Annotated in this window: 51 protein-coding genes, 1 tRNA gene and 1 pseudogene (2 of these 53 cut by a window edge); 41 read left to right on the top strand and 12 right to left on the bottom strand. The window is 65.8% G+C overall.

What is annotated here, in order from left to right; genetic code table 11:
- From AC1HIY_RS05615 to AC1HIY_RS05560, 12 genes and pseudogenes are all read left to right on the top strand, one after another.
- On the top strand, positions 1-828 hold the 3' portion of the coding sequence (locus AC1HIY_RS05615; protein ID WP_479575731.1) for a YifB family Mg chelatase-like AAA ATPase. The gene continues 717 nt to the left of window position 1, outside the view; 828 of the gene's 1,545 nt are visible here — the last part of the coding sequence; its start codon lies beyond the left edge, outside the window; it ends in the stop codon at positions 826-828.
- Positions 829-1,148: 320 nt separating this feature from the next.
- On the top strand, positions 1,149-1,436 hold the full coding sequence (gatC, locus tag AC1HIY_RS05610) for an Asp-tRNA(Asn)/Glu-tRNA(Gln) amidotransferase subunit GatC (protein ID WP_479575730.1): 288 nt from the start codon (positions 1,149-1,151) through the stop codon (positions 1,434-1,436).
- Between the two features lie 50 nt (positions 1,437-1,486).
- Complete coding sequence (locus tag AC1HIY_RS05605) at positions 1,487-3,991, top strand: YfhO family protein (RefSeq protein WP_479575729.1); 2,505 nt, start codon at positions 1,487-1,489, stop codon at positions 3,989-3,991.
- Between the two features lie 6 nt (positions 3,992-3,997).
- Positions 3,998-4,894: an FkbM family methyltransferase gene (locus AC1HIY_RS05600; protein ID WP_479575728.1), complete on the top strand. Its 897-nt coding sequence runs from the start codon at positions 3,998-4,000 to the stop codon at positions 4,892-4,894.
- A gap of 3 nt (positions 4,895-4,897) precedes the next feature.
- Positions 4,898-6,082 (top strand): annotated as a pseudogene (locus AC1HIY_RS05595) (glycosyltransferase family 4 protein); the annotation flags it as partial.
- A gap of 262 nt (positions 6,083-6,344) precedes the next feature.
- Entirely contained in the window at positions 6,345-7,397 is a 1,053-nt protein-coding gene (wecB, locus tag AC1HIY_RS05590) for a non-hydrolyzing UDP-N-acetylglucosamine 2-epimerase (protein WP_479575828.1), read from the top strand.
- A 10-nt stretch (positions 7,398-7,407) separates the two neighbouring features.
- Entirely contained in the window at positions 7,408-8,610 is a 1,203-nt protein-coding gene (locus tag AC1HIY_RS05585; protein ID WP_479575727.1) for a glycosyltransferase family 4 protein, read from the top strand.
- The gene (locus tag AC1HIY_RS05580; protein ID WP_479575726.1) at positions 8,607-10,097 is read left to right on the top strand and encodes a lipopolysaccharide biosynthesis protein; all 1,491 of its coding nucleotides are present in this window, start codon (positions 8,607-8,609) and stop codon (positions 10,095-10,097) included. Before AC1HIY_RS05585 ends, AC1HIY_RS05580 begins: the two co-directional genes overlap by 4 nt.
- Before the next feature lie 217 nt (positions 10,098-10,314).
- Entirely contained in the window at positions 10,315-10,602 is a 288-nt protein-coding gene (eutM, locus tag AC1HIY_RS05575; RefSeq protein ID WP_456429506.1) for an ethanolamine utilization microcompartment protein EutM, read from the top strand.
- Positions 10,603-10,748: 146 nt separating this feature from the next.
- Complete coding sequence (locus AC1HIY_RS05570) at positions 10,749-11,237, top strand: BMC domain-containing protein (protein WP_479575725.1); 489 nt, start codon at positions 10,749-10,751, stop codon at positions 11,235-11,237.
- 36 nt (positions 11,238-11,273) lie between these two features.
- Complete coding sequence (locus tag AC1HIY_RS05565; protein ID WP_479575724.1) at positions 11,274-12,287, top strand: YbbR-like domain-containing protein; 1,014 nt, start codon at positions 11,274-11,276, stop codon at positions 12,285-12,287.
- Positions 12,288-12,327: 40 nt separating this feature from the next.
- The gene (locus tag AC1HIY_RS05560; protein ID WP_479575723.1) at positions 12,328-13,224 is read left to right on the top strand and encodes an EamA family transporter; all 897 of its coding nucleotides are present in this window, start codon (positions 12,328-12,330) and stop codon (positions 13,222-13,224) included.
- A gap of 7 nt (positions 13,225-13,231) precedes the next feature.
- Here AC1HIY_RS05560 and AC1HIY_RS05555 read toward each other — a convergent pair whose 3' ends face one another.
- The gene (locus AC1HIY_RS05555) at positions 13,232-13,687 is read right to left on the bottom strand and encodes a CBS domain-containing protein (RefSeq protein WP_479575722.1); all 456 of its coding nucleotides are present in this window, start codon (positions 13,685-13,687) and stop codon (positions 13,232-13,234) included.
- Between the two features lie 194 nt (positions 13,688-13,881).
- Here AC1HIY_RS05555 and AC1HIY_RS05550 point away from each other — a divergent pair, with 194 nt between their 5' ends.
- The 13 genes from AC1HIY_RS05550 to AC1HIY_RS05490 all read left to right on the top strand — a co-directional run bounded on the left by AC1HIY_RS05550 (position 13,882) and on the right by AC1HIY_RS05490 (position 28,207).
- A complete protein-coding gene (locus AC1HIY_RS05550; RefSeq protein ID WP_479575721.1) occupies positions 13,882-14,529 on the top strand; it encodes a hypothetical protein in 648 nt (215 codons plus the stop codon).
- 82 nt (positions 14,530-14,611) lie between these two features.
- A complete protein-coding gene (locus AC1HIY_RS05545; protein ID WP_479575720.1) occupies positions 14,612-15,277 on the top strand; it encodes a histidine phosphatase family protein in 666 nt (221 codons plus the stop codon).
- Positions 15,278-15,318: 41 nt separating this feature from the next.
- Positions 15,319-16,737, top strand: coding sequence for an isochorismate synthase (locus AC1HIY_RS05540; protein ID WP_479575719.1), 1,419 nt, complete (start codon positions 15,319-15,321; stop codon positions 16,735-16,737).
- Positions 16,715-18,478: a 2-succinyl-5-enolpyruvyl-6-hydroxy-3-cyclohexene-1-carboxylic-acid synthase gene (gene menD, locus AC1HIY_RS05535; protein WP_479575718.1), complete on the top strand. Its 1,764-nt coding sequence runs from the start codon at positions 16,715-16,717 to the stop codon at positions 18,476-18,478. Before AC1HIY_RS05540 ends, menD begins: the two co-directional genes overlap by 23 nt.
- Positions 18,479-18,547: 69 nt before the next feature.
- Positions 18,548-19,450 carry a formate dehydrogenase accessory sulfurtransferase FdhD gene (gene fdhD / locus AC1HIY_RS05530; protein ID WP_479575717.1) on the top strand — a complete coding sequence of 301 codons (903 nt, stop codon included), beginning with the start codon at positions 18,548-18,550 and terminating at the stop codon, positions 19,448-19,450.
- A gap of 14 nt (positions 19,451-19,464) precedes the next feature.
- Entirely contained in the window at positions 19,465-19,842 is a 378-nt protein-coding gene (locus AC1HIY_RS05525; protein ID WP_479575716.1) for a DUF7009 family protein, read from the top strand.
- Positions 19,843-19,904: 62 nt separating this feature from the next.
- Positions 19,905-22,259, top strand: a complete 2,355-nt coding sequence (locus AC1HIY_RS05520) for an FdhF/YdeP family oxidoreductase (protein WP_479575715.1) — start codon at positions 19,905-19,907, stop codon at positions 22,257-22,259.
- Between the two features lie 41 nt (positions 22,260-22,300).
- Positions 22,301-23,095, top strand: coding sequence for a 2-succinyl-6-hydroxy-2,4-cyclohexadiene-1-carboxylate synthase (gene menH, locus AC1HIY_RS05515; RefSeq protein WP_479575714.1), 795 nt, complete (start codon positions 22,301-22,303; stop codon positions 23,093-23,095).
- A 16-nt stretch (positions 23,096-23,111) separates the two neighbouring features.
- Positions 23,112-23,996 (top strand): 1,4-dihydroxy-2-naphthoyl-CoA synthase, encoded by an 885-nt coding sequence (gene menB, locus AC1HIY_RS05510; protein ID WP_479575713.1) that lies wholly within the window; start codon positions 23,112-23,114, stop codon positions 23,994-23,996.
- A 24-nt stretch (positions 23,997-24,020) separates the two neighbouring features.
- Entirely contained in the window at positions 24,021-24,923 is a 903-nt protein-coding gene (locus AC1HIY_RS05505; protein WP_479575712.1) for a 1,4-dihydroxy-2-naphthoate polyprenyltransferase, read from the top strand.
- A gap of 7 nt (positions 24,924-24,930) precedes the next feature.
- Complete coding sequence (gene menC / locus AC1HIY_RS05500) at positions 24,931-26,031, top strand: o-succinylbenzoate synthase (RefSeq protein ID WP_479575711.1); 1,101 nt, start codon at positions 24,931-24,933, stop codon at positions 26,029-26,031.
- Positions 26,028-27,476 carry an o-succinylbenzoate--CoA ligase gene (gene menE / locus AC1HIY_RS05495; RefSeq protein ID WP_479575710.1) on the top strand — a complete coding sequence of 483 codons (1,449 nt, stop codon included), beginning with the start codon at positions 26,028-26,030 and terminating at the stop codon, positions 27,474-27,476. The genes menC and menE overlap by 4 nt, the downstream gene beginning before the upstream one ends.
- Before the next feature lie 149 nt (positions 27,477-27,625).
- Positions 27,626-28,207, top strand: a complete 582-nt coding sequence (locus AC1HIY_RS05490; RefSeq protein ID WP_479575709.1) for a GNAT family N-acetyltransferase — start codon at positions 27,626-27,628, stop codon at positions 28,205-28,207.
- A gap of 96 nt (positions 28,208-28,303) precedes the next feature.
- Here AC1HIY_RS05490 and AC1HIY_RS05485 read toward each other — a convergent pair whose 3' ends face one another.
- The 3 genes from AC1HIY_RS05485 to AC1HIY_RS05475 all read right to left on the bottom strand — a co-directional run bounded on the left by AC1HIY_RS05485 (position 28,304) and on the right by AC1HIY_RS05475 (position 30,341).
- A complete protein-coding gene (locus tag AC1HIY_RS05485) occupies positions 28,304-29,485 on the bottom strand; it encodes a PP2C family protein-serine/threonine phosphatase (RefSeq protein WP_479575708.1) in 1,182 nt (393 codons plus the stop codon).
- A complete protein-coding gene (locus AC1HIY_RS05480) occupies positions 29,464-29,916 on the bottom strand; it encodes an ATP-binding protein (RefSeq protein ID WP_479575707.1) in 453 nt (150 codons plus the stop codon). The genes AC1HIY_RS05485 and AC1HIY_RS05480 overlap by 22 nt, the downstream gene beginning before the upstream one ends.
- Before the next feature lie 71 nt (positions 29,917-29,987).
- Entirely contained in the window at positions 29,988-30,341 is a 354-nt protein-coding gene (locus AC1HIY_RS05475) for an STAS domain-containing protein (protein ID WP_479575706.1), read from the bottom strand.
- A 370-nt stretch (positions 30,342-30,711) separates the two neighbouring features.
- On the opposite strand from AC1HIY_RS05475, the gene asd reads away from it, so the two are divergent.
- The 14 genes from asd to pucL all read left to right on the top strand — a co-directional run bounded on the left by asd (position 30,712) and on the right by pucL (position 45,001).
- Positions 30,712-31,779, top strand: a complete 1,068-nt coding sequence (gene asd, locus AC1HIY_RS05470) for an aspartate-semialdehyde dehydrogenase (protein WP_479575705.1) — start codon at positions 30,712-30,714, stop codon at positions 31,777-31,779.
- Between the two features lie 54 nt (positions 31,780-31,833).
- The gene (locus AC1HIY_RS05465; RefSeq protein WP_479575704.1) at positions 31,834-32,355 is read left to right on the top strand and encodes an N-acetyltransferase family protein; all 522 of its coding nucleotides are present in this window, start codon (positions 31,834-31,836) and stop codon (positions 32,353-32,355) included.
- A gap of 131 nt (positions 32,356-32,486) precedes the next feature.
- Positions 32,487-32,558 (top strand) — tRNA-Gly (locus tag AC1HIY_RS05460).
- 63 nt (positions 32,559-32,621) lie between these two features.
- Positions 32,622-33,233 carry an SAM-dependent methyltransferase gene (locus AC1HIY_RS05455; RefSeq protein WP_479575703.1) on the top strand — a complete coding sequence of 204 codons (612 nt, stop codon included), beginning with the start codon at positions 32,622-32,624 and terminating at the stop codon, positions 33,231-33,233.
- A 97-nt stretch (positions 33,234-33,330) separates the two neighbouring features.
- Positions 33,331-34,230: a formylglycine-generating enzyme family protein gene (locus tag AC1HIY_RS05450; protein ID WP_479575702.1), complete on the top strand. Its 900-nt coding sequence runs from the start codon at positions 33,331-33,333 to the stop codon at positions 34,228-34,230.
- A 128-nt stretch (positions 34,231-34,358) separates the two neighbouring features.
- Positions 34,359-35,789, top strand: a complete 1,431-nt coding sequence (locus tag AC1HIY_RS05445; RefSeq protein ID WP_479575701.1) for an FAD binding domain-containing protein — start codon at positions 34,359-34,361, stop codon at positions 35,787-35,789.
- Complete coding sequence (locus AC1HIY_RS05440) at positions 35,776-38,103, top strand: xanthine dehydrogenase molybdopterin binding subunit (protein ID WP_479575700.1); 2,328 nt, start codon at positions 35,776-35,778, stop codon at positions 38,101-38,103. The genes AC1HIY_RS05445 and AC1HIY_RS05440 overlap by 14 nt, the downstream gene beginning before the upstream one ends.
- A gap of 8 nt (positions 38,104-38,111) precedes the next feature.
- A complete protein-coding gene (locus AC1HIY_RS05435; protein ID WP_479575699.1) occupies positions 38,112-39,104 on the top strand; it encodes an XdhC family protein in 993 nt (330 codons plus the stop codon).
- A gap of 10 nt (positions 39,105-39,114) precedes the next feature.
- Complete coding sequence (gene allB / locus AC1HIY_RS05430) at positions 39,115-40,461, top strand: allantoinase AllB (RefSeq protein ID WP_479575698.1); 1,347 nt, start codon at positions 39,115-39,117, stop codon at positions 40,459-40,461.
- A 291-nt stretch (positions 40,462-40,752) separates the two neighbouring features.
- Positions 40,753-41,766, top strand: a complete 1,014-nt coding sequence (gene alc, locus AC1HIY_RS05425) for an allantoicase (protein WP_479575697.1) — start codon at positions 40,753-40,755, stop codon at positions 41,764-41,766.
- 27 nt (positions 41,767-41,793) lie between these two features.
- Entirely contained in the window at positions 41,794-42,312 is a 519-nt protein-coding gene (gene uraD, locus AC1HIY_RS05420; protein ID WP_479575696.1) for a 2-oxo-4-hydroxy-4-carboxy-5-ureidoimidazoline decarboxylase, read from the top strand.
- A 4-nt stretch (positions 42,313-42,316) separates the two neighbouring features.
- Positions 42,317-43,780, top strand: coding sequence for a DUF6986 family protein (locus AC1HIY_RS05415; RefSeq protein ID WP_479575695.1), 1,464 nt, complete (start codon positions 42,317-42,319; stop codon positions 43,778-43,780).
- Positions 43,781-43,793: 13 nt separating this feature from the next.
- Positions 43,794-44,135, top strand: coding sequence for a hydroxyisourate hydrolase (uraH, locus tag AC1HIY_RS05410; RefSeq protein WP_479575694.1), 342 nt, complete (start codon positions 43,794-43,796; stop codon positions 44,133-44,135).
- Between the two features lie 2 nt (positions 44,136-44,137).
- The gene (pucL, locus tag AC1HIY_RS05405; protein WP_479575693.1) at positions 44,138-45,001 is read left to right on the top strand and encodes a factor-independent urate hydroxylase; all 864 of its coding nucleotides are present in this window, start codon (positions 44,138-44,140) and stop codon (positions 44,999-45,001) included.
- 130 nt (positions 45,002-45,131) lie between these two features.
- On the opposite strand, the gene preA is transcribed toward pucL, so the two are convergent.
- The 8 genes from preA to AC1HIY_RS05365 form a co-directional block, all read right to left on the bottom strand.
- On the bottom strand, positions 45,132-46,526 hold the full coding sequence (gene preA / locus AC1HIY_RS05400; RefSeq protein ID WP_479575692.1) for an NAD-dependent dihydropyrimidine dehydrogenase subunit PreA: 1,395 nt from the start codon (positions 46,524-46,526) through the stop codon (positions 45,132-45,134).
- Between the two features lie 37 nt (positions 46,527-46,563).
- Positions 46,564-47,616, bottom strand: coding sequence for a DUF2235 domain-containing protein (locus AC1HIY_RS05395; RefSeq protein WP_479575691.1), 1,053 nt, complete (start codon positions 47,614-47,616; stop codon positions 46,564-46,566).
- A 241-nt stretch (positions 47,617-47,857) separates the two neighbouring features.
- Positions 47,858-49,195: an NAD(P)-dependent oxidoreductase gene (locus AC1HIY_RS05390; protein WP_479575690.1), complete on the bottom strand. Its 1,338-nt coding sequence runs from the start codon at positions 49,193-49,195 to the stop codon at positions 47,858-47,860.
- 48 nt (positions 49,196-49,243) lie between these two features.
- The gene (locus tag AC1HIY_RS05385) at positions 49,244-50,719 is read right to left on the bottom strand and encodes a CoA-acylating methylmalonate-semialdehyde dehydrogenase (protein WP_479575689.1); all 1,476 of its coding nucleotides are present in this window, start codon (positions 50,717-50,719) and stop codon (positions 49,244-49,246) included.
- A 47-nt stretch (positions 50,720-50,766) separates the two neighbouring features.
- Positions 50,767-52,188, bottom strand: a complete 1,422-nt coding sequence (gene hydA / locus AC1HIY_RS05380) for a dihydropyrimidinase (protein WP_479575688.1) — start codon at positions 52,186-52,188, stop codon at positions 50,767-50,769.
- 89 nt (positions 52,189-52,277) lie between these two features.
- Positions 52,278-53,648 (bottom strand): aspartate aminotransferase family protein, encoded by a 1,371-nt coding sequence (locus tag AC1HIY_RS05375; RefSeq protein WP_479575687.1) that lies wholly within the window; start codon positions 53,646-53,648, stop codon positions 52,278-52,280.
- A gap of 51 nt (positions 53,649-53,699) precedes the next feature.
- Positions 53,700-55,232, bottom strand: a complete 1,533-nt coding sequence (locus AC1HIY_RS05370; RefSeq protein ID WP_479575686.1) for an NCS1 family nucleobase:cation symporter-1 — start codon at positions 55,230-55,232, stop codon at positions 53,700-53,702.
- A gap of 46 nt (positions 55,233-55,278) precedes the next feature.
- The gene (locus AC1HIY_RS05365; protein WP_479575685.1) at positions 55,279-56,151 is read right to left on the bottom strand and encodes a nitrilase-related carbon-nitrogen hydrolase; all 873 of its coding nucleotides are present in this window, start codon (positions 56,149-56,151) and stop codon (positions 55,279-55,281) included.
- A gap of 197 nt (positions 56,152-56,348) precedes the next feature.
- On the opposite strand from AC1HIY_RS05365, the gene AC1HIY_RS05360 reads away from it, so the two are divergent.
- Together AC1HIY_RS05360 and AC1HIY_RS05355 are read left to right on the top strand one after the other, a co-directional pair.
- The gene (locus tag AC1HIY_RS05360) at positions 56,349-56,966 is read left to right on the top strand and encodes a TVP38/TMEM64 family protein (RefSeq protein WP_479575684.1); all 618 of its coding nucleotides are present in this window, start codon (positions 56,349-56,351) and stop codon (positions 56,964-56,966) included.
- A gap of 88 nt (positions 56,967-57,054) precedes the next feature.
- Positions 57,055-57,077, top strand: the 5' end (the start) of a protein-coding gene (locus tag AC1HIY_RS05355) for an SMP-30/gluconolactonase/LRE family protein (RefSeq protein WP_479575683.1). It continues 952 nt past the right edge of the window; the window shows 23 of its 975 coding nt (coding positions 1-23); its start codon is at positions 57,055-57,057; the stop codon falls past the right edge of the window.

Here is a 57,077-nt window from a genome sequence, read left to right as displayed (position 1 = left end):
CTCCCACCCCTCACGCCGGACGAGGCGCTCGAGACGACGAAGATCCACTCGGTCGTCGGCAAGCTCCGGAATCGGCTCGGCCTCATCGCCACACGTCCGTTCCGCGCGCCGCACCACACCATCTCCGACGCCGGACTCTGCGGCGGCGGCATCGACCCGCGCCCCGGCGAGATCTCCCTCGCGCACAACGGCGTCCTTTTCCTCGACGAACTGCCGGAGTTCAAACGGCAGGTGCTCGAAGTGCTCCGCCAACCCCTCGAAGCGGGCTGCATCACCATCAGTCGGGCGCGGCTCTCGGTCGAATATCCGGCGCGTTTCATGCTGGTGGCGAGCATGAACCCGTGCCCGTGCGGTCACCTCAACGATCCGCATCGGGCGTGCGTCTGCGCCCCCCCGCAGGTGCAGCGATACCTCGCCAGGATCAGCGGCCCGCTCATGGACCGCATCGACCTCCACATCGAAGTCTCCCCCGTACCCTTCGACGAACTCAACCGGCGCGGGGAGGGCGAAACGTCGGCGGAGGTGCGCGCGCGCGTGGTGGCGGCCCGCGCCCTTCAGAGTGACCGCTTCGAAGGAATCCCGGGCGTCTATTGCAATGCACAGATGCAGTCGCGCCAGGTGCGGGAATATTGCGGGCTCGACGATGCCGGCCGTCATCTCATGAAAATGGCGATCCGGCGTCTCGGCCTGAGCGCCCGTGCCTACGACCGCATCCTGAAGGTCGCCCGGACCATTGCCGACCTCGCCGGCGTCCCGGAGATCCGTCCCGAACACCTCTCTGAAGCCATTCAGTACCGCTCCCTCGACCGGAGTTGGTGGCAGGGCTGAGGCCCGGGCTCCCGAGCCGGGCTCCGCGTTGGGCCTGGCCCGCCGATCCCTTCGAAAGAATGGGGCGCAGGTTGCACTACTGTCCGATCTGAAGCTTCGAAAAAAAACCGGTGCGGTTCAGAAAACCAAGCGCGATGAACGGGCCGGGCTGAGGGCGTTTAGCCGCTCCCATCGACACCGCGGGGGACATGGGCCCCGTCTCTATTCTTGACGCCGAAGCGCGTCGTCGCTGTCGTCTCCGAAGGTTTCACCGTTTTCGCATTCCTCGAAACGTGAAAATCGCTATCTTCGCCGCACCCACATTCCGCCCGGAGTTTACCATGTCCATCTCGCTCGATGAAGTGCGATACATCGCCAGGCTTGCGCGGCTGCGTTTCTCCGAAGAGGAGGAGCGCCGCCTCGCCACGCAGATGAGCGCCATCCTCGACTACATGGCGCAGCTCGACGAACTCGACACCGAGGGCGTCCCACCGATGACGCACGTGCTCGATCTCCACAACGTCTTCCGGCCCGACGCCCCCGTGTTTCGCATCACGCGGGAGGAAGCCCTTCGGAACGCGCCTGACGCCTCCGGCCCGTATTTCCGCGTGCCGAAAGTGATCGAATAGCCCTTTCGGGTGCTTCCGGGCGTCCCGCGCATCTATCACCACCCACATTCATGGCTAAGAAAAAGCAGTCCCGGAAAGGCCGGGCCGCCGCTCGACGCGCGGCGCTGCCCGCCTGGTTCGACGCGTGGAACCGGCTCTCGGATCGCACGCAGCACCTCGTCTGCCTGCTCTTTTTGCTTGCGGTCTCCGTCGGGTTTTTCGCGCCCGTGCACTTCTCGAACAAAACCCTGGTGGGCGGCGACACCCTTCACTGGCAGGCCATGGCCAAGGCGATGCTCGACTATGAGGCAGCGACCGGCGAGCCTGCGCTCTGGTCGCCGAACGGCTTTGCGGGGATGCCGGGTTATCTGATTCAGTACGACAAGGTGATCCCGCAAATCGACGACCTCCCGAGGCTCCTCCGGAAGTTCGCCTGGCCGACGTCGCACTTCATTTTTTTGCTCGTGGGCGCTTATCTCCTCGTCATCCTGCTCACGGGCGACAAGCTCGGCGGGGTGCTGGCGGCCTGCGCGTACGGGTTGACCACGTACCTTCCGGTCATCCTCGTGGCAGGGCACAACACGAAATTCGTGGCGATGTGCTTTGCGCCCTGGCTCGTACTGGCCTTCGCCTATGCGCTCCGCAAGCCGAAATTGCTTTCGGGGCTGCTCTTTGCCGTCGCGCTGGCGGCCAACCTGCGGGCGGGGCACGTGCAAATCACGTACTACGTCGCCTTCCTCCTCGGCGTATGGTGGGTCGTCGAAGGCATCGGAGCGGTGCGTGAGGGCCAGACGAAACGCTTCCTCGCTTCGACCGGATGGATGGCGCTCGGCTCGGCATTGGCGCTCCTGATGGTCGCGCAGCCCTATCTCGCCGTCTTTGAATATAAGTCGTATACGATCCGGGGCGCCGCCGACGGGGCCTCGGGGGGGGCGCTCGACTGGTCGTATGCGATGCAGTGGAGTGAGGGTCTCAGCGAGTTGGTCACGCTCCTCATCGCGGGCGCTTTCGGCGGCGGCGGCGGCGCTTACTGGGGGCCCAAGCCGTTCACTGCCGGGCCGCACTACGTGGGCGGCATCGTTCTGGCGCTCTCGGCCTTCGCGCTCATCCGCCTGCGCGAGCGACCGGTGTGGGGACTCGCTCTGGGCGCTTTCTTCATGATCCTTTTCTCCCTCGGCGAGCATTTCTCCGCGCTCAACCGTCTCATGTTCGAGCACTTCCCGCTCTTCAACGCTTTCCGTGTGCCGGAGACGTGGCTGGCCATCGTGGCCCTCGCGCTGGCCGTCCTTGCCGGGATGGGCCTCTTTGCCCTCGTCCGCCGCGAGCCGAACCCGGAGGCCGGACGCGAGAACATCCGGACGGCCTATGCCGTCTTCGGCGCTGCGGTCGGCCTCGTGCTGCTTCTGTATCTCGGGAAAGACGTTTTTTTCAGCTTCGAGCGGCCCGGTGAGTTTGAACAGCTGGCCCGTCAGGTGGCTTCTCAGAACAACGTCTCGCCAGACGATCCCAGGGTTGCCGAGGCGGTGACGAACTACCTCCGGGAGACGAAGGCGCAGCGCGAGGACACCTTCGCCGGAGATGCCCTTCGCACCCTCCTCTTTCTCGTGCTCGGCGGCGGTCTGGTCGTCGCTTTCGGCGCAAAGAAACTGCCCGGATGGGCCATGCAGATGGGGCTCGTCATCCTCGTCGTGGTGGACCTCGGCGGGGTGGGACGGCGGTATCTCAACGAAGACGTGCTTCGGCCGGAGCCGGAGATCGCCTCACAGATCCCGGAGCTTCCCTTCGATCAGTTCATTCGTCTGAAACTGGCCGAAGAGGGCGGGGCGGGGCACTTCCGCGTGCTTTCGCTCATGAGCAACCCCACCACGAACGCCCGCCCCTCGTACTATTATGAATCGCTGGGCGGCTATCACGGAGCGAAACTCCGCCTCTATCAGGAGTTCCTGGATCACATCCTCTTCCTGGACGACGGCTCGCTGAACAAGAACGCCCTCTCGATGATGAACACGAAGTATGTCATCGGGCTCGGACCGCTCGAAGGCTACAAGGTCGTCTACCGCGACGATCGTTTCGCCGTGCTCGAGAATCCGGACGTGTTGCCCCGGGCGTTCTTCGTGGGTCGGACCGAGGTGATCCCTTCCCGAGAGGAGACCTTCGCCCGGTTGAAGAGTCCCGACTTCGATCCCGGTGAGACGGCCATCCTCCCCGACTCCATCGACTTCGAGACGACGCCCATCGACTCCTCGAGCACGGTGAGCGTCACGCTGGAGAAGTTTACGCCCAGGGAGCTCGTGTTCGACGTGGAGACGGATGCGCCGAGGCTGCTCGTGGTGAGCGAGGTGTATTATCCGGCCGGGTGGAAAGCGTACGTTGACGATGAAGAGGTCCCGATTTACCGTGCGGACTATCTCCTTCGGGCCGTGCCCGTGCCCGCCGGGAAGCACACGGTGCGGATGCGCTTCGACCCGAAGAGCCATACCCTCGGGGTCTGGATCTCCGGGATCGCTACGGCGCTCGTCTACGGGGGGGTGCTGCTCATCCTCGGTCTCTCGTGGTTCCGCCGGCGGGAGGAGTGAGCCGCCATGCACCCCATCTATCACCCGGCGATCAACCGCGCCGTCCGGACGGCGCTCCGGCCCGCGGCCCGTTTGCTCCCGCGACGGCTCCATTTTCCCGTGACGGGCACGGTTCGCGTGAAGCTCGAAGGTGAGGGGGCATTCTCCATGGCGTGCAACCCCACGAGCTATGTGGCGAAGGTGCTCTTCTGGGAAGGGGTGCGGGGATTCGAGTATGATCTCTTCCGCATCTTCCGCACGCTCATCCGCTCTTCGCAAACCTTTCTCGACGTCGGGGCAAACATCGGGTACTATACCCTCGCGGCGGCGACGCTCAATCCCGACGCGCGGGTGGCGAGCTTCGAGCCGCTGCCCTCAGCCTTCCGTTATCTCCGGAGGAACGTCGAGATCAACGGGTTCGCGAACGTCACGACGGAGCTGCTCGCACTCTCGGACGCCGAGGGAGAGACAACCTTTTTCGTCTCGCGCAACCCGAAGTTCATCGAAGTCGAGCATAACCTCGCGAGCACGGGAGCGCTCGACCGAGAACTCGCGGCGCGGACAGCGTTCGTGGAGGAGGTTCCGGTGCGGACGGAGACGCTCGATCATTACGTGGCGTCACGCTTTCGTGAAAGGGTGGATCTTATCAAGCTCGACGCGGAGGGGAGTGAGGGACGCATCCTCGCCGGGGGCGCGACCGTGCTCCGGGAGCATCGGCCGATCATATTGTGCGAAGTGCTTCCGGGCGAATCCGGGCGCGGGTTGGAGGCGCTCTTTACCTCGAACGATTATCGGATGATGCGCGCGAAAGGGGGGCGGCTTGTGCCCGTCGGAGGGCTCGGTCACGCAACCTCCGCCGAGAACGACCACGTCATGGTTCCGTCGGAGCGCATGGCGGAGGTCCGGGCCTTCGTGGAGGGCTGAGCGATGGCGGCCAGCAAGCCCGGCGCCGAGGCAAGGCGCGTGCTCATGGCGACGTACTACTTCCCGCCGTCGGGCGGGCCGGGGGTGCAGCGTCCGCTCAAATTCGTCAAGTATCTCCCGGGCTTCGGATGGCGTCCGGTGGCGCTCACGGTCCGGCCGGAAGATGCGAGCTACCCCGACCGCGACCCGGCGCTCGAAGCCGAGATCCCGCCCGAGGCCCCCGTCATCCGCACGCGCGCGTGGGACCCGTACGCGCTGTATGCGCGCCTGCTCGGGAAGGAGAAAGACGCCGCGGTGGGGGTGGCCTTCACGGGCGAGGGCGAGGCGGGCGCGCGGCATCGACTGGCGCGATGGGTGCGGGCAAACATCTTCCTCCCCGATGCGCGCGTCGGATGGACGCCGTTCGCATGGCGGGCGGCGCGGAAGCTCCTTCGCGAGACGCCGATCGACGTGGTGATGACCACCGGACCGCCGCACTCGACGCATCTCGTAGGGCGGGCGCTCAAACGACGCGCGGGGATGCCGTGGGTGGCCGACTTCCGCGACCCGTGGACGGACATTAGCTATTACGGCGAACTGCCCTTCACCGCATGGGCCCGCCGCCTCGACGCCCGCCTCGAACGGTCGGTGCTCGAGGAAGCCGATCACATCGTCACGGTGAGTCCTTCGCTGAAAAGGCTGCTGGCGAGAAAGACGGAAACGCCGGTGACGGTCATTCCGAACGGGTTCGATCCGGATGATTTCCGGGGGGAGGTCCCGGTGGAGACCGGCGCCTTCGTGCTCGCGCATATCGGCACGCTCTCGGCTTCCCAAAACCCCGGGGCGTTGTGGCGCGCGCTCCGTTCGCTCCTCGACGCGGGCGAGCTTCCGGCGCTCCGGCTCCGCCTCGTCGGCAACGTCGATCCGGTGGTGATGCGGAGCCTCGAAGCGCACGGGCTCGCGGCACGCACGGAGACGATCCCGTACGTCCCGCACGACGAGGCGGTGCGCCATATGCGCCGCGCCGCCTTGCTCCTTCTGAGCATCCCCCGCGTCCCGGAGGCCGAGGGGATCGTCACCGGGAAAATCTTTGAATATGCAGCCTCGGGTCGGCCCGTGCTCGGCGTCGGTCCCCTCCCCGGGGATGCGGCCGCGCTCCTCGAAGAGACCGGCGCGGGGCGACTCTTCGCCTATGACGACGCTGCGGGCATGACCGCCTTCGTGCGCGAACACTATGCGGCGTGGGCTTCGGGACGCCCGCTCGAAGGAGCCGCGTCCCGGGCCGCCGCGCCGTATGGCCGCGCCGCCCTCACCGAAAAGCTCGCCAAACTCCTCGATGCGCTCGCCGATGAGGCGGACCGGGAACGCGGGACGGGGTGAGCGGCGTTGGGGGGCGGTACGGATTGCCGTACGGATTGCCGTTGCGAAGTGCGGGACGATCCATCAAGGAATCTCCATCCGAACGAAAGTCATGCTCGTATATTCCATCGTGGGCGCGCGCCCGCAGTTCATCAAGGCGGCCGTGGTGAGTCACGCGCTCGAAGCCGCGGGTATAGAGGAGCGGCTGATCCATACGGGGCAGCATTACGATCCCGGCATGAGCCGCGTCTTCTTCGACGAACTCGGCATTCCCGAGCCGGCGGTCAACCTCGAGGTCGGGTCCGGAGCGCACGGGGCGCAGACGGGGGCGATGATGGTGCGTCTCGAAAGGCGCCTCCTCGAAGGGCCGAAGCCGGACTGGCTGATGGTCTACGGCGACACGAACAGCACGGTGGCGGGGGCCCTCGTCGCGGCGAAGCTCCACCTGCCGGTGGCGCACGTGGAGGCCGGCTTGCGCTCGTTCAATCGCCGCATGCCCGAAGAGATCAACCGCATCGTCACGGACCGGATCTCGGACCTCCTCTTTTGCCCGACCCCGACGGCCGTCCGGCATCTCGCCGACGAAGGGGTCACACGCGGCGTGCGTCTCACCGGCGACGTGATGCTCGACGCCACCCGCTTCTTCGCCGTCCGTGCCTCCGAACGCGCCCCGCTCGCGTCGCTCACCACGCACCCGCCCGGCGCGTACTTCCTCGCCACCGTCCATCGCGCCGAGAACACCGACGACCCGGTGCGGCTCCGAGGCATCTTTGAAGCCTTTCGCCGTCTCGATGGGCCGGTGCTTCTGCCGCTTCACCCGCGCACCCGCGCCCGCCTCGCCGGGATCGACGTGCCGGAAAACGTCGAGGTGATGGAGCCGGTGAGTTACCTCGCCATGCTCTCGCTCCTGGGCGGTGCGCGGCGGGTGTTCACCGACTCCGGGGGACTTCAGAAAGAAGCCGTATGGCTCGGCGTTCCGTGCGTCACGCTCCGGGACGAAACCGAATGGGTGGAGACGCTCGCAGGCGGGTGGAACCGTCTCGCGGGCGCGGACCCCGAGGCCATCGTCGCCGCCGGGGAGGCGACGCCGGAGGGGGAAGCGCCTTCGTTCGGCGCTGCGCCGGAAGGCCGCGCCTCCGACCTCATCGCACAAAGCTTCCGGTAAACGCGCCGACATGCACATCCTCATGGTGCTCGATCATCCCTTCCCGCCCGACGTCCGGGTGGAGAACGAAGCCGCCTCGCTCGTCGAGGCGGGCTTCGAGGTGACCGTGCTTGCGCTCGCGCCGGATGACCGCCCTCGCGAGGAGATGCACCGGGGCTTCCGCATCGTCCGGGACCGCGTGCCCGAACAGATCCGGAACAAGATGCGCGGCCTCGCCGGCACGATCCCCGCGCTCACCTTTTATCTCTCGCACCGGATTCGCCGCCTCCATCGAAGGCGCCCGTTCGACGCGATCCACGTGCATGACCTCTACCTTTTCGGGGGCGGGCTCCGGGCCGGGCGAACGCTCGGCGTGCCCGTGGTCGGGGATCTCCATGAAAACTGGGTCGAAGCGCTCCGGCATTATGCCTGGAGTTCACGCGCGCCGGGCAAGTGGGTGGTGCGCATCCCCCGGTGGGAGCGGCTTGAAAAGAAATGGGTGAACGCCGTAGACCGGCTCGTGGTGGTCATCGAGGAGGCCGCCGAACGGAACGTGGCGCTGGGCGTGCCGCCCGAGCGCATCACCGTCGTGCCGAACACGATCAAGACCGACGTGTTCGAGGCGTTCGAGACGGATGAAGCGCTCGTCGAGGAACTCCGGTCGGCGTGGACGATCACGTACACGGGAGGCTTCGATGTGCACCGGGGACTGGCGTCGGTCCTCGAGGCGATGCCGGAGGTGTTCGCCGCCGTGCCGGAAGCGCGGCTCGTGCTCGTGGGGGAGGGGCGCATCCGTGGGGAGCTCGAAGCGCTCGCCGAACGCCTTGGCGTCGCCGAGCGGGTCCGGTTCGAAGGATGGCAGCCGCAGCCCCGACTGAAGAGCTATATCCTCGGCAGCGCGGTGTGTCTCGTCCCACATCTCCGGACGCCCCATACCGACGCCACCATTCCACATAAACTTTTCCATTATATGTATTTCGGGAGGCCCGTCGTCGTCTCGGATTGTCGTCCGCTCGCCCGCATCGTGGGGGAGACGGGGGCGGGTCTGGTCTATCCCGCCGGAGACGCGGGCGCACTCGCCGAATCGCTCGTCACCCTCGCCACGGGCCGGGAGCGGGCCGCCGCGATGGGCGCACGGGGGCGGGAAGCCGTCCTCGACCGGTATCACTGGGACGCCACCGTGCGCGGGCTGATCGAACTGTATCGAACGCTTCCGACCGGACATGCGCGATGAAGGCCACGCCGGGGATTTTTTCGAGATTGATCCGGCAGAGCGGGCTCTATGCGCTCGGCAACGTCTCGGTGAAAGCGGCGGGGCTCATCCTCGCGCCCTTCTTCCTCAATCCGGTGTATCTGAGCCTCGAAGCCTACGGCTATTTCGCGCTGCTCAACGTCACGGCTCAGCTCGGCATTTTCGTCGTCGGGCTCGGGCTCGGCACGGGGTTGATGCGTTTCATGACGAGCGAGGCGCATCGGGACGAGCGGGATGCGTTACCCTTCACCGCGCTCATGACGGCGTTCGGCGCGGCAGCCGTGGCGGTGATCGTGCTGTGGCTGCTCGACAGGCCGCTCGCCGGGCTTCTCCTCGATGCCCCTGAACGGACCGGGTTGATTCATCTGGTGGCGCTCTACGTGGCCTTCAAGGTCGTCGGGGGGATTCCGATGATGATGATGCGGATCCGGGAGCGTGCGGGGTGGTATGCGGGCGCCGTCGCGGTGGAGATGGGACTGCTCATCGCCGGTGTGCTCTGGTTCCTCGCCTATGAAGGGCGAGGGCTGGAGGGGGTGATGTTGGCCTATACGTGCGCCGCGGGCGGGAACATGCTCGTGCTCACGGTGGGGATGCTCGGGCACGTGGCGCGGCGCTTCCGGGCGCGCCTCGTCGGGGCGCTCGTGCGGTTCGGCGCGCCGCTCGTGCTGGCGGGGCTCGCCGGGTGGTTCCTCAACGCCGGGGACCGGTATCTGCTCAAATGGTTGGCCGAGCCGGAGACGGTGGGGCTCTACGACTGGAGCGCTCGGCTGGCCGGCGTCATCAACATGGTCTTCGTGCAAAGTTTTCAGCTCGCGTTCAACGTCATCGGGCTCAAGGCGCTCGGCGCGGGCGACCGCTCGGTGCACCGCCGCACGTTCCGGCACTACGTCGTCTGGACCGGATGGGCCGTGCTCGGGCTCTCGCTCCTCACGCCCGACCTCATGTCGTTCCTCGTTGCCCGGCTGGACGTGTCGGCCTTCTATCGAGGGGCGGAGACCCTCGTGCTCCCACTCGCCCTTGGTTTTCTCTCGTACGGGGTCTTCATGATCGCGAACAACGTGCTGTACGCCACGGGAAGCTCGGCGCTCGTCGGGGCGAACGTAGTGGCGGCGGCGCTTTTCAACGCGCTGATGAACGTGGCGCTCATCCCGCTCTGGGGCGCCTTCGGGGCGGCCGCCGCCACGTTCGTCTCCTACACCCTTCTGGCCGTCGTTACGGCTCGCGGGGCCGAGCGCCGTCGCCGAGTGGGATATCCCTGGCGCGTCTTCGTTCTCGTAGTGGTCCTCATCATAGGATTGTACGTGCCCGGCCTCATGATCGACGCGTGGCCGAAAGGGTGGCGAATGGCGGCGCGCATCGGTCTGGCGGTCGCGTACGTGCCGCTCCTTCTCGCGCTTCGCCTGTATACGACTTCGGAGGTGCGGGCGGTATGGGAGCGGCTCCGAAAAGGTCGGATAGGCGGGGCGTGAAGGCGACTTCGCGAAATGCGTGAACATGTGGTGAGAAGTTGACAAAGGGGGAGGGCGCTTCTATATTCGATCAATCCGGGCGTCGTGCTCCCGTCGAGGGGGGCGTGCTCCCGATTGCGCGGCGCCGTCGTTCGCGAGGCCGCACCCGGCTCCGGCACACGCCGCGCACCTCACGCTCGAGAAGAAGGTCCTTCGAAACCCATAATTACATCCTCTTATGGCGGAAGATTACGGAATTGCGCTGGGTATGGTCGAAACGCGGGGGCTCGTCGGAGCCATCGAAGCGGCGGACGCGATGGTCAAGGCCGCGCGCGTCCGGCTGATCGGCAAGGAAAAGATCGGCGGCGGGTACGTCACGGTGATGGTTCGCGGCGACGTGGGCGCGGTCAAGGCCGCCACCGACGCGGGGGCGCATGCCGCCGAACGCGTGGGCGAACTGGTGTCCGTGCATGTGATCCCGCGCCCGCACAGCGACGTCGAGCACATCCTTCCCTCCACCGACTAGACGGCCGGAAAGCGCCACAGCGGAGCCGCCGTTCGCAAGGGGCCGTGGGGAGGCGTTTGGCCGCCTTGCGCGATTGCACCGCGGCCGACGCCGTTTCAAGCGGCGATCGCTCGGCGCGCCATCGAGATTCATCAGACGGATTGATCATGGGGGACCGACAGGAAACCGCTCTGGGGATGGTGGAGACCAAGGGGCTCGTGGCCGCCATCGAAGCCGCCGACGCCATGGTCAAGGCGGCGGACGTACGGCTGATCACCATCGAACAGACCGTGGCGGCGCTGATGACGGCGCACGTGGTCGGGGAGGTGGCGGCGGTGCAGGCCGCCGTCGAAGCCGGGCGCATGGCCGCCGAGCGGGTCGGGGAGGTTGTCTCGGTGCACGTGATCCCGCGCCCCGATCCCGCCGTGCGCGCGATGCAGTCCGATATTCCGGCGGGAGCAGCCGACGCCGAAGCACCCGCTCCGGAGGCGCCTTCGGCCCCTGCCGTCATGCCTCCCCGCGCGGAACTCGAAGCCATGACCGTGCGCGAGCTCCGGTCACTGGCCCGCACCCTCCCGGACTTCCCGATCCGGGGCCGCGCCATCGCACGAGCCAACAAGACGGAACTTCTCCGGTTGTTCGAGCGCGGTTCCTGAGCCCGTCTGTGTCGAAATGAAGCCGGCTCGCCTATTGTGGCGTCACCCTCCACATCCTCCTCCCGCGGCAACGTCCTTCGGCGCATCCGCAACGCTTTTCCCCGCAAGAAAAGGCGCGACGCCTCCCATTCGTATGAGCCCCGGCATCGCGGGCTCGTCATCACCGTCTGCATCCTGATCTCGGTTCTGCTCTGGTTCATCTTTTCAATGCAGGAGACGCATACCATCCTGCTCGAACTGCCGACCGAGATCCGCAACCTTCCCCCGGATGAGGCCCTGAGGGCGTTGCCGCCGCGCACCGTCCGCGTGCAGGTGCAGGGAGAAGGGATCCAGCTGCTTCGCATCTATTACAACCGCCCCGTCATTCCCGTCGATGCCGGCTCGGAAGAGATCAGCTTCGAGGACGTGGTGGCTGAACTCATGAGCAACGTGCAGATCGAGAGCGTCATCCCGCGCACCTTCGTGGTGCGGAAAGAGCCCCGTGTTTCCCGGACCGTCCCCATCGAGCCGCGCATCGAGATCCGGACGCCGCCCGCGTACGACCTGCTCGGTCCCGTCCGTCTCCGTCCGGACTCGGTCGCCGTCTCCGGCGCGGCCTCGATCATCGAGGAGCTGCGCGCCTGGCCGACGGAGCACCGCGTCTTCGAGAACGTGCGGGATACGCTCCGCGCCGTCGTGGCCCTGGCCGACACGCTCACCGGACTGGTGCTCCGGGAGTTCAACGAGGTCACCGTCGAGGCCATCGTCGAAGAGTTCACCGAAGGGGAGCGGGTGATCAAAGTGCTGGTGCCCGGCGCGCCGCTCGGCGAAGAATTCGTTCAGCTCTCACCGCCCTCGATACGGGTGCGATACCTCGTGCCCCTGAGCCAGTACGACGCCGCCCGGGAAGCCGAAGATTTCTTTGCCACGGTTCCCTATGACGAGATCCGGTCCGACACCACCGGCCGGGTGCGCCCGCGCCTGCATCTCCCCGAAGGGCTGGATCTGCGAGAGGTCACCTTCACGCCGCTCACGCTCCACTATTTCAACGTCCTGACGGACGACCGATAGGACTGACCGGGGCGCTCATGGAAGAGGGGAAGGAGGGGCGATGCTCTATCTGACGCTGGCGATTGCCTGCAACCTGGCCATCGCAATGATCCTGAAGTATGCCGGTCGGCAGGGCATGGATCGCGTGGCGATGCTCGCGGCGAACTACGCCATCGCCGTCGTGCTCGCGCTCATCTTCCTCACCGTCGGCGGAGCCCCGGCCGGCCGTACGCTTCACCTCGATCCCGGACTCGTCGCGCTGGGTGTCTTTGCGGGCACGCTCTTCATCGAGAACTTTTTCATCTATGCCTATGCCACGCACGTGGCGGGGATGTCGTTGGCCATCGCCGTGATGCGGGTGGCGGTCGTCATCCCCTTCATGGCGTCGTGGTGGATCTGGGGCGAGACCCCGACGCCGACGCAGGGAGCCGGCCTCCTGCTCGCGACCATCGCCTTCTTCCTCATTGCGCGACCCGGCCAGGAGGCGGACGGAGCGCATCCGGAGAGCCGGGAGAAGGGCAGACACCGGGCGCGGATCTTCGGCGTGCTCCTGCTCCTGTTTTTTGGAAGTGGGCTCGTGGACGTGAGTCTGAAAACGTTCGACGAGGTGTATGCAGCGGAGAACAGCCGTCCCCTTTTCCTGCTCATGCTCTTCGGCGTGGCCCTGATCATCGGCGCCGGCTTTGTGGTGCGGGCACGCCTTCGGACCGGCCGCTGGCCTTCCCCTCGCACGCTGAGGTGGGGAGCGCTCCTGGGCCTCGCGAACTACGGTTCCGCCGCCTTCTTCCTCCGGGCCATCCGTGAACTCTCGGGGCCGTTCGTCTTCCCCGTAAACCACATCTCCCTGGTGATTGGAGGGGCGGTTCTCGGCGTGCTCGTGTGGGGTGAGCGGCTCTCACGCGTAAACGTGATCGGGCTCGCGCTTGCGGCGGCGGCGCTCGTCTTGCTCAGCGTCTGATCACTTCTCAGGCCGGATACGTCGGATAAGGACGCTCCATGATGTACGAGCGCAAGGTGTCGATCTCAAAATCCTTCTCCAGATTCTCCACCCAGAGCACGTCCCGGAGGGAGACGACCCCGAGCAGCCGATCCTTATCGGCTACGGGAATGTGGCGAATGTGCTTCTGACGCATGATGCGATGCACCTCCATGCGCGGCGTGTCCGAAGGAACGACGATGACGTCGGGGGTCATCACGTCCCGAATCGGCGTGCTTTTCGGGTCGAGGCCTTCGAGCATGACGCGCCGCATGGCGTCCCGCTCGGTGAAAATACCGACCAGCTCGCGGTTGTTCGCCATGACGAGGATCGCGCCCACATTGTGAAAAGCCATCCTCCGGACGGCTTCGTGGACCGTGGCTTCCGGCGAGGTGTAGATCACGACTCCGCCGGTTCGAAGTACTTCGGAGATGGGGCGATGCATGGGAAATCCTTTGGGTGGATGAGGGTGGGAAATCGGGTCTTCACAAAATCATCACACATTTTAAAGACATGGGGAAACAAGGGGTTCCGCAGGCTTCCGGAATACTTCGATCCGGATTGCCGGAACTTTCAAAAATTTTTGAAACCAGCGGTTGGGGCTCGCGTTCATGAGCCAACATCTGCGGAGAAGGCAGGATGAAAAGGAAACGCGATCGCGCGCGCGAAAGGGGAGACTTCGGCATTCCTGCCGGGACGTTGTCGTCCGCCGGATATCGGTACCAGGCGACGATCGAAGACTTGCTCGAATATGCCGAGAAGGTCTTCGATTACGTCCCGATGGCCAGGCTCGTCGACTATGCGGACCGCTGGCTCGAATCCCCGAGGACCCTCACGATATGGGCGATGCCGGTCCTGCTGATGACCCTGTCGCCGATTCAGGCGGCGCTGGTCGGATTGGGGCTCTATCTCGTGTGGAAAAGTCTTTCGCCGGCGATGGTCAGTCTGGCTCTGGCGAAGGTCTTTCGGCTCTTCGGGCAGGTGTACCTTCAGGGGATCTACTACGTGTTCATGATGAGCGTGCTCGCCGCCACCGGGCAGATGACGGCGATGTGGACGGGACTGGCCGCCTTCATCGTTTTGCGGTGGGGGTTGCTCGAACGCCTCGTCGCGCCGGTGACCGAGCGGTTGCACCGGGCATTATTTGCGCTGCCCGTGCCCGATCAGGTGCTTCGCGCCTTCATCCACCGGGCCGCACTGAAACACCGCGTATCGTTGCCCGAACTGGAGCGTATGGAGCAGCGCATCCTTCAAACGTGGACCCGGAAAAAAGGCGATGGGGGATGATCAGGGAAAAGCTTCGTGGAGGCAATCGTGTCGTTTTTTGCGTATTCTCCCGCCTCCCGAAAGGACATAAAGCAAGGTGAACATGCGTTCGAAGCGTAAGGATTCGGAGACGGTGCTGTACGTGGTGCGGCACGGGGAGACGGAGTTTAACCGCCGTCGCATCGTGCAGGGGCGGAAGGTCGATGCCTCGCTCAACGAAGCCGGACGCCGGCAGGCGGATGCGCTCGCGCGTCGCTTCGCAGACGAGCGGCTCGACGCCGTCTATGCAAGCACGTTGCGCCGGGCGCGGGAGACGGCGTCGGCCGTCGCGGCGAAACACCCCGGCGTCCCGGTGAGGCATCTCCACGACCTCGAAGAGATGAGCTGGGGCGACTATGAAGGGCGGCCTTTCGACGAGCACGTCCGCGCGATGTACGAACGGATGGAAGCGCTCTGGCAGGCCGGTGATTTTTCCCGGCCCGTGACGGGCGGCGAGTCCATTGCGGAGGTGCAGGCGCGCGGCCTGAAAGCGCTCGATCACATCCTCGCGCGGCATCCCGGGGAGACGGTGCTCGTGGTCGCGCACGGACGTTTCATACGCGTCCTGCTGGCCTCTATCCTGCCGGGCTATGGCCTCGAACGGATGCGCGAGATCAAACACGCGAACACAGGCGTCAACCGGGTGCGCTTCGGCGCCGGCGCGCCGACGGCCGACTTGCTCAATTGCACCGCCCACCTCGAAGCCGCCGAGGCGGCGCCCATAGGGTAGCGACGAAGCGCCGCGCTTTTCGATAGATGAAGTGAGTTTGTATGCACGATCACAGGAGCGCCATATCGACGGAACTCGGGCCGGACGCGGCAGACGCGCGCGAGCGGCTCGTCGAAAAGGTGCGCCGGGTTTTGCACGGGGGCAACGGATCGCGGGCCGGACGCGAGCAGATCGTGCGGGTGTCCGTTCCGATGGCGTCGGTGAACCTGTTTGACTGGCTCCACGCCCGAAAGGAGACGGAAAAGGCGTACTGGTCCGGTCGCCGGGATGGGATGGCGGTGGCTGCCGCCGGCGTCGCCGACGTGTGCGCGGGGGCGTCCGGTCCGATCTATGCGCCCCTCACCGAACACCTGGCGCCCCTCCTCCGGACGGCGCCGAGCGGGGCGCGGTATTTTGGCGGCATCCGCTTCGATACGGAGCGCCCCGTGGCGGAGGACTGGCGCGCGTTCGGGGCGTACCGTTTCGTGCTCCCGCGCTTCGAGCTCGTGAGACGCGAGGGGGAGTATCGCCTCGCGTGCAACCTAGTGCTCCCACGCGACCGGGAGCGCCTTCCGGAGATCTCGGCCGAGATCGCGCTTCTGACGATGCCGTCCGAGACCGTCGACGGACCGCTGCCTCTGCCTTCGACCCGCCACGACGCCCCCGACGCGGAGGGCTGGCGGCGCAATGTCGCGTGGGCGCTCGATGCCTTCACGAACACCGGACTCGACAAGGTGGTGCTCGCGCGAAAGGCGACGTATACGTTCGCCGATGCCATCTTGCCCGAGCGGCTTCTGCGCCATCTCGAACGCGTGACGCCGAACTGTTTCCACTTCCTGTTCCAGCTTCCCGGGGGCGATGCGTTCGTGGGGGCGACGCCCGAGCGGCTCTTCCGGCGGGAAGGGCGGTCGATGTGGAGCGAGGCGGTGGCCGGCACCCGTCCCCGCGGCGAGACAACCGTCGCCGACGCGCGTCTGCGCGAAGAACTGATGCACAGCGAGAAGGATCAGCGCGAGCATGCGTATGTGCGCCGGAGCATCGGCGAGACGCTGCGGCCCCTGTGCCTTCGGCTCGACGTGGATGCGGCGGCGTCGGAGATGGCGCTGGCGCGCGGGCGGCACCTCGTCTCCGGCATCCATGGGACGCTCCGCGACGGCGTGACCACGCTCGACCTCCTCGAAGGGTTGCATCCGACGCCGGCCGTAGGCGGCTATCCGAAGGACGCGGCGCAGGCGGCGATCCGGCAGCTCGAACCGTTCGACCGGGGCTGGTACGCCGGACCCGTAGGCTGGATCGGACGCGAGGCCGCCGAGTTTGCGGTGGCGCTCCGCTGCGGCCTCGTGCGGGAACGGCGCCTCTCGCTCTTCTCCGGCGCAGGCATCGTGCTCGGCTCGACCCCGGACGCCGAATGGGAGGAGATCGAACACAAGATCGTGGACTTCATCAAGGTGTTCGGGCTTGATCTTCGACGCGCCAAATAGAAACCTCCTGTGGGCCGGACTGCTCATCGAAGAGCTCGTTCGGAACGGCGTCGATCATTTCTTCCTCGCTCCCGGCTCCCGCTCGTCTCCACTGACGGCCGCCGTGGCCCGACATCCGAAGGCACGGCGGGTGATGCACTTCGACGAGCGGGGAACGGCTTTCGCGGCGCTCGGGTACGCCCGCGCCACGGGGCGTCCGGCGGCGTGGGTCACCACCTCCGGAACCGCCGTCGCCAACGGGATGCCCGCCGTGGTGGAGGCCGCCACGGACGCCGTGCCGATGGTGCTGCTCACGGCCGACCGGCCGCCCGAACTCCGCGAGACCGGAGCCAATCAGACCATCGACCAGCCCGGTCTCTTCGGAGCGTACGTGCGCTGGCGTTTCGACCTCCCCGCGCCCGACGTCTCTATCGATCCGGCTGTTGCGCTCACCACCATCGATCAGGCGGTATACCGCGCAGGGAGGACGCCCGGAGGACCGGTGCACCTCAACTGTATGTTTCGCGAACCACTGGCCCCGGACGAAGGCCGCCGCGCCACACGGGCCGAGCGCAAACGGCTCCATGCCTGGTTGGAGGCGGGGGAGCCGTACACGACCTATGCCCCGCCGCTTTCCCTGCCGGCGTCGGAGGCGATGGACGACCTCGCGGCGTCGCTCCGGGGCATCGAGCGAGGGATCGTGGTGGCGGGCAGGATGCGCACACGGGCGGAGGGATGCGCCGCCATCCGTCTGGCCGAACGTCTGGGGTGGCCGCTCTTCCCCGATGTCGGCTCACAGGTGCGGCTCGGTCGCGACTGTGAAGCGCCCGCCCGCGTCGCGTTCTTCGATCAGGTGCTCACGAATGAGGCTTTCGCGCATGCGCACCGGCCCGACGCGGTCCTTCATCTCGGCGGGCGCGCCACTTCGAAACGGCTTTCCCGGTTCCTCGAAGCATCCCGGCCCGCCCCGTTCGTCGTCGTCCGAAACGATCCGTTCCGCTTCGACCCGGCGCATCAGGCGTCGCATCGTTTCGAGAGCGACATCGGCGCATTCTGTGAAGCGCTCGGCGCGAGGATCGCGCCGCGGACGGCGCGTCCGTGGTCGACGGCGTGGCGCGCGGCTTCGGACCGGGTGCGGGCGCGCCTGACGGCGTTCTTTTCCGAGGACGAAACGCTCTCCGAACCCGCCGTGGCGCACCTCGTCTCGAGGCTCGTTCCCGCCGGCAGCGGGCTCGTGCTCGCTTCGAGCATGCCGGTGCGGGACGCGGACGTCTTCGCCACGCCGGACGGGGAGGCCGCGCACGTGGCCCTCAACCGGGGCGCGAGCGGCATCGACGGGACCGTGGCGACGGCGACGGGCTTCGCGCACGGACGGGCGGCTCCCGTCACCCTCCTCATCGGCGACCTCGCCCTCCTGCACGACCTCAACGCGCTCGCGCTCGTCCGCACCGTGCGCCATCCGTTCGTGATCGTCGCGGTCAACAACGACGGCGGCGGCATCTTCCATTTTCTCCCCATCGCCCGGCATCCGGAAATCTTCGAGCCGTATTTCGGCACGCCGCACGGCCGCTCCTTCGAGCCCGCCGCCCGTATGTTCGACCTCGCGTATGCGCATCCCACCACGAAAGCCGCCTTCGTCGAGGCTTTCCGCGAGGCCCATGCCCGGCGCGCCGGCACGCTCATCGAGGTGCGGACCGACCGTGAGGAGAATCTTGCCCTGCACCGGACCCTCGAATCTCGCGCGGCGGAAGCCGTCGCTTAGCGCCGCGTGGTTTTTGTGGTCGCCCGCCGTTATTATCTTGTCATGAAGACGGATCATCGGGGATCGGAAATGAAGGCATCGGAGCAGGCTGAGCAGCGCGTGGTGAGCGCACCCGTGCACCGGGTCGCCGGGGAAACGGTCACACCTGCCTTGGACGAGATCGCCGTGGAAGAGCCGCTCGAGATTCGCCTCGTCTACGGCCCCGCCGATGCGCGCACGCGCCGACGCCTCTCCGTGACGATGCGGACGCCCGGGCACGACGAAGATCTGGCGACGGGCTTTCTCCTCGCCGAAGGCCTCCTCCACGTCGCCGGGGATTGCCGCGTGTTCCGGAGCCGCAGCGACGCCTCGGGAGGGGACGTGCTCACGGTCGAACTTGCCGAACACGTCACGTTCCCTCCGGATCGTCTCGAACGACAGTTTTACACGACGTCGAGTTGCGGCGTATGCGGCAAAACGTCCCTCGAAGCGCTCCGCATGGCCGCGTGCTCCGATTTGCCGAAAGACCGTCCCTGTCTCGACGCCGCGCTCATCCACCGTCTCCCCGAACGGGTCCGCCGCGAACAGAGCGTGTTCGAGCAAACCGGCGGGCTTCACGCCGCGGCTCTGTTCGATGCCGAAGGTCGGCTCCTCGTTTTACGGGAGGACGTCGGGCGGCACAACGCCGTGGACAAGGTGTTCGGGCACGCCGCGCGCGAAGGGCGGCTCCCGTTCCACGACGGCGTGCTCTTCGTGAGCGGGCGGATGAGCTTCGAACTCGTGCAGAAGGCGATCATGGCCGGCGCGCCGGTGATGGCGGCCGTCGGAGCCCCGTCGAGCCTGGCGATCCGGCTGGCCCGCGCCTTCGGCGTGACCCTCCTCGGCTTCGTGCGCGAAGGTCGGTACAACGTCTACAGCGCGCCGTGGCGCATTCGCGGATGCCTCTCCGGTGACGGCGGGGTGCTCGCGCATGCGGCGGCATCTTCTTCATAAAGTGATTCAGCGTCATGAAACTGCGCATCCATGAAAACAGCATCCGTCTACGCCTGAAACCCTCCGAGGTGGAGGCCTTCCGGCAAGACGGTAAGGTGGAGGATACCCTGTGGTTTGGCGCGGGGATCTATCTCGCTTATGGCCTGAGAGCGTCCTCGAAAACGGACGTGCTCGAGACGGCCTTCTCCGAGAATCGCCTCCGGATCTTCGTCCCCGAGTCCTGGGTGGAGCCGTGGGTGGACTCCGACCGGGAGGGCTTCGAAGGCGTTCAGCCCCTCGACGGTGGGGGCATGATCCGCATCATTGTGGAGAAAGACTACAAGTGCCTCCATCGTCCTTCGACGCAAGCCGACGACGACGTTTTCCCGCATCCTCTGGCTGAAGAAGGCTGATCCCGTTCGAGGCGCCTCGGCCCTGCGAAACTGCCCGTTCCGAGCATATCGACCGACCTCATATGAAAAGCACCCCACGGGAAAAACGCGGCGCGTCCGCATCGTCCGGCGATGGGCGAGCCGTCGCGGCACAGCCTCCGGCTCCCGAGCCTCCTCCCGCACTCGATGATCCCGGCAGAGCTGCCGCGGGTCCGGCGTCGGTCGCCTCGGCGATGCGGCACGCGTTTGGCGAGATGGGCGTGCGCCGCAGTCTCCACGTGCTGGCCCGCGTCAATCAGAAAGACGGGTTCGACTGTCCGGGCTGCGCCTGGCCCGATCCCGACGGCCGACGTTCGCGCATGGCCGAGTATTGTGAGAACGGAGCGAAGGCGGTGGCGGAGGAGGCCACGAAAAAACGCGCCACGCCCGAGTTTTTCGCCGAGTGGTCCGTCGAAGCGCTGTCGCGTCAGTCGGACCACTGGCTCGGCAAACAGGGGCGGCTGACGCATCCGATGGTGCTTCGGCGCGGGGCGAAGCACTACGCGCCCATCGCGTGGGAAGAGGCCTTCGGCCTGATCGCTTCGCGGCTGAAGTCCCTCGAGACGCCCGACGAAGCCGTTTTTTATACGTCCGGGCGCACGAGCAATGAGGCCGCCTTTCTCTTTCAACTCTTCGTCCGCCTTTACGGCACGAACAATCTTCCCGACTGCTCGAATCTGTGTCACGAGTCGAGCGGGCGAGGGCTGAAAGAGGTCATCGGGGTCGGCAAGGGCACCGTGACGCTCCGAGACTTCGAAGAAGCCGAGGTCATCCTCGTCGTCGGTCAGAATCCGGGGACGAACCATCCGCGCATGCTCACGACGCTCCAACGGGCGAAGCGACGCGGGGCGAAGATCATTCACGTGAACCCGCTTCCCGAGACCGGGCTGAAGCGCTTCCGCAATCCACAGGAGGTCTTCGGATGGCTCGGCAAAGGCACGCAGCTCGCCGACCTCTTTCTTCAGGTCCGCATCAACGGCGACGTGGCGCTCTTCAAGGGGCTCATGAAGATGCTTCTCGAAGAGGAGACGCGGCGGCCCGGCGAGGTGCTCGACCTTGCCTTCATCCGGGAGCGCACGGAAGGCTTCGAAGCTTTCGCCGGGGATCTCCGCCGGACGTCGTGGGAGGAACTGGTCGAGGCAAGCGGCATCGGGCGGGAGCAGATGAGTCACGCCGTCGACCTTCTCGCGCCTGCGCGTCGGATCATCCTGTGCTGGGCGATGGGGCTGACGCAGCACAGGAACGCCGTCGCAAACGTGCAGACGATGGTCAACCTGTTGCTTTTGAAGGGGGCGATCGGGAGACCGGGCGCGGGCGCGTGTCCGGTGCGCGGGCACAGCAACGTGCAGGGAGATCGCACCATGGGCATCTGGGCGAAGCCGTCCGACGCTTTCCTCGACCGCCTCGCCGCCGCCTTGGGATGCTCGCCGCCGCGTCGACCCGGCCTCGACGCCGTCGAAGCCATCGAGGCGATGCACGAAGGCCGGGTGAAGGTCTTTTTCGGCCTGGGCGGCAATTTCCTTTCCGCCTCGCCCGACACCGAATACACCGCCGAGGCGCTTCGCGCGTGCGACCTCACCGTGCACGTCTCCACGAAGCTCAACCGGGGGCACCTCGTCACGGGCGCGGAGGCGCTCATCCTCCCGTGCCTCGGACGCACCGAGCGCGACGTGCAGGCATCCGGCCCGCAGTTCGTCACCGTCGAGAACTCGATGGGCATCGTGCACCCGTCGCGGGGCGACCTCGAGCCGGCGTCCGGACATCTTCTGAGCGAGCCGGCCCTCGTCGCGCGCCTGGCGCGGGCTGTCCTCGGCGACGGCGGCCCGGTGGACTGGGAAGCGCTCGCGGCGGACTATGACCGCATCCGGGACCGCATCGCGGAGGTGATTCCGGGCTTCGAGGACTTCAACCGGAGGGTGCGTGAACCGGGCGGCTTCTATCTGCCCAATGCCGCCCGCGAGGGGCGCTTCGAGACGGACTCGGGACGGGCAAGGTTTACCGTGCACGAGGCTCCCCGCCACGGTCTCGAGGACGGCGAATACCTGATGATGACCATCCGCAGCCACGATCAGTTCAATACGACGATCTATGGTCTCGACGACCGGTACCGGGGCGTTCGGGGCGGGCGGCGGGTCGTGTTCATGCACCCGGAGGACGCGCGTGTGGCCGGTTATCGGGCGGGGGATCGCGTGGACCTCGTCTCGACATATGCGGGCAAGCGACGTGTGGCGGAGGCGTTCACCGTCGTTCCCTTCAGCATCCCGCGCGGGTGCATCGCCACGTATTTCCCCGAAGCGAACGTGCTCGTGCCCGTGCACGAGACCGCTCATAAGAGCAATACGCCCGTGTACAAATCGGTGGTCGTGACCATGTGTCCCGCCGCCGGTGGGTCGGCATGAAGCCGGTCGGTCGGGGCTCTCCTTTCCGGGAGAAGACGCCCGTGCGCACGTTCTCCTACCGCGCCGTGGGCGAACCGCGCGAGGAGGCGGTGCTCTTCGTGCATGGATTCATGGGTTCGTCGCGGGACTGGGTGGAGCTGGCGCCCGCCGCGTGTGAGGGGCGATACGGGATTGCGGTCGACCTGCCGGGGCACGGCGCTTCGGTGGGCCTCTCTGCGGAAGCATACACGCCGGCGGGGGCGTCGGCGGGGCTGGCGCGCGTGCTCGACGATGCCGGCGTGCGCCGGGCCGTGGTCGCAGGCTATTCGATGGGGGGAAGGGTGGCGCTTCATTTTGCGCTCCATCATCCCGAGCGCTGTGCCGGACTCGTGCTCGAATCCGCCTCGCCCGGTCTGGCGCGCGCATCCGAGCGGGCCCTCCGCCGCACGGTGGACGCCCGGAGGGCCGAACGGATGTGCGACGACTTCGGGGCCTTCCTCGACGACTGGTATCGGCAGCCGCTCTTCGCCTCGCTCGCCCGGCACGAAGGGCTTCGCGAGCGTATGATCGAAGCGCGTCGACGAAACGATCCCGCCGAACTCGCGCGGGCACTCCGAGGCATGGGGACCGGGGAAATGCCTTCGCTGTGGGAACGGCTTCCGTGCCTGGGGGTTGCTACGCTCGCCCTCGCCGGGGCGCTCGATGCGAAGTATGCGGCCCTCGCCCGACGTGTGGCGCGATCCGCACCGCACGCGACGGCGGCCGTTGTGCCACACGCCGGGCACAACGTGCACGCCGAGCGTCCCGATGCGTATCTTACCCACCTCCGCGCGTTCCTTCAGAACCTATCCGTCTGAATCAAACCCTTTCGATATGTCGAAAAAGCACCATTTTACCCATCGACCGCAGGTGTCCGGGCCGTTTCAATGGGCGGACGCCGGATCGTATACCGACATCAAGTATCACAAAGGCGTGCCCGGGACCAACACCGAGGGCATCGCGAAGATCACGATCAACCGTCCCGAGGTGCGCAATGCGTTCCGCCCGCTCACGGTCAAGGAGATGATGCATGCCCTCGGGGAGGCGCGGGACGACCGGAGCGTCGGCGTAATCGTGCTCACCGGCGAGGGGCCCGATGCTTTCTGTTCCGGCGGCGATCAGCGCATCCGGGGGGATCACGGGTACAAAGAGGCCGACGACCCTTCGATGCAACGGCTCAACGTGCTCGATTTTCAACGGATGATCCGGACGTGTCCGAAGCCCGTCATCGCGATGGTGGCCGGATGGGCCGTCGGCGGCGGGCATGTGCTGCACGTGCTGTGCGACCTGACCATCGCCGCGGACAACGCCAAGTTCATGCAGACGGGCCCGAAGGTCGGCTCCTTCGACGGCGGATACGGGGCGAGCTATCTTGCGCGGATCGTCGGGCAGAAGAAGGCGCGGGAGATCTGGTTCCTCTGTCGTCCCTACGATGCGCGCCAGGCGGAGGCGATGGGCCTCGTCAATACGGTCGTCCCGCTCGAAGCGCTCGAACGCGAGACCGTTCAGTGGTGCCGCGAGATTCTTGCCAACTCGAACATTGCCATCCGGATGCTCAAAGCCGGGCTGAACGCGGACTGTGACGGGCAGGCGGGGCTTCAGGAGCTCGCCGGTCACGCCACGATGCTCTTCTACATGACGGAAGAGGGTCAGGAGGGGAAGAACGCCTACCTCGAAAAACGCCCGCCCGAGTTCGACCGGGAAGGGTATCGTCCCTGAGTCTCCTGAACCAGCGAAACGGTTATGGAAGCGACCCCGGCGCGGCGTCCTTCGCGGCTGAAGGTGTGGATGTGGGCGGCTCGCCCGAAGACGTTGTGGGCGGCCTTCTCGCCCGTGCTCGTGGGTGTGGCGATGGCGGCGGGGGACCACGCGGCGCATCCGCTCTCGGCAGTGCTTGCGATGCTCGGGGCGGTGCTCATCCAGGTCGGCACCAATTTTTATAACGACTACGCCGACTTCGAGAAAGGAGCCGACACGAGCGAGCGAAAAGGGCCGCTTCGGGTGACGCTGGCGGGACTCGTGCGTCCCGAGGCCATGAAACGCGCTACGTTCCTCACCTTCGCCCTCGCGGTCGCGGCAGGGGGGTATCTCATGTGGCGCGGCGGCGGGCCCATCGTGATCATCGGCGTGTGCTCGATCCTTTTCGGCCTGCTCTATACGGCGGGACGGTATTCGCTCTCGTATCTGGGCATCGCCGATCTCTTCGTGCTCATCTTTTTCGGGCCCGTAGCCGTCGGGGGAACGTATTACGTGCAGGCGCTCACGCTGCCCCCCGAAGTGCTCGTCGCCGGGATCGCGCCCGGACTCCTGTCCGTGGCGATTCTTCTCGTCAACAACATTCGCGACGTGGACGAAGACCGGGCGGCGGGGAAGCGGACGCTCGTCGTGCGGCTTGGCAGGAGCTTCGGCGTGGGACTCTATGCATGCTGTGTCTGCACGGCTTTGCTCGTGCCGGTGGCGCTTTATCTGTGGGATGGAAGCCATCCGTGGGCTATGGCGACGGTCGCGCTCTTGCCCCTCGCGGTTGCTTCCGTGAGAAAGCTAAGGGCCGTCCGGGATCCGCGCGCACTCAACCCGCTTCTGGGGGAGACGGCCCGGCTGCTCCTTCTCTACAGCCTCGTCTTCTCCGTCGGATGGATCGTTTGAGGACGGGATGAAGCTGACGGCGTACGATATCTACCGCTTTCGACTCCCGCTCGTGCGTCCCCTTCGGCTGAAGGAGGGGCCGGTCGCTTTCCGGGAGGGATGTCTCGTGCGGTTGCGTGCGGCGGATGGGCGAGCGGGCTGGGGCGAGGTCGCGCCGCTTCCCGGTTTCAGCGCGGAGACGCTCGTCGCGGCGGCGGCGGACCTCGCGCGCGTGATCCACATATCGGGGCGCGAGGTGTGGCCGGACGAACCGGCAGCGCTGCTCCGGGCGCTCGGGGTGTGGATGGATGTGCTCGATCCGCTGCCCTCGGTCCGCTTCGGTCTCGAACTCGCGATGATGAACCTCTCCGCCGCCTCACGAGGCGAACACCTACCCTCGGCGCTCTCGCATCGGGCGCGCTCTTCGATCCCGGTGAACGCCCTGATCATGGACGATGCGGATCTCGAAGCGGCAACCGATCGGTTGCGGGCGGGCGGCTACGGCGTGATCAAGCTCAAGGTGGGGCGGCGACCGGTGGCGCGAGACGTCGAGCGGGTGCTGCGGGTGCGCGCGCGGCTCGGTCCGGACGTGTCCCTTCGCCTCGACGCCAACCGCGCGTGGGACCCGCCCACGGCGAGAGCCTTCGCAGACGGCGTGTGCGGCGCGCGGGTCGCCTATGTCGAAGAGCCGCTCGTGGATCCTGCCGGGCTTGGCCCCCTCGCGGCGCGCACGGGGTTGCCCGTCGCGCTCGACGAGACGATGCCGGGGCTCGATCCGAAGGCGCTCTCCGAGCATCGGTATGCCCGGGCGGTTGTCCTCAAGCCCACCCTGTGCGGCGGCCTTACGAAGACGCTCCGCCTGGCTGCTGCGGCGACGGCCCTCGGGATGACCCCGGTGCTGAGCTCGGCGTTCGAGTCCGGTGTCGGCACGCTCGGGGTGGCGGCGCTCGCGGCCTGTGCGGGGAGCGCAGAGACGGCGGCGGGGCTCGACACCTATCGGCGATTCCGGGAGGATGTGCTCGAGCTTCCGCTTACCCTCTCGAGCCGGATCTCGGTCGCCGAGCTCTGGGGCGCGCCTCATCGCGTGCGCCCGGACGCCCTCGAAACGATTGCGGGAGGACGCCTGTGAAGCACCCGGATCACACGGGAAACGAGATGCCGTGCCCGCTCCGCAAGTGGGCCGAAAACGCTCCGAGCCGCCCCGCCGTCCTCACCGCAAACGAGGTGGTGCGATACGGAGCACTCGACCGGCGCGTCTCGGCGGCAGCGGCGGGGCTCCGAGCGCGCGGGCTGCGGACCGGCGACCGCGTGGCGATGCTTTTTCCACCCGGCATCGAATATCTCACGATCATGCTCGCCCTCTTCCGGCTCGGGGCGACGGTGTGCCCGCTGAGCACGAGGTTGCCGGAGCGAGGCGTCAGGGAAGGGCTCCGTATCCTCGGCGCGCGCGCCCTGATCACCTCGAAATCCTTGCTCATCCCGGAAGTGGAAGTTCTTGCTCCGTCCGAATGCCTCGCCGGTGGAGCGCCGTCGACGAGACTTCATGCCCATTTTGAGCTTCACCGGCCGGCCACAATCGTGTTTACTTCCGGCAGTACGGGCGCGCCGAAAGCCGCCGTTCACTCATTCGGAAACCACTTTTTCAGCGCACTCGGTTCGAATATGAACCTTCCGCTTTCGCCGGATAGCCGGTGGTTGCTTTCTCTGCCGCTCTATCACGTCGGCGGGCTGGCGATTGTCTTTCGTTGTCTCCTCGCCGGGGCCGCCGTGGCGCTTCCGGGCCGCGCGCCGATGGGCGAGGCGCTTCGAAGGCTTGGCGTCACGCACGTCTCGATGGTTTCCACCCAGCTCCGGCGGTTCCTCCGGGAGGGGGGCGGCGGGCGCGATGGTTTGCGTGCGGTCCTCCTGGGCGGGAGCGCCATCCCGCCGGGCTTGATCGAGGCGGCGCACGCCGGAGGGCTCCCGCTTCATACCTCGTACGGACTCACCGAGATGGCCTCACAGGTGACGACGACGCCCCCCGGCGCGCCCCTCGAGACGCTCATGACCTCGGGCCGCACGTTGCCCTACCGCGAACTCCGCCTCGCCGGCGACGGTGAAGTGCTCGTACGGGGGGAGACGCTCTTCCTCGGCTACGTGACGGACGGCGACGTGCGCCTGCCTCTCGACGACGAAGGGTGGTTTCACACCGGCGACCTCGGGGCACGCGATGAAGACGGGTATGTGCGCATACTCGGGCGAAAGGACCACCTGTTCATTTCCGGTGGGGAAAACATTCAGCCCGAGGCCATCGAGCGCGCACTCTGCCGCATCGAGGGCGTGAGGCGCGCCGTCGTGACGCCGAAGCCGGATGAGGAGTTCGGCGCGCGTCCGGTGGCTTTCGTGGAGGTCGCTCCCGGTGGTCCCTCGGTCGAGGAGCTTCAGGCGAGACTTTCAGAGGAACTGCCGCGCTTCATGCTTCCGGTGTGTTACCTTCCCTGGCCCGAGGGCGGCGGTCAAAAAGGGCTCAAAGTCGACAGGGCCTTTTTCCGGTCGCTTGCCCTGCGTCAGACGGGAGCAAAGGAACCCGATTAAAGTTCTCACTGCCGTTCGTCGATACCTCAAGCCGCTGTCTCAGCCACCGATGGAACACCTACCTGAAAGGCATTTGCGGAGACCGTCCTGATTTTTCGGAAGCGGTTCCGGGAATGGTTCACGACCCCTACAATGGATACGAAAAGTCAATGATCTCAACGATAAAAACCGAACTTCAGGGCGAGCGGGTATTGTTGACCCCCCTGCAAATCGAGAATATCTATACGCATTTCGCCTGGAACAACGATCCTGAACTCAACATGCTCGACAGCGAACTCCCGTTCGTCGAGGAATCCTTCGGGGACTTCAAGCGCCGGTTCGAGGGTTTGCTCTTTCAGCCTTCGATGAACAGTCAGGACTTCGAGATCCACGACGAGGAGGGGAAGCTCATCGGAGTCGTCGAGATTTCAGACATCAGCGATCATAATCGCCACTGTTCCGTCAGCCTCACCATCGGCGACCGCGCGTACTGGGGCAAGGGATACGGCCGCGATGCGATGAAAGTGATTCTCGACTATTGTTTCGGCGTATTGAAGATGCACCGCCTCACGGCGGAAGCGTTCGAATACAACGATGCGTGGAAGCGTCTGGTCGAAGGGATGGGGTTCCACAAGGAGGGCACGATACGCGACTTCGTGTTCCGCGAGGGTCAGTACTGGGACAAGCACCTCTATGCCCTGCTCGATACCGATTATGCCTCGATGGGCCGGATGCCCGGGCCCACGGATTGAGGATTGGATGCGAGCGGTTTCCTCGGGAGGGAGGAAAGCAAAAAAGAGGGCGCTGACCATGACAGGCAGCGCCCTCTTGCGTTGTTTGCCGGAGACTTACTGGCGGATGTCGGTCACATCGAGAAAGGGAGAGAACCACCTCGGGCCCGAAGGACGTTCATCAACCTTCTGCAGCCGTTCGAGCCAGAAGACGAGGATGTCGTCCTGGAATTCGGGTTGAATGCTGTTGTTGAGGACCTCCTCGAGCATCCAGTCGACCGGCTTTGGTTGGTCGAAGGCCTCGGAGAGCACTTTCATCAGCCCGGGTTCTCCGAGCATTTCGCCCGAGCGCATCTGCTGTTCGACGAGACCGTCGGTATACGTCACGAGCGCGCTGTGGGGAGGCATCTCGATGGTGGTGTCCTTGAACTGGGCGTGCGGGTTCAAGCCGAGGACGAGATCGCTGTAGGTGACCACCTTCGCCTCTTCCCGGGTAACGAGAAGCGGGCGACAGTGGCCGGCATTCGTATACGTGATCCGGTTTTCCTGCGGCTCCCAGCGCATGAGCAGGAGTGAGGCGAACGTTTCCTCCATCGGCGGATCTTCCATGAGCACCTGGTTGACGCGCGTCATGAGTTCCGCGGGGGAGTGCGTCGTCTTGAGCATCGCGTGGAGGATGCTCCGCATGTAGGCGAGGAAGCTGAAGGCGTAAAACTTGGCTTGCAGCCCTTTGCCCATCACGTCGCCGATTGTGATGAAGTAGACGCCCGGTTCGGCTTCCGTCCAGTCGAAGAGGTCGCCGCCGCCGTGCTCGCGCGGGTGGTTGTGGAAGAACGTGCGGTAGCCGGGCGCCTGCGGCATACTCTTCGGCATGAGACGCCTGGAGAAGTCTTCCCCGATGCGGGCGTCGAGTTGGGTCTGGTAAAGGTTGGCGCGTTCGAGGAGGCGCTCCACGCGGGTGAGCAATTGCTCGATGTCGAACGGTTTCGTGATGTAGTCGTCGACGCCGGTGCGCATGCCTTTCAGGCGACTCTGTTCGTCTGCCTTGGCCGTCAGGAAGATGAACGGAATGGCGCGCGTCTCTTTGCGGTCTTGCAGCGCAGCCTGGAGGGCGAAGCCGTCCATCCTGGGCATCATGATGTCCGAGATGATCAGGTCGGGCAGGCGTTCGGCAATCTTGCCGAGCGCTTCTTCCCCGTTCGCCGCAGTGCGGACGTCGTATTGCTTGCTGAGGCGGTATTCCAGTAGCCTCAACAGCGTGTGCTCGTCTTCTACGACTAAAATGGAATAGGAAGCCATGGATCCTGATCTGCGGAGACGGAAAATTCAAGACAGTGCCACCCTCTCTCAACGCGGCTGTAAGAAAGATGCTCCGTACAAGCTTCGATCATCAGAAGGCCCATGCCGCGCTCGGGCAACGTTTCAAGCATCGATTCTCGTATACGCAAATTGGTGTCGAGGTCGAACCCGGCGGAATTGTCTCGGATGGCGCAATGGACACTTTTCCCGTTGGGGACGATGTCGATCAGGATTTGTGGCTCCCGATCCTGAAAATCTGCATGCTGCACGAGGTTGGCGACCCATTCGTGAATCGCCAGACGGAGCATGTGCAGGGTGTCGTCCTCGAAGACGGGAGGGAAAATTCCCTCGGCCTTCCAGTGATCGACCAGCGTGTGTACGCGCTCGATGACTGCGTTCAGATCGCTAAAGCGATACGTGACGGCGTCCATATCACTACAGGACAGGTGGTAGGGGGAAACCGGCGGGCGGGGCGTTCCCAGAGACGGCGCTCCGGCTCGGATCAAACGAGGGCTTCACGGGCCGCATCGACCGTCGGGAACTGTCGGAACACCTTGTACGTGCGTGTCAACTGCACGACCACTTGCACGGGCCGGGAGACCGACGCGAAGACGACCTGGCCTTCGAGCGGAGAGACCTGTCGATAGAGCGAGAAAATCGATCCGAGGCCGGTCGAGTCAAGGATGCCCGTGTCCGAGAAGTCGAGGATGAAGTTGCGGACGCCCTTGCGAACCTGTTCCTGACACGCGCTTTTAAACTCGGATGCGTTGCGGAAATCCAGCGCTTTTCCGATACGGATAATCACGGTTTCCTGATTGACGGGTTCGACCGAGAAGCTCATTGTGGATACTGGCATGACGGAGAGGGTCTGGTTTGGAACACAATGCCTGCGATGTATTATCGGCGACGTAGAGGGAAACTAAAGCAGCCACAGGAGTGGCTCCGTCTCCATTTCCGGCAGGTGCGATGAGGTCATCGAACGGATGCGCGGCAACGGAGGAAAGACGTCGGCCCAACATCGTATGCAGGCTATCACAAAGAGCAAGCCAGACTGCCTGCACGGCGCGGTGCGGAACCAGGGTGGGAAAGAGCGAAACCCTTCTTCGGAATCTCCTCGATCGAAACCATTTTCAAAAGGAAGCGGCTTTCGATAGGAAGCTCCGAGTTCGACCGATGGAACGGGCCGGGACGAGGGATGTTTATGCCGGAATAAAACCGATTTCAGGATGAAAAGAAAGTTTCGAGCGGGCATTTTAGGGGCGACGGGGGCCGTCGGGCAAAAATTCGTCGAGTTGCTCGAGGGGCATCCGTGGTTCGAGATCACGGCGCTGGCGGCTTCCGAGCGTTCGGCGGGGAAGCCGTATCGCGAGGCGGTGAACTGGATCGGGGCGGGTGAGATACCGGCAGGTATTGCCGCGATGACGGTCGAAAGTGCCACGCCGGACCTCGAGTGCGACTTCGTTTTTTCAGGGCTGGATGCCGCGGTGGCGGGGGACCTCGAAGAGCGTTTCGCACGGGCGGGCTATCCCGTCATCTCGAACGCCCGGAACCACCGGATGGACCCGGCGACGCCGCTCCTCATTCCGGAGGTCAACCCGGATCATACGGCGCTGATCGAACGGCAGTCGTGGGGTGACGGCTTCATCGTGACGAACCCGAATTGCTCGACCGTCGGGCTGGTGTGCGCCCTTCGTCCGCTCGTGGATGCCTTCGGGGTGGAGGCCGTCCAGGTGACTACGTTTCAGGCGCTCTCCGGGGCGGGCTATCCCGGGGTCTCCGCGCTCGACATCGTGGGCAACGTGACGCCGTACATCGGAGGGGAGGAGGAGAAGATGGCTTCGGAGCCGCGCAAGCTCCTCGGCACTCTTGCCCCCGAAGGCATTGCTCCGCTCGACGTCGCCATCAGCGCGCAGTGCAACCGCGTGCCCGTGCTCGAAGGGCATCTGGAATGCGTCTCGGTGAAGTTGAGACGCCCTGCCTCTGCCGAGGACGCCCGGCGCGCCTTCCTTGATTTCCGGAACCCCCTTGCCGATCGGAGCCTTCCCACGGCGCCGGAGCGTTTCCTCGAAGTCTTCGACGATCCCCGCTTCCCGCAGCCCCGACGTCACCTCGACCTCGGCGGGGGCATGACCGTTTCCATCGGCCGCATCCGTCCCTGCGAGGTGCTCGATCTCAAGTTCGTCGTGCTCGTGCACAACACCATCCGGGGCGCGGCGGGCGGCGCGGTGCTCAACGCCGAACTGCTCGTCAGTCAGGGCTATCTCAAACACCGGAAGCAAACCCTCACGGTGTGAATCTTCCGTCCGTCGCGGGCATCTCCCGCGGAGGGCATCAGTCGGGAACGCGCCATGACGAAAACGATTACGGTGCGCCGCGCGCGGCGAGAGGATGAGGCCACGCTGGCTTTCCTGTGGATCCAATTCCTTCAGGAGCAGACCGCCCTCGACCCTCGCTTCGCCATGGCGGAAGACGCGCTCGAACGGTGGCGGAACGACTTCCCGATGTGGCTCAACGACGAGTCGCGCCGGATCTTCGTCGCGGAGGCGGAGGGCCTCGCCGGCTTCGTGACGGCGCATCGGTGGTGGCCGCCGCCCATCTATGAAGAAGCCTCGGAAGTGTACGTGGACGAGCTGTACGTGGCGCCCGCATCCCGGCGGAGCGGCGTCGGGCGTCGGCTCGTCGAGGCCGTGAAGGCATGGGGCGGATCGCTCGGGGCGGACCGCCTGCGCCTGGGCATGCTCGCCGCTAACGAGAACGGCTTGCTTTTCTGGAAAAAGGTCGGCGCTCGTCCGTTTTCCGTCACCTTGACCATCGACCTCGAAGCGCAGCCGGGCGTCTCCGGAGCGCCGAAGCGGAAGCTCGGATTTTGAAGGGAACATTGGCAAACGCTCTCCGGTTTTCATGCGGCAGTCCGGCCCGGCCATTTGAGGTTTCTGTGGAGCTTTGGGGAGGGCTTGACAAGCGGGGCCGAAAGTTTGTATCATTTCGCCCCCTGGAAAAAGCGGGTGTAGCTCAGTGGTAGAGCATCACGTTGCCAACGTGAGGGTCGTGAGTTCGAATCTCATCACCCGCTCCGGTCGCCCTCAGATCGCCATATCGGCGGTTTGAGGGCTTTTTTTGTGATCGAGGGATGCTTATGAAGTCCGATTTCTGGGATCAACGCTTCGGCTCGGACGCGTATGCCTATGGCGTCGCCCCGAACACGTTTCTCGCCGAGCGCCTGCCCGCCCTTGTGCCGCCGCCCGCCGATGTGATCGAGCTTGGCGCGGGAGAGGGGCGAAACGCGGTTTTTTTCGCAGAGCAAGGCTATCGTGTGACGGCGCTCGACTATTCGCGCGCGGGCATCGAGAAGACGAAACGGCTGGCGGCGTCCCGGGGCGTTGCAGTGGAGACCATCCACGCGGACGTGCTCCGGTGGCGTCCGGAGCGCCGGTGGGACGCCGTGCTCCTCTCTTTCCTTCATCTGCCGCCTCCGGCCCGGCCCGCACTGTACCGGAAGATCCGGGAGATCCTCGCGCCGGGCGGCGTGCTCGTGGCGGAGTGGTTCCGGCCCGAGCAGATCACCGAAGGACACAAGAGCGGCGGCCCACCTCGCCTCGAAATGATGGTGACCGAAGAGGAACTGCGGTCGCATTTCCCCGAGGTCGGCATCCGAAGGCTCGAGTCCGTCACGCGAACGCTCGATGAGGGCGCGCATCATGCCGGGTCGGCGGCCGTGGTGCGGCTCGTCTGGCAGGCGCCGGAATAATTGCTTCCCCCGCGTGATCGGTCGGGCAACACCTCCTATATTCTCCTTCCGCGAGTGAACACGCCGGGCATTCCGGTACAGAGAGGACGATCGATTTATGAGCAGCGTACGAAAGCATCTTGTTCGAGACTTCCCTTCATGGCGCGTGACGGTGTGGGTCGCCCTGTTCGTGGCGATGTGCGGCCGTCCGCCGGAACCCGCGCATACGGCCCGCGCACAGGCGACGCCGGAGGACGCCCCCGGTCTCGTGATCGATTCGCTCGGCTTCGCGTTCGTCTCGATCGCCCCCGGCACCTTCATGATGGGCTATGACGAGGGCAAGAAGTATGAAGCGCCGGTGCACGAGGTGACGCTCACGAAACCTTTCGAGATCGGGAAATACGAGGTGACGCAGCGGCAGTGGAAGGCCGTGATGGGGACCGAGCCGTGGATCGGAAAGCAGTATGCCGAGATCGGGGACGAGGCGCCGGCGCAGGGCATCAGCTGGCTGACGGCGCAGTCCTTCCTCAGACGTCTCAATGCGAGCGACACCCTCCACACCTATCGCCTGCCGACGGAGGCCGAATGGGAGTACGTCGCCCGCGCGGGCACGGACTACTTTTTCGGCTATACGGACGTCCCCGATTCATTGTGTGCCTATGCGAACATCGCGGATCTGAGCGCGAAAGAGAAATTCCCCGAATGGGACAGCGCCCCGTGCACGGACGGTTTTGTGTTCGCCGCGCCGGTGGGGCGGCTTCGGCCGAACGCGTGGGGCGTGCACGACATGATCGGCAACGTGTGGGAGTGGGTCGCAGACTGGTACGGCCCGTATCCCGAAGGTCCGGTGATCGACCCGAAGGGACCGCCCGATGGCGACCGCCGCTTGCTTCGGGGCAACAGCTGGGACGCACTCGTGCGCGGGGCGCGCGTCTCGAACCGGTTCGTCATGGATCCGAGGGAAAACTCCGTGCTCTTCGGCTTTCGAATCGTGCGGGAATCCCGGCGCGACTCTTAGGGCGTTCGTCCGGTCACGGATCGAGGGCGGGGCGCATCTGAGGAGGGGGCGAACTCCGTAACGATCACGCTCGTACACATACCCATCGTGATGCGACGCGGTACCCTTCACGCAATACACTCGGGATTATGGCGGAAGAGATCCATTTCATCCTCAACGACGTGGACGTTCGCACCACCGCACCGCCGGGCATGCTCGCGCTCGATTTCCTTCGCCGAAACGTGCGTCTCACGGGCACGAAGGAAGGCTGTCGTGAGGGGGACTGCGGCGCGTGCGTCGTGCTCGTGGGCATTCTCGAAGACGGAGCCGTCCGGTACGAGCCCGTCACCTCGTGCCTCCTGCCGCTCGGCGAACTCCACGGACGTCATCTCGTCACCATAGAGGGACTCGAGGGCGAGGCGCGCAAGGGCACGGCCGACACCCCGGTGCAATCCGCCATCGTAGACGAGGGCGCCACGCAGTGCGGCTTCTGCACGCCGGGCATCGTCGTCTCGATGACGGGGATGCTCATGGAAGCCGGGGGGGCGGTGGACCGCGAGCGTGTGAAGACGGCGCTCAGCGGGCATCTCTGCCGGTGCACGGGCTATCGCTCGCTCAAGGCCGCCGGAGATCGCCTGGCCGCCGTGGTGGGGGAGCGGACGGGCGTCGAGGCGCTCGTGGACGACGGACGGCTGCCCGCCTATTTTCAGGACGTCCCGGCGCGCCTGGCGGCCATCCCGGCGCCCGTGCACGGGAACGGAACGGCGGAGCCCATCCCCATCGCCGGTGGGACGGATCTTTACGTGCAAAGAGGTGATGCGCTGCCGACGACGCCGGTGCGGGTGCTCAACCGCTCCGCCGAATGGAAGGGGGTCGCACGGGAGGCGGGCTTCCTCCGCGTCGGCGCGCTCACGACGTTCGAAGCATTTGCCCGAAGCCCGGAAGTGCGCAGCGTGTTGCCCCGCATAGACCACTATATGCGACTCATCGCCTCGTGGCAGATCCGCAACCGCGCCACGCTCGGCGGCAACGTCGTCAATGCCTCGCCCATCGGCGACCTCTCGATTCTTCTCCTGGCCCTCGACGCCCGCCTCGTCCTCCGCGACGGCGCGTCGTCGCGCACGGTCCCGATCCGCACCTTCTACCGGGGATACAAGACGCTCGACAAATCACCCGCCGAGATGCTTGCCGAGATCCTCATTCCGATCCCGGAATCGGGTGCGCGCGTCAACTGGGAGAAGGTCTCGAAGCGGAAACACCTCGACATCGCCTCGGTCAACGGCGCGATGCGGGTGCGCGTCGAGGACGGCGTCATCGTGGAGATGGGATTGGCGTGCGGGGGGGTCGCGCCGGTGCCGCTTTTTCTGAAAGAGACGAGCCGGTATTTTCTCGAGAAGCCCGTCACCGTGCCGGTGGTGCGGGGGGCTTTCCCGGTCCTTCAGGCGGAGATCGCGCCCATCACGGACGTCCGGGGAAGCGCGGCATACAAGCGTCTGCTCGCCCGTCAGATCCTCATCGCGCACTTTACCCGGCTCTTTCCTGAAATCATCACCGCGAGGGCTTTTTATGAAGAACGTTGAAGCGCCAGGGCACACGCGGGGCGCCTCCCGGTACGTGGACGACGTGCCGCCGCCCGCCGAGATGTTGCACGCCGCCGTGTACGGCTCACCGGTGGCGCACGGGGTGGTGCGCGCGGTGCATACCGGGGCGGCGCGGGCCGTCGAGGACGTCGTGGCCGTGCTTACCGCCGCCGACGTCCCGGGCGAGAATCAGATCGGTTCGATGATCCCGGATGAGCCGCTTCTGGCCGAAGGTGCGGTGCATTACGAGGGACAGCCGGTGGCCGTCGTGGTGGCGCGGACGCCCGAGGCGGCGCGTCGGGGCGTGGCCGCGATGACGATGGACGTCGAGCCGCTGCCGGTCATCACCGATCCCCGAGAGGCCTATGCACAAGGCCGCATCATCGGCGCACCGCGCACGTTCACGTTCGGCGACGTGGAGCGTGCGTGGGATGCGTGCGACGTGATCGTCGAGGGCACGGTGGAAGTCGGCGGTCAGGAGCACGTCTACCTCGAAACGCAACGCGCCCGAGCCATCCCGCTCGAAGGCCGGCGCATGCGTGTGTGCTCGTCCACGCAGAGCCCGTACGCGGGACAGCGCACCATCGCGCGCATCCTTGGCCTCGCGCATCACGACGTGGAGGTGGACGTGCAGCGGCTCGGTGGGGGCTTCGGCGGGAAAGAGGATCAGGCGACGCCGTGGGCCTGCTTCGCCGCGCTCGCCGCCGCTCATACCGGCAAAGCCGTCGAAATCGTGCTCCGCCGTGACGAAGACCTTCGCATGACCGGCAAGCGCCATCCGTATGTCTCCGAGTTTCGGCTCGGCCTGACGAAATCCGGGAAGATCCTCGCCTATGACGTGCGGCATTTCCAGAATGCGGGCGCAGCGGCGGACCTCTCGCCCGCCGTCCTCGAACGAACCCTCTTCCACAGTACGAACGCCTATTTCGTGCCGAACGCGCGCATCTTCGGCGTCTCGTGCCGGACGAACCTCACGCCGCATACCGCCTTTCGCGGCTTCGGCGGGCCGCAGGGGATGTTCGTGCTGGAATGCGCCCTTGCGAAAGCGGCGGAAGCGCTCGGGCGGCCGCGCGAGGAGATCCAACGTCGCAACCTCCTCGTCGACGGAGACGTGTTCCCGTACGGGCAGACCGTCGAGCGCGGTCGGGCCGTGCGCACCTGGGAAGAGGCCGACGCGGCCTTCGACTTCGAGGCCGTCGCGCGGAGGGTCGAGGCGTTCAACGCGGCGCATTTCGAGCAGAAGAAGGGCTTTGCCGTCATGCCCGTCTGCTTCGGCATCTCTTTCACGACGACGTGGATGAATCAGGCGAGCGCGCTCCTTCACGTCTACACCGATGGGAGCGTGAGCTTGACCACCGGCGGCATCGAGATGGGGCAGGGGCTGTATACGAACCTCATCCTCGTGGCTTCCCGGGCGTTCGGCATCCGGCCCGAACGCATCCACTGCGAAAGCACGAACACGACGCGCGTCGCGAACATGTCGCCGAGCGCCGCAAGCGCCACGACGCTCCTCAACGGCAACGCCGTTCTCGCCGCCGTCGAACAGATCATGGCGCGCCTCCGAACGGTTGCGGCGGAAGAGATGGGCCTCGCGGACCCGGATCGGGTCACGATGGAGGGGGAAAAAGTTTATTATGACGGGCGCGCGACCGAGTGGGACTGGGAACGCCTCGTTTCCGCGGCGTATTTCCGGCGCGTCTCCCTCTCGGCCCACGGCTTTTATGCCACCCCGAACATCCATTTCGATAAGACCAGGGAGCAGGGCAGCCCGTTTGCCTATCACACGTACGGAACGGCTCTCGTCGAGGTGACGCTCGATGCGCTCCTCGGCACGTACGAGATCGATGCGGTGAAGATCGTCCACGACCTCGGACGCACACTCAACCCGCTCATCGACCTCGGGCAGGTGGAAGGCGGGCTGGCGCAGGGCCTCGGGTGGATGACGATGGAGGATCTCCGGTGGGACGATGACGGCCACCTCCTTTCTCATGCCCTGGCCACATACAAGGTGCCCGACGTGTACTTCATGCCGGACGACCTCGAAGTGCGCTTCCTCGAAAACGCCGACGAGCCGACCGGGCCGTATGGGAACAAGGCCGTCGGCGAGCCGCCGCTCATGTATGGTCTCGGCGTCGTGTTTGCCCTCCGTCGCGCGATGCGGGCTTTCCGTTCGGACGCCGACTTCCCGCTGGTTGCCCCGTTGACGCCGGAGCGCGTGCTCATGGCCCTTCATCCGGAGGCGAAGGACTTCTCGGCGGAGGTGGCGCTTCGGGTAAACGGCGCGGCGTCCGAGGAGGTGCGGAGGGAAGCATGACGCCGTCCGTGCTCTCACCTCGCACCTTCTGGGAAGCCGTGGACGCCCGTCTTCGGGCCGGAGGAAAGGTCTTCGCCGCGTTCGTGGTCGCGCACACCCGGCATTCGCCGGGCACGACCGGCGCGCGCATGATGGCGACGGCAGACGGATCTCTATGGGGCACCATCGGCGGGGGGATCATGGAGCGGAACGTGGCGGCGCGGGCGCGGGCGGCGCTTGCGGAAGGACGCTTCGCGCCGACGGTCGAGACGCTCCGGCATCGAGAACGTGGGCCGGGTCGGAAGTCGGGGATGATCTGTGCGGGGGAACAGACGAACCTTTACGTGCTCCTGGACCCCGATGCCGCGGGCGCGACCGTCCGGCGTATCGCCGAGGCGTTCGGGCGCGGCGCAGACGGCGCGATCACGATCGCGCCCGAAGGACTGCGCTTCGAGGAAGGGACGCGCGCGCCGGGAGGGAAACGCTTCACCTTCGAGCGCGCCGGACAGGCCTGGCGGTATGAGGAGCGGCTCTTCAACCCGCGTCGCCTCGCCATCCTCGGGGACGGACACTGCGGCCGGGCGCTCGCGAGGCTCATGCGGCGGCTCGACTTCGAGGTCGTCGTCTTCGACACGCGCCCCGGCCTCCCCGGGCGCGACGAGGTCGAAGACCGGGGCGCCTTCGTTCTCCTCGACGACTACCGCGAGGCCGGCGAGCGGATCCTCGCGCCCGAGCTGACGTCCGTCGTGGTCATGACCACCGACTTTGTCTCCGATGTGCGCGGGCTTCTCGGCGTCGTCGGCGGGCCGTTCCCCTTGATCGGTGTGATGGGAAGCCCGGCCAAGATCGAACGGATCAAACAGTCGCTTCGGGAGGCGAACGTGTCCGAGTCCGAGATCGCCCGCCTGCACGCGCCGGTGGGGTTGCCCATCGGAAGCGACACGCCCGAGGAAATTGCCGTCAGCGTGGCGGCACAGCTCCTTCAGGCATGGAAAACCGGTTTCGGATCCGAGAAACGCTGACTTTTTCACCATGAGCACGCCCGAGTTTGCCGTCAGGAGCAGCCGCGTCGTGACGCCCGAGGGCGTGCGCGAGGCCGTCGTCGTGATCGGCGGCGGGCGCATCCTCGACGTCGTCGCGGCGCATGAGACGCCGTCGGGGCTGCCGGTGCGGGAGGCGGGCGACCGCGTGGTGATGCCGGGCCTGGTGGACGCGCACGTGCACGTCAACGAGCCGGGGCGGACGGCGTGGGAGGGCTTCGCATCGGCCACGCGGGCGGCGGCGGCGGGCGGCATCACGGCCATCGTCGACATGCCGCTCAATTCCGACCCGGTGACGACCACGGTCGAGGCGCTCCGGGTCAAAACGGCGGCGTCGGAGGGGAAGCGCTGGGTGGACGTCGGCTTTTACGGCGGGCTCGTCCCGGAGAACGCGTCGGCCCTCGCCCCGTTGCTCGGCGCGGGCGTGCTCGGCGTGAAAGCCTTCCTCGTCCCCTCCGGCCTCGACGCGTTCCCTTCCGTGCGGTGGTCCGACCTCCGCGCCGCGATGCCCGTTATTGCACGTCAAAAAACCCTTCTGGTGCATGCGGAACGGATGAGGGACCATGAACGGAGGGGCGAACCCGGAGTCGCCCGGCGATACGATGATTATGCCGCCTCTCGACCGGAAGCGTGGGAGCGGGCGGCGATCCGGGAGATGATCGAGCATGTCCGCGCGACCGGGTGCCCGGTCCACATCGTGCACCTCGCGGCGGCCTCGGCGGCGCCGATGCTCGAAGCCGCGCGCCGGGAGGGCCTGCCGATCACCGTCGAGACGTGCCCGCACTACCTCTTCTTCTCGGCCTCAGACGTGCCCGACGGCGACACACGTTTCAAATGCGCCCCGCCGATCCGCGACGAAGCGAACCGCGAAGGATTGTGGGCGGCGCTCCGCTCCGGCGTCATCGACTTCATCGCGTCCGACCATTCTCCCTGTCCGCCTGCCCTCAAGCATCTGGAGACGGGGGATTTTCGGAGCGCATGGGGCGGCATAGCGTCGCTTCAATTGAGCCTCCCGGCGTTTTGGACGGCGGCGCGGGCGCGGGGCTGCTCGGTGGCCGACGTGGTGGAATGGATGAGCCGTCGGCCGTCGGTCTTTCTCGGTCTCGCCGCACGGAAGGGGAGCCTCGCGCCGGGGCAGGAGGCGGACCTGGTCGTATGGGACCCCGAGGCAACCTTCACCGTTGCGCCGGAGCGGCTCTTCCATCGTCATAAAGAGACGCCGTACGCCGGAAAGTGCCTCTACGGTGTCATCGAGAAAACGTATCTTCGCGGGCGCCTCGTCTATGACCGAGGCCGCATCGTCGGGGAGGCGAGGGGGACGATCCTCCGCGCCTCGTGAACGAGATACTCGAAAAGTCGGAGACGATTCGGCGCGTCCGTTCGCAGGGGAGGATGAGGCGCGCATCGTATTTCGCATTGCGAAAGGATTGCCTCATACCGGCTCTCGAAATTAACCGTGCAGGAGCGCCTTGCGAATCGCAGCCTGAAGCCTTCGCGGTCGCCGGCGCCGACGCACGCTCATTCTGAAGCGTTGGTAATGTTTACGAAAAATGCACTACGCACTACGAAATTCGTCCCCGGGATGATCGGTCCTCTCGTTTGTAGAAGCCTTAAATTTTGAGCGATAGCCATGAACCATTCAAACGAAGCGATACCTTTGTCGGGTCTGGTGGATCTGGCCTCGGAGCGGCTCGGAGGCCGGGCGCTTGCGGCGAGCGATGAGTTTTTCGCCCCAAAAGAGAACCTGCTCAAGCCCGGGCGGGGCGTCTTCGTTCCGGACAAGTACACCGACCGGGGGAAGTGGATGGACGGCTGGGAGTCTCGGCGGAAACGCGGACCGGGGCACGACTGGTGCGTGATCCGGCTCGGGTTCACCGGGGTCATTCGCGGCGTGGACGTGGACACGAACCATTTTCTGGGCAATCACCCGCCTTTTGCCTCGCTCGAGGCTGCGCTTCTTCCCGGCGCCGTCTCCGCCGAGGACGCGCTCGATGAGGCCGTCGCATGGACGGAGATCGTCCCGTGCTCGCCGCTTCGACCCGGGGCGCAGAACCTCATGGCCGCCGTTCGGGAGGGCGTCTGGAGCCATGTGCGCCTCAACATTTTCCCCGACGGCGGGGTGGCGCGGTTGCGGGTGTACGGGACGGTCGCGCCGGACTGGTCCGCGATGCCCGAGGACGGGCTCGTCGATCTCGCGGCGCTCAAGAACGGCGGCGTCGCCGTGCTGTGCAGCGACATGTTCTTCAGCGACATGAACAACCTCATCATGCCCGGCCCGCCCGCAGACATGGGGGACGGATGGGAGACGCGACGCCGGCGAGGGACGGGGCACGACTGGATCGTCGTCCGTCTCGGCGCACCCGGACGCGTGGCCCGGGTGCTCGTCGATACGACCCATTTCAAGGGCAATTATCCGGATGAATGTTCGCTCGAAGGCGTGTATCTTCCCGACGCAAGGCCCGAGGTCTTCCTCCGCGACGACCTCGACTGGCGCCCGGTGCTTCCGAAGACGAAGCTTCGCCCGGACACGGTGCATGCATTCGAGGATCTTCCCGAGAGCGAAGTATGCACGCACGTGCGGCTGAACATCTTCCCGGATGGCGGTGTGGCTCGTCTTCGCGTCTTTGGTCGCCGCGACGTTTGAATCGCTCACCCGCAATCACACGCACCCATGACCCCCGGTCTCGAAGCGCTCAATCGCCTCCCGGAAGCCTCCGCGCGCGACGCCTTTCTTCGGTGTTGCGGTTCCGATCGGTGGGCGGAAGCCATGACGGCGAGACGTCCGTTCCCGGACGAGGACGCCCTTTACGAGGCGGCGCGTGCGGTGTGGCGGAAACTCGGGCCTGCGGACTGGCTCGAAGCGTTTGCCGCGCACCCGCGCATCGGCGACCTCGAACACCTGCGCGAGCGCTTCGCTTCCACACAAGCGTGGGCGGCGGGCGAGCAGGGCAGCGTTGCCGCGGCGACGGAGGAGGAACTCCGGCGGCTCGCCGAGGGCAACCGGCGCTATGAAGAGCGCTTCGAGTTCCTCTTCATCGTGTGCGCCACGGGAAAGAGCGCGGGCGAGATGGCTTCGCTCCTCGAAGCGCGTCTGTCGAATGAGCCCGGAGAGGAGCTTCGCATCGCCGCGGGAGAACAGGAGAAGATCACCCGCATCCGGTTGCAAAAACTTTTGTCCGAGGAACGATGACGATATGAAAGAAAGCTTGTCGAAAACGCAGGCGGGGGTGCTCATGGAACGGTTGCGGGCGGCGAACGCCCGCGTTGCGGAGCGGTATCCCGGCGATTCGGAGCGGCGTCAGCCCGTCCACACCGTGTACGGAGGCGCGCATCTCTTCAGGGTGGAAACGCCCCGGAAGATGGGGCAGGTGGCGCTTCGGGCATTGCGCACGTATGCGCCGACGTTCCTCGACCTCGCGCACGCAATGGAGCTTCCGGGCCACGAGGAGTTGCCGCACGGCGAAGCGGAGGCGGCCCGGCTCCGGTCCGTTTTATCCGAATCCGGCGAGCGCGCGCGAGAAGAGCATCCCGCCGCGTGGCTGGCCGAGACGGTCTACCGGCGCGTGGCGGAGAAGCTCACGCGGGAGCCCGTCGAAGACTTCCGCATCGACTTCGAGGACGGTTTCGGCAACCGGCCCGATGCCGAGGAGGACGCCGAGGCGGTGCGGTGCGCCTCCGAGGTGGCGCGCGGACAGCGGGAAGGTGCGCTTCCGCCGTTCCTCGGCATCCGCATCAAGCCCCTGAACGAAGAGCGGAAAGAACGCGCTGTCCGCACGCTCGATCTCTTCGTCACACACCTCTGTGCAGAGACCGGGGGCCGCCTGCCGGAGCACTTCGTCGTCACCCTGCCGAAAGTGACGCATCCCGAACATGTCGCCGTGCTCGCGGATCTGCTCGAAGCGTTGGAGGCCAGGCTCGGCCTCGCGCCGGAGTCGCTCCGCCTCGAACTCATGGTCGAGACCCCGCAGTCGATCCTCGACGGTGAGGGGCGGTCGCCGCTGCCCGCGTTCGTGACGGCGGCTCGGGGGCGGTGTGTGGCGGCGCATTTCGGCGTTTACGACTATACGGCCTCGCTCAACATCACCGCCGCGCATCAGAGCATGACGCATCCGGCCTGCGACTTCGCGCGGCACGCGATGCAGGTCGCGCTTGCCGGCGCCGGGCTCTGGCTCTCCGACGGCGCGACGAACGTGTTGCCCGTGGCCCCGCACCGCGCAGACGGACGGCCCTTGACCGAGGCACAGGCGCGGGAAAACCGAGAAGCCGTCCATCGCGCCTGGCGCATCAACGCCGCGCACATCCGCCATTCGCTCCGCCACGCTTATTATCAGGGATGGGATCTGCATCCGGCGCAGCTCCCGGTGCGGTACGCCACGGTCTTCGCCTTCTTCCTCGACGGCTTCGAGGCTGCCGCCGTCCGCCTCCGCAATTTCATCGAAAAGGCGGCGCAGGCTACCCTCGTCGGCGACGTGTTCGACGATGCCGCGACGGGTCAGGCGCTGCTCAACTACTTCCTCCGCGCCGTCAACTGCGGGGCCGTCACCGAAGCCGAGACGGCGCGCACCGGCCTCACGCTCGAAGAGATCCGGACGCGGTCGTTCTATCGCATCCTCGAAGGACGTCGCCGGGCGGCGGACGTCTCGTCTGCCGGTTCATGAACCCACGAAAGCCATGCCGCACACCATCTCTACGCACGTGCTCGATACCGTCCTCGGCATCCCCGCCGGGGGCCTCTCCGTGACGCTCGAACGCCGGACGGAAGGCGGATGGGAGGAGGTCGGCGGCGACGTCACCGACGACGACGGGCGCATCGGCGACCTCCTCGGCGGCGCGAGCCTCTCGCCGGGCGTCTACCGCGCCACGTTCGACGTCGGGTCGTATTTCGAGGAAGCCGGGCGGGAGCATTTTTACCCGCTCGTCTGCATCGTCTTCGACATTTCATCGGCAGAGCGCCACTATCACGTGCCGCTCTTGCTCAGTCCTTTCGGATACACAACCTATCGGGGGAGTTGACCATGAACGTTGCGCTCGCAAAGAATCGATACGGAAAAAAAAGCGTCCGCGTCCTGAAGGTGACGCACGGTGTGGAACGGCACGAGGTGCGTGAGGTGAGCGTCGACGTGATGCTCGAAGGCAACCTCGAAGAGGCATATGTGAAAGGAGACAACCGGCTCGTGCTTCCCACGGATACGATGAAGAACACCGTGTACGTGTGGGCAAAGGATCACCCGATCGATCCGCTCGAAGCGTTTGCGAGCGGCCTCGCGGCCCATTTCCTCGATACGTTGCCCCACATCACGCGGGCGGAAGTGTCGGTTTTCGAGCGCCGGTGGGTGGCGATGCCGGTGACGACGGAGGCGGGGGGGATGGAACGGCATCCCCATGCGTTCCACCGCGTCGGTCCGGAGACGCCGATGACCCGCGTCACCCGCACGCGCGAGAGCCTGAGGGTGGCCTCCGGGATCCGGTCGTTTCCCATCATGAAATCCACGAAGTCGGGATTCTCGAATTTTCTCCGCGACCCCCTGACGACGCTCCGAGACGCCGCCGACCGCGTGTTCGCTACCAGCCTCGACGCAACGTGGGTCTATGCCGGCTCCTCGCTCGACTATAACGCCTGTCGACAGACGATCCGGCAGGCCCTGTGCGACCGGTTTGCCGCGCACGAGAGCCTCTCCGTACAGCATACCCTCTATGCCATGGGAGAAGCCGCCCTGGCCGCATGTGACGCCATCACCGAGATCAACCTCGTGATGCCGAACAAGCATTACCTCCACGTCGATCTGACCCCCTTCGGGAGGGACAACCCGAACGAAATCTTCCTGCCCATCGACGAACCTTCCGGGTACATCGAAGGGACCGTCCGCCGGGAAGGGTGAGCGGCCTCGCCCTTCGACTTGCGTCCGTGGGCTCCCTTCGGTCGCGTCCGTGGGGCTCGCAGGGTTCGCCGTCAGGGAAGCACGGTGTTCGCCGATGGCCTGCGGCCACGAACCGTTTCGACCACGCGGCTCAAACGTGATCGGGCGGCCGGATCGGCTCGACCTCCCCACGCGCGAGCTTCTCCTGGTATTCGCGCCATGTCATGTGCGGGATCTCCGAAGGGACCTCCTTCATGGTAATGCAGCCGCTCACGGGACATACGAGTGAGCACAGGTTGCATCCGACGCACGTTTCCCGGTTGATCTCGTACAGGTTCACGTATCCCGCACCCGCGCCGGCGATGACTTCGTGACCTCCGCTGTGCGCCACGGCCGTAGTGCTTCCGTTGGAGAGGATCGTTTCGGCAAAGACCGGGACGGGCATCTCGGACCGGCGAATCGACTGGTGCGCGCCGTCCTCGCAGGCGATGAAGCACAGCCCGCAATGGATGCACGTGTTCTGGTCGATCTCGGCGACGACCTTGTGCCCGAGGTCGAGGTCGGCCCAGTCACCGATGCGGGGGACGGAGAGGCCCACGAAGTCGTCGAGGGTGGCAAAGCCTTTCTCGCGCATCCAGTTTTCGAGGCCGGAGATCAGGTGCTCGACGATGCGGAAGCCGTAGTGCATGGCGGCGGTGCACACCTGCACGTTGCCCGCGCCGAGGAGGAGAAACTCGACGGCGTCCTGCCAGGCCTGCACGCCGCCGATGCCGGAGACGGGCAGGGCAATGCCCGGATCGGCGGCGATCTGGTGGACCATGTTCAGCGCGATGGGTTTGACCGCCGGGCCGCAGTACCCGCCATGCGAGCCGCGACCGGCCACGTCGGGCCTGGGCGCAAACGTGTCGAGATCGACGCCCATGATCGAGTTGATCGTGTTGATGAGCGAGAGGCCGTCGGCTCCCCCTTCGCGGGCGGCGCGGCCCGTGAAACGGATGTCCGTGATGTTCGGCGTCAGCTTCACGAGCACCGGGGTCTCGGCGACCTCCTTCACCCACTCCGTGACCATGCGCGTGTATTCAGGCACCTGACCCACCGCCGAGCCCATGCCCCGTTCGCTCATCCCGTGCGGACAGCCGAAATTGAGCTCGAGCCCGTCGCATCCGGTGTCCTCGACGCGCCTGACGACGTCGTGCCAGGCCTCACGGTTCGATTCCACCATGAGCGAGACCACCACGGCATGGTCGGGAAATTCGCGCTTGATCTCGCGGATCTCTCGGAGGTTCACTTCGAGCGTGCGGTCCGTGATGAGCTCGATGTTGTTGAAGCCCATGATCTTGCGCCCGTCATAATCGACGGCTCCATATCGGGAGGAGACGTTCACGATGGGCTCGTGGCTCAGGGTTTTCCACACCGCGCCGCCCCATCCGGCTTCGAAGGCCCGGCGCACCTGATAGGCGGAGTTCGTCGGCGGGCCGCTTGCCAGCCAGAAGGGGTTCGGCGAGGTGATGCCGGCCACGTTGGCGGTCAGGTCGGGGTGACGCATGGTTTCTTCGGGATGATGACGTGAGAAGGGTTCGCGGTCAGGTCGTTCGCCACGGTTGAACCTCGTATCGGACCCACGGCTCGACCTCGTGCTCGTGTGCGAGGATCCAGGGTTGATACGAACGGTCGTCGTTGGCGCGGCCCTTTTTTCGTTCGAGAACGCTCTGATGCACGACGGGGCGGTCCGACCGGCGCGGGTTCCACGCGCGGACTTTCCGACGATAGAACTTCGTCAGCCCCTTTTTTCGGGAGTCGTGCATGAAGCCGTCGGCGTCCTCGGCGATCTTCACCTTATGCCGCGGGAAGAGGTGAAGCCCGTGTGCGACGGCTTTCTGCGTCATCCACACGAGCGGGATGTCGGAGAGGTTGGATTCGGCGTAGCCGCCGCCGACGTCCGTATGCATGCCCATGAACCACACCTGTCGGACGGTCTGATAGTCGAGCACTTCGGGTTCCCACAGGACGGGGTGAAACGTCCGCCGCTCGTCGTCGATGGCCAGGGCGTGATAGGCGTTCTCGACGCTCGGGCTGAGGCTGAAGTTGTGGAAGCGATGCCGGAAGCCGGGGATGCCGTCGAGGATCAGGCTCGCCGCCTTGAATGGAAGGCCGAGCGCGGCCACGGTGTCGAAGCATCCGATGAACGTGATCCGGGTCCACATCGTGTGATGCCGCTCCACGAAGGCAACCGCCCGCCGCGTTCGTTCGTCGTTGTCCTCGATCTTGTAAATCTTGTACGCCCGGTCGATCAGTTCCGGGCGCGACTGCGGGAGGATGCCGAAGTAATGGATGAAGCTCGAAAGACTCCGTACGGTGGAAGCCCCCCGGCTGAAGCCGAAGAGGAAGAGGCGGTCTCCGGCCCGGAAATGCTCGAAGATGAACCGGTAACAGTCTTTGATGTTGCGGGAGATCCCGCGTCCCCCGACGTTGCCCGTGATCTTCCGAGCGCCCGTGCCGAGGCCTCGATCATAAAAGGCGACTTGCCGGGCGGTCCGGTCTTCGAGCATATTGAACAGCTTGTATATGTTGGTGTTGTGACCCACTCCGCCTTCCTGTCCCGTCCCGTCCGAGAAAACGACGATGTTCTTTGCCATGGCTCGCTCCGATTCGTCAGGTGAAGGTTCCGGGGGAAGGGGCGCGAGGCCCCGTACTTCCTTCTCACGAAACCGGGCGCGCTTCACGAGCCGCGTCGGTTCTTATCGGTCCCGCATGAATCGTGGTCGTTTTTTGATAAATGAGGTTGGCTTTCGGCTACCTGTTTCCTTTGAATGGAACATGTGCTTCCGGGTAGTCGGGGTTGGCTTATTGAAGAAGGTGTCCGCCGGCGCGCCCTTGTCAGGCTGAGGCGTGGAGCATCGCGTCGATCCCCCGAGCGGCTCTTTTGCCTTCCGCGACGGCGTCGACGATCTCGGCGCCTCTGGAAGTGCAATCTCCGCCTGCGAAGAGGCCGGGCGCGCCCGTGAAACCGGTCTCGGGATCCACGAGGAGCCGTCCGCCTTCGATGCGGAGTCCGGGCGTTTGCCGAAGAAGACCAAGGATCGGCGTTTGCCCGAGCGCCTTCACGGCCATGTCGCACGGGAGGACGAATGCGCTCCCGGGAACCGGCGTGAGCGCCGATGAACGTCCGTTGCCCTCGCTCTCGACCCGCACGAGCCGCACGCCGGTGAGCCGTCCGTCCTCGGCTTCGAAGCCGACGGGCTGCACGTTCCACAGAAACCGGATGCCGTCCTTTTTGGCGAGTTCGTACTCATAGGCGAACGCGGGCATCGCTTTCTCCGTCCTCCGGTACACCATCGTGACGGACTTTGCGCCGAGGCGGACGGCCTCCGTCGCCACGTCGACGGCCGTGTTGCCTGCGCCGATGACCACCACGTGCTCGCCGACCACGCACTCGGTCAGGGGGCCGGTGTGGGTCTGGAAAATGAAGTCGAGCGCTTCCCACACGCCGGCCGCGTCCTCGCCGGGGAGGCCGAGCGACGCCGTGCTCCCGAGCCCGAGGCCGAGGAAGACGGCGTCGTACGTCTCCCGGAGTTCGGCCAGTTTGGCCGCATCGACAGGCGTGCGGTACCGGATCTCGACGCCCATGTCGAGGATCGGCTCGAGCTCCTTGAGCGCCAGCTCGGTGGAGATCTTGTAGGCGGCGATGCCCAGCGTGTTCAACCCGCCCGCCACGTCTCGGGCTTCGAAGACGGTGACGGCGTGTCCGGCTTTCCGAAGCTCATGCGCGCACGTGAGGCCGGCAGGCCCCGCGCCGACGACGGCCACCCGCTTTCCCGTGTCCGGGCCGGGCTCGAAAAAGCGCAGGCCCCGGTCCGTTGCGTAATCCGTGGCGTACCGCTGAAGGCGACCAATCTGAACGGGGCTTTTGAGCAGGGTCCGATCCACACACGCGCCCTCACAGAGCACCTCGGTCGGGCAGGCGCGCGCGCACGAACCACCGAAGATGTTCTCCGCAAAGATGGTCTCCGCCGCACCGGCGGGGTTGTCGTGCAGGATCTGCCGGATGAACCGGGGCACGTCGATGCGCGTCGGGCAGGCGCGCGTGCACGGGGCGTCGAAGCAGAACAGGCACCGCGACGCCTCCGCCACCGCCTCGTCGCGGGCATAGGGCGCATGGAGATCGGCGAAGTTCTCGGCAAGCGTTTCGGCGGATAGTTTCGTTCGTTCGACCATGGCGCGGCGGGTTCGGTTCATCGAAACAAAGGTCCTCGAAAAGGGGCTTCACGACATCCAGTTCGACTGGTGTTCGTTCGACCATTTCGTGGTGATTTTTTTCGTTTTCGACCAGAAATCGATGGCCGTCGGACCGGTGATGTCTCCGCCTCCGAAGCTCGAATCGTTCCACCCGCCGAAGGCGAACGGCTCGCGGGGGACGGGCACGCCGATATTCACGCCGACCATTCCGGCGGAGGCGCGATCTGCGAAATACTGCGCCGCGCCTCCGGAGGAGGTATAGATGGCCGCCGCATTGCCGTACGGGTTGGCGTTCTCGATGGCGAGGGCCTCGTCGAGCGATTCGCACCGGATGATGGTGAGGGTGGGGCCGAAGATCTCATCGCAGGAGGCTTCGTGGTCGGGCGAGGCGTGGTCGATGATGCTCGCGCCGAGGTACTTCCCGCCCGGCGGGGCGTCTTCGGCGACGGCGTGACGGCCGTCGAGCGTGAGGCGCGCGCCATGGGCTTCGGCCCGGTCGAGGTAGCCGGTGATGCGCTCGTACGCGCGTTCATTGATGATTGCGCCGAGGTCGCGACCGGCGCGGAGGGCCGCCATCTTCTCACGGATGCGGTCGAGGATGTGCTCGACGTCGCCGACGGCGAGGAGCACGCTCGCGGCCATGCATCGCTGCCCCGCACAGCCGGTGACGGAGGAGACGACGTTCGAGGCGGTCATCTCGGGATCCGCGTCCGGCGCCACGACGAGGTGATTCTTCGCCCCGCCGAGCGCGCGCACGCGCTTGCCCGCGGCCGTGGCGCGCGCGTACACCTTACGCGCCACACGCGTCGAACCGACGAAGCCCACGGCGGCGATGCCCGGATGGTCACAGATGGCCTCGACGACCTCCCGGTCGCCGTGGACGACGGAGAAGATGCCGTCGGGGAGTCCCGCTTCCCGAAGGATGCGGGCGATTTCGAGGGCGGAGAGCGGGGTCTGCTCACTCGGCTTGAGGATGAACGCGTTCCCGAGGCCGATCGCCATGGGGATCATCCACAGCGGGACCATGAAGGGGAAGTTGAAGGGTGTGATGCCCGCCGTCACGCCGAGCGGCACACGCGCCGTTTTGCACTCGACGCCCCGGCTCACTTCGAGCACGCTTCCGGCGGCGATCTGCGGCAGGCTCGCGGCGAACTCGAGACATTCGACCGCCCGCAGAATGCTCCCCCGAGATTCCGCCAGGGTCTTTCCGTTCTCCTCGGTGATGCGCTCGGCGAGCGCGTCGAGCTCGTCTTCGATGATGGCTTTTGCGCGGAAAAAAACCTGCACACGGTCTTTGAGCGGCAGGTCGGCCCACGCCGGTTGCGCTTCGGCGGCGGCCTTCACGGCGGCGTCGAGGTCGGCGGCGGTGGAGAGCGGCGTGTGCGCGAGGACCTCGCCGGTGAGCGGCGCCGTGACCGGCAACGTGCGGTCCGAGGCGCTCTTGACGGCGCGTCCTCCGATGATGTTGGCCAGGGTCTCGACGGTGATGGATTGGGTAATCATGGCTGCGCTCTCATCTGATGAATGAAGGAAGGGGAGCCTCGCGGGGCTCATGCCGTCGCGTGCTCGGGCGGCTGCGGGGCGGGGCGGAGGCCGGCCGTCTTCCGGGGCAGCCATTGCCCGCGTCCGGGCGCGCCGACGACGCGGTAGTCCTCTACGATGACCTCGCCGCGTGAAAGCGTCGTGCGGGAGAAACCGGCCAGCTCCCACCCCTCGTACGGCGACCAGTCGGCATTGGTCTCCATCGTGGCGGGATCGACGGTGAGGCGGCGCGTCGGGTGGATGATGGCGAGGTCGGCGTCCGCGCCCACCTGCACGGCGCCCTTCCTCGGGGCGAGGCCCATGATCCGGGCGGGGTTGGTCGAGAGCTTCATGGCCAGCTCTTCGAGCGTGAGCCGACCCTCGAGGACACCGTGGGTGTAGACGAGCGGCAGAAGGGTCTCCAGCCCCGGCAACCCCATCGGGATCTTTGTCCAGTCGCCTTCCCACATGGCTTTTTGTTCACGCGTGAACGTGCACGTGTCCGTGGAGACGACGGAGACCTCGCCGTCGCGGAGGCCGCGCCAGAGACGCGCGACGTCCTTCGGCTTTTTTATCTGAGGGCAACAGGCGTAGAGGTGGCCGTCTTCACCCTCGAAGACGGAATCGTCGAGGACGAGGTATTGCACGCAGGTCTCGGCAAGGACGGGCACGCCCCGCGCCTGCGCCGCCTTCACGATCTCCGCGCCTTCGGCCGTGGACATGTGGACGATGTACAGTTGCCCGCCGGTGACTTCGCTCCACGTGACGGCGCGCTGGATGGCTTCCGCCTCGATGAAATTCGGGCGCGTCATCGGGTGGAGCCGCGCGCCGTACCGGGCCATCTGCTCCGGCGTGTGGTGGCGCGCGATGAGTTCGTCGAGCACCCGCGAGGACTCGGCATGGACCAGGAGCATCGCGCCGTACTCGCGCATCTTCTCGAGCGTGCCGAACATCGCGCGGTCGTCGGACTGCCAGCCCTCGGACTCGTAGATCATGAACTCCTTGAACGTCGAGAAGCCGCGATCGACCATGTCTTTGATCTGATCCTTGTGCTCGTCCCACCGGGTGATGCACACGTGGAACGTGTAGTCGATCAGGGCTTTGCCTTCGGCTTTCGCGTGCCAGTTGTCGACGGCTTCGCTGAGCGATTCGCCCGCGTACGGGATGGCAAAGTCGATGAGCGTCGTGACGCCGCCGCGCGCGCCGGCCCGCGTGCCCGTGAGGTAGTCGTCGGCCGAGACGGTGCCGCAGAAGGGGAGGGCCAGGTGCACGTGGACGTCGAGCACACCCGGGAGGACGTAGTGCCCACGGGCGTCGATGACCTGAGCGCCCTCCGCGTCGAGATCCGCGCCGATGGCGGCGATCTTTTCACCCCGGATGCCGACGTCGGCCTCGACCGTCCCGGCAGGCGTGACGACGGAGCCTCCTTTGATGATGGTGTCGAAAGTCATGAGGGTTCACCGTGGATGGATGAAAGGAAGTCTGGGGGCAATCTTAGGGCATCTCCCGGCTTCGATCTCGTGATGTGAGGCGAAAGGGCTTATGCCGGGCCGCCGACGCGTGCGAAGGCGCGGTCGAGCACGTCGAGGGCGAAGTCGACGTCGGCGTGGGTGATGCACATGGGCGGTTTGATCCGGAGCACGTTGCCGTAGAGCCCGCCTTTGCCCACGAGCACGCCCATCTCTTTTGCCGCTTCGAGGACCTCGGCGGTCTCCGTGTTCGCGGGCTCTTTCGTGGCCCGGTCGCGGACGAGTTCGACGCCGAGCATGAGCCCCATCCCGCGCACGTCGCCGACGATCGGATGCCGCGCCATGAGCGCTTCGAGTCCCTCCTTGAGCGCTCCGCCGACGACGCGGGCGTTCTCCTGAAGCCCTTCCTCGTCGATCACGTCGAGCACGGCGAGGGCGGCAGCCATGCTCACCGGGTTGCCGCCGTACGTGTTGAAATGGAGGCGCTTCGTGAACGCCTCGGCGATCTCGCGCCGCGTGGTGACGGCAGCCAGCGGGACCCCGTTGCCGATCCCCTTGGCCATGACGACCATGTCCGGAACGACGTCGAAGTTCTGAAAGCCCCAGTAATGGGCGCCCGTCCGTCCGAAGCCGGTCTGCACCTCGTCGGAGATGCACAGCCCGCCATGCTCGCGCACGATGGCGTATGCCTCGCGGAGATAGTTCGGCGCTCCGTGCGTGACGCCGCCCACGCCCTGAATCGGCTCGGCGATGTACGCGGCGATCTCGCCCGGCGTCGAGAAGCGGATGAGGTCGCGGAGATCCTCGGCGCTCTTGTGCGCGATCTCCTCGGGCGTGCCGTCGAAGGGGTTGCGGTACGGGTCGGGGCACAGCGCGTGATGGATGCGGTAGCCCTGCGGGATGTCGTTCTTCCACGTGTGGTGTGAGGTCAGCCCCATCGACGTGCTCGACATTCCGTGGTAACTGTTCCGAACCGCGATCACGTCCGTGTGTCCGGTAAAGACCCGCGCCATGTTGATCGCCAGCTCGTTCGCCTCGCTGCCGCTGTTCACGAAATACGTCACGTCGAGTCCCGGCGGCATCTTCTCGGCGATGCGGCGGGCGAGCTTCGGCAGGTTCGGGTGGAGATAGATCGTCGTCGCGTGCTGGAGGGTCGAGACCTGCTCCCGCACCCGCTCGATCACCTTCGGATGGCAATGTCCGCACGAGACCGTGACGATCCCGGCGATCATGTCCAGGTAGCGCCGGCCCGTCTCGTCGAAGAGATACTGCATGTGTCCTTCGACGAGCATGAGCGGTTCTTTGTAGATCGTGAAGACCGAGGGGTGCACGTATTGACGGCGCATCGCCAGCGTCTCCTCGCGCGAGGGGCCCGTGTACGGGCGCGGCGTATGGTCGCACGGTGGCATGGGGCGGAGCGAAGTGAGGGTCGGGTCGGGCATGAGGGTAATCGCGGAAGGTTCGTGAAAGAAAAGGGGCGTTCGGGCGGTCGGCTAGGGCCGTGGGGACGGCGTTTCGGCCGTCGCCACGGGTTCAGGGACGGGGGTGGGCTCGGCCACGGGGAAGGCAACCATCAGCCCGAGGTACACGATCCCGGCAAGCGAGAGGCTGACGAACCAGGCGTACGTGTACAACACCGAGAAGAACGCCGGCGCTTCGATGACGCCGTTCGAAGCCTGGACGAGGAAGCCGGGCACGTTCGGGAGGATGCCCGCGACCACGGCCACGAGCGCCCGCCAGTTGAACCCGCTTCCGCCGTACGCATAGGGGCCGTCCGGGTCGTACAACGCCTCGGTGTCGAGCCGCATCCGGCGGAAGACGAAGTAGTCGGCGAGCATGATGCCGGCGACGGAGCCGAGCAGTGCGCTATAGCCGATGAGCCAGGTGAAGATGTAGTTCGACAGGTCGGTGTAGAGTTTCCACGGGAAGATGAGGATGCCGAGCACGCCGGTGATGAGTCCGCCGCGCTTGAAGTTGATGACGCGCGGCCAGAGGTTCGAGAAGTCGTTCGCGGGAGAGACGACGTTGGCGGCGATGTTCGTCGAGAGGGTGGCGATGGTGAGGACGAAGAGGGAGAAGCCGACGACGAAGGGGCTTTCGAAGCGCCCGAGCAGGACCACCGGGTCCCAGATGGCCTCGCCGAAGATGACGACGGTTGCGCTCGTGACGGCGATGCCGATGAAGGCATAGAGCGCCATCGTCGTGGGCAGGCCGATCACCTGCCCGAGCACCTGATCGCGCTGGGAATAGGCGTACCGGGTGAAGTCGGGGATGTTGAGCGAGAGGGTGGCCCAGAAGCCGACCATGGCGGTGAGGTTGGGCCAGAAGACGGCCCAGAAATTGAAGTCGCCGGAGAGGCTCCCGCGCACCTGTGCGATGGTATCTTCGGAGAGAACGACGCCGAAGCCGCCCGCCTCCGAGACGCCCCACCACAGGAGCCCGAGGCCGATGAGGATGAGGAACGGCGCGGCCAGCGTCTCGAGCCATTTGATCGTGTCGATGCCGGCGAGGATGACGGCGATGTTGACGCCCCAGAAGAGAAGGAAGCAGCCGAGCTGTCCCCACGAGAGGCCGATGACGGGCAGGAGGTCGGCCGGACCTGCGGGCTCGAAGCCGAAGATGACGGAGTGCAGGGTGTAGATGGCTGCGCCGCCTATCCACGTCTGTATACCGAACCAACCGCAGGCCACGAGCGCGCGCATGAGCGCGGGGACGTTTGCGCCGAGCGTGCCGAAAGAGGAGCGAAGGAGCACCGGGAACGGGATGCCGTACTTCGTGCCCGCGTGTGCATTGAGGATCATCGGGATGAGGACGATCAGGTTGCCGAGCGTGATCGTGACGAGCGCCTGCCCCCACGACATGCCCTGCGAGATCAACCCCGCCGCGAGCGTGTACGTCGGAATGCACACCGACATGCCCACCCACAACGCCGCAATGTTCCACTTGCCCCACGACCGCGCCGACCACGGCACGGGCGCGAGGTCTTCGTTGTACAGCGGAGATTGGCTGAGGTCGCGTTTCGGCATGGGCGGCGTCGGGTCTCGTAGATAGGATCGGAGGCTGGTGCGCGACTCACGGTCGGACCGTGCTCACGTACGTTTCGGGGCGGCGGTCGCGGTAAAACTGCCACACGTTGCGCACCTCGCGGATCAGGTCCAGGTCGAGGTCGGCCGTCACCACGGCGTCTTCCGTGCGCGGACCCTCGGCGATGACCTGCCCGCGCGGGTTGGCGAAGTACGACGTGCCGTAAAACTCCCCGATATTCCACGGCGCCTCCGAACCGGGCCGGTTGATCGCCCCGACGTAATACATATTGGCGCACGCGGCGGCGGGCTGTTCGAGCTTCCACAGGTACTCGCTGAGCCCCGCCACCGTCGCCGAGGGGTTGAAAACGATCTCCGCACCATTGAGGCCGAGCTCGCGCCAGCCCTCGGGGAAATGGCGGTCGTAGCAGATGTACACCCCTACCTTGCCGACCTTTGTGTCGAAGACGGGATAGCCGAGGTTACCGGGGCGGAAGTAAAATTTCTCCCAGAAGCCGGGATTGCAGTGTGGAATATGGATTTTGCGGAATTTGCCGAGATACGTGCCATCCGCGTCGATGACGGCCGCCGTGTTGTAGTAGATGCCGGTGAGGTCTTCCTCATACATGGGCACGACGAGGACCATGCCGTGCTGCTTTGCCAGGTCCTGCATGAGCTTCGTCGTCGGCCCGTCCGGGATGCGTTCGGTCAGGGCGTACCACTTCTCCTTCTGCTCGGCAGGGAAGTACGGGCCATAGAACAGCTCCTGGAGGCACGTCACCTGCGCGCCTTTCCGGGCCGCTTCCTCGATCAAGGCGACGTGCTTGTCGATCATCGCGGCTTTGATGTTCTCGAGCGGCGCCGTGGCGTCTTCGGCGAGCGAGGCCTGAATGAGCGCGGCGCGGACGGTGCGAGCTTCCATGAGCGAGCGTAGGAATGGTGGATGGAGATTCGATGAAGGGGAAACGACCAATTTATCGAATCTCGGGGGAAATGCAAGTCCGATTTTCGTTCCCCCTTCTCGCTGCCCCACCCGGTGTCGCATGAGCGGCCGAAACCTGGGGATTTTTTACCGGTTAGCCGGAGGGGTGAGGGGCGCACGATCCACGGAGTTGTTGCATGGGTGAACGGACGATCATAGACGCGGTGACGGACGGTGTGCGTGCAGGCGCCGGTCGCGGGCAGTCGTGGGGGCGGCGCGTGTTCACCTCGAAAGCGGTCTATGCCGTGCTGGGACTCTCGGCGCTCGCGTTCGTGTTGCTCCGCTGGGGCGACGCCGTCGGCGGGCCGCTCGGTTTGTGGGAGCGGTTCGGCTGGTGGGCGGCCGTGGTCTCGGTGCCGCTCCATGCCCTCGTGGCCGTCACGCCGTTTCCCTCGGACGTCGTGGCGATGTCGAACGGGGCGATCTATGGGTTCTGGCTCGGCTCGGCGCTGAGCTGGCTCGGCTGGTTCCTCGCCTCGTTTGTGCAGTACGCCATCGGTCGCCGAGCCGGCCGCGACTTCGACCTTGAAGCATGGCTGGCGCGCTCGCCGGACCGACTGAAACGCTTGCCGGTCGATCACCCGCTCTTCCTCATCTTCGCGCGGTTTGTGCCGTACGTCGGCGGGCACCTGGCCACGCTCGTGCCGGGAGCGGTGGGCGTTCCGCTCACGCGCTATGCCTGGTGTTCGGCCGTGGCGCTCGTGCCGCAGTCCCTCGTGATGGCGGGTGTGGGCGCCGGGCTCCTACTGCTCTGACGCCTGCCCCGAAAAGCGCGAGTTGCTTTTGTTCTCGCCATGAGGGATCATTCCATGTCGGCATTTCCGGATCACCCTTCTCGAAGCCATGCGACGCCCCGTCCCCCTTAC

This window comes from Rhodocaloribacter sp. (genome assembly GCF_056451265.1).
Note: the sequence above shows the minus strand (reverse complement) of the source record. Positions and strands in the feature narration are given on the sequence as shown.

What these genes read in the sequence shown, in the direction of transcription:
- gatC (WP_479575730.1), top strand. Translation starts at nt 1,149, where the DNA reads ATGTCCATCTCGCTCGATGAAGTGCGATACATCGCCAGGCTTGCGCGG.
- AC1HIY_RS05605 (WP_479575729.1), top strand. Translation starts at nt 1,487, where the DNA reads ATGGCTAAGAAAAAGCAGTCCCGGAAAGGCCGGGCCGCCGCTCGACGC.
- AC1HIY_RS05600 (WP_479575728.1), top strand. Translation starts at nt 3,998, where the DNA reads ATGCACCCCATCTATCACCCGGCGATCAACCGCGCCGTCCGGACGGCG.
- wecB (WP_479575828.1), top strand. Translation starts at nt 6,345, where the DNA reads ATGCTCGTATATTCCATCGTGGGCGCGCGCCCGCAGTTCATCAAGGCG.
- AC1HIY_RS05585 (WP_479575727.1), top strand. Translation starts at nt 7,408, where the DNA reads ATGCACATCCTCATGGTGCTCGATCATCCCTTCCCGCCCGACGTCCGG.
- AC1HIY_RS05580 (WP_479575726.1), top strand. Translation starts at nt 8,607, where the DNA reads ATGAAGGCCACGCCGGGGATTTTTTCGAGATTGATCCGGCAGAGCGGG.
- eutM (WP_456429506.1), top strand. Translation starts at nt 10,315, where the DNA reads ATGGCGGAAGATTACGGAATTGCGCTGGGTATGGTCGAAACGCGGGGG.
- AC1HIY_RS05570 (WP_479575725.1), top strand. Translation starts at nt 10,749, where the DNA reads ATGGGGGACCGACAGGAAACCGCTCTGGGGATGGTGGAGACCAAGGGG.
- AC1HIY_RS05560 (WP_479575723.1), top strand. Translation starts at nt 12,328, where the DNA reads ATGCTCTATCTGACGCTGGCGATTGCCTGCAACCTGGCCATCGCAATG.
- AC1HIY_RS05555 (WP_479575722.1), bottom strand. Translation starts at nt 13,687, where the DNA reads ATGCATCGCCCCATCTCCGAAGTACTTCGAACCGGCGGAGTCGTGATC.
- AC1HIY_RS05550 (WP_479575721.1), top strand. Translation starts at nt 13,882, where the DNA reads ATGAAAAGGAAACGCGATCGCGCGCGCGAAAGGGGAGACTTCGGCATT.
- AC1HIY_RS05545 (WP_479575720.1), top strand. Translation starts at nt 14,612, where the DNA reads ATGCGTTCGAAGCGTAAGGATTCGGAGACGGTGCTGTACGTGGTGCGG.
- AC1HIY_RS05540 (WP_479575719.1), top strand. Translation starts at nt 15,319, where the DNA reads ATGCACGATCACAGGAGCGCCATATCGACGGAACTCGGGCCGGACGCG.
- fdhD (WP_479575717.1), top strand. Translation starts at nt 18,548, where the DNA reads ATGAAGGCATCGGAGCAGGCTGAGCAGCGCGTGGTGAGCGCACCCGTG.
- AC1HIY_RS05525 (WP_479575716.1), top strand. Translation starts at nt 19,465, where the DNA reads ATGAAACTGCGCATCCATGAAAACAGCATCCGTCTACGCCTGAAACCC.
- AC1HIY_RS05520 (WP_479575715.1), top strand. Translation starts at nt 19,905, where the DNA reads ATGAAAAGCACCCCACGGGAAAAACGCGGCGCGTCCGCATCGTCCGGC.
- menB (WP_479575713.1), top strand. Translation starts at nt 23,112, where the DNA reads ATGTCGAAAAAGCACCATTTTACCCATCGACCGCAGGTGTCCGGGCCG.
- AC1HIY_RS05505 (WP_479575712.1), top strand. Translation starts at nt 24,021, where the DNA reads ATGGAAGCGACCCCGGCGCGGCGTCCTTCGCGGCTGAAGGTGTGGATG.
- menC (WP_479575711.1), top strand. Translation starts at nt 24,931, where the DNA reads ATGAAGCTGACGGCGTACGATATCTACCGCTTTCGACTCCCGCTCGTG.
- AC1HIY_RS05490 (WP_479575709.1), top strand. Translation starts at nt 27,626, where the DNA reads ATGATCTCAACGATAAAAACCGAACTTCAGGGCGAGCGGGTATTGTTG.
- AC1HIY_RS05485 (WP_479575708.1), bottom strand. Translation starts at nt 29,485, where the DNA reads ATGGCTTCCTATTCCATTTTAGTCGTAGAAGACGAGCACACGCTGTTG.
- AC1HIY_RS05480 (WP_479575707.1), bottom strand. Translation starts at nt 29,916, where the DNA reads ATGGACGCCGTCACGTATCGCTTTAGCGATCTGAACGCAGTCATCGAG.
- AC1HIY_RS05475 (WP_479575706.1), bottom strand. Translation starts at nt 30,341, where the DNA reads ATGCCAGTATCCACAATGAGCTTCTCGGTCGAACCCGTCAATCAGGAA.
- asd (WP_479575705.1), top strand. Translation starts at nt 30,712, where the DNA reads ATGAAAAGAAAGTTTCGAGCGGGCATTTTAGGGGCGACGGGGGCCGTC.
- AC1HIY_RS05465 (WP_479575704.1), top strand. Translation starts at nt 31,834, where the DNA reads ATGACGAAAACGATTACGGTGCGCCGCGCGCGGCGAGAGGATGAGGCC.
- AC1HIY_RS05455 (WP_479575703.1), top strand. Translation starts at nt 32,622, where the DNA reads ATGAAGTCCGATTTCTGGGATCAACGCTTCGGCTCGGACGCGTATGCC.
- AC1HIY_RS05450 (WP_479575702.1), top strand. Translation starts at nt 33,331, where the DNA reads ATGAGCAGCGTACGAAAGCATCTTGTTCGAGACTTCCCTTCATGGCGC.
- AC1HIY_RS05445 (WP_479575701.1), top strand. Translation starts at nt 34,359, where the DNA reads ATGGCGGAAGAGATCCATTTCATCCTCAACGACGTGGACGTTCGCACC.
- AC1HIY_RS05440 (WP_479575700.1), top strand. Translation starts at nt 35,776, where the DNA reads ATGAAGAACGTTGAAGCGCCAGGGCACACGCGGGGCGCCTCCCGGTAC.
- allB (WP_479575698.1), top strand. Translation starts at nt 39,115, where the DNA reads ATGAGCACGCCCGAGTTTGCCGTCAGGAGCAGCCGCGTCGTGACGCCC.
- alc (WP_479575697.1), top strand. Translation starts at nt 40,753, where the DNA reads ATGAACCATTCAAACGAAGCGATACCTTTGTCGGGTCTGGTGGATCTG.
- uraD (WP_479575696.1), top strand. Translation starts at nt 41,794, where the DNA reads ATGACCCCCGGTCTCGAAGCGCTCAATCGCCTCCCGGAAGCCTCCGCG.
- AC1HIY_RS05415 (WP_479575695.1), top strand. Translation starts at nt 42,317, where the DNA reads ATGAAAGAAAGCTTGTCGAAAACGCAGGCGGGGGTGCTCATGGAACGG.
- uraH (WP_479575694.1), top strand. Translation starts at nt 43,794, where the DNA reads ATGCCGCACACCATCTCTACGCACGTGCTCGATACCGTCCTCGGCATC.
- pucL (WP_479575693.1), top strand. Translation starts at nt 44,138, where the DNA reads ATGAACGTTGCGCTCGCAAAGAATCGATACGGAAAAAAAAGCGTCCGC.
- preA (WP_479575692.1), bottom strand. Translation starts at nt 46,526, where the DNA reads ATGCGTCACCCCGACCTGACCGCCAACGTGGCCGGCATCACCTCGCCG.
- AC1HIY_RS05395 (WP_479575691.1), bottom strand. Translation starts at nt 47,616, where the DNA reads ATGGCAAAGAACATCGTCGTTTTCTCGGACGGGACGGGACAGGAAGGC.
- AC1HIY_RS05390 (WP_479575690.1), bottom strand. Translation starts at nt 49,195, where the DNA reads ATGGTCGAACGAACGAAACTATCCGCCGAAACGCTTGCCGAGAACTTC.
- AC1HIY_RS05385 (WP_479575689.1), bottom strand. Translation starts at nt 50,719, where the DNA reads ATGATTACCCAATCCATCACCGTCGAGACCCTGGCCAACATCATCGGA.
- hydA (WP_479575688.1), bottom strand. Translation starts at nt 52,188, where the DNA reads ATGACTTTCGACACCATCATCAAAGGAGGCTCCGTCGTCACGCCTGCC.
- AC1HIY_RS05375 (WP_479575687.1), bottom strand. Translation starts at nt 53,648, where the DNA reads ATGCCCGACCCGACCCTCACTTCGCTCCGCCCCATGCCACCGTGCGAC.
- AC1HIY_RS05370 (WP_479575686.1), bottom strand. Translation starts at nt 55,232, where the DNA reads ATGCCGAAACGCGACCTCAGCCAATCTCCGCTGTACAACGAAGACCTC.
- AC1HIY_RS05365 (WP_479575685.1), bottom strand. Translation starts at nt 56,151, where the DNA reads ATGGAAGCTCGCACCGTCCGCGCCGCGCTCATTCAGGCCTCGCTCGCC.
- AC1HIY_RS05360 (WP_479575684.1), top strand. Translation starts at nt 56,349, where the DNA reads ATGGGTGAACGGACGATCATAGACGCGGTGACGGACGGTGTGCGTGCA.